The following is a 56608-nucleotide window of genomic DNA, read 5'->3' as shown; positions in this document are numbered from 1 at the left end:
CACTGCTCGGGCACGTGGCCGTCGACGTAGTCGGTCCGCACGCCCCACTTCGCGAGGATCTCGTCGAGGATGACCACCGAGGAGCCGAACAGCGCCCGCGCCGCCACGACCCGGGAGCCGGACCGGACGAGCGCGGCGAGCGCCGTGAAGACGGCGGACATCCCCGTGGCCGTCGCGTAGCACGCCTCCGCGCCCTCGAGCAGCCGCAGCCGCTCCTCGAACGTCGCGACGGTCGGGTTGCCGTAGCGCGAGTACAGGAACCGGTCGACCTCGCCCGCGAACCCGGCCTCGGCCTGCGCGGCGGTGGCGTAGGTGTAGCCCTGCGTGAGGAACACGGCCTCCGACATCTCGCCGAACCCGCTGCGCACCAGCCCGCCGCGCACGGCGAGGGTGTCGGGGCGCAGGGTCTCGCGGTCGAGGCGGTGGTCGTCCCAGTCGCCCGGGCCGGGCGGCAGGTCGGGCGGCAGGTCGGGCGTGCTCACGGCTGGAGCCACGGCAGGCCGGCGGCACGCCAGCCCGTGTGCCCGCGGTGGCCGTCGGGGCCGGTCGGGCCCTCGAAGCCCTCCAGGACGTTGTACGCCGGGCCGTAGCCCGCGGCCGTCGCCGCCTGCGCGGCGCCGATCGACCGCTGCCCCGACCGGCACAGGAACACGACGGGGCGCTCGTCGCCCGGCGCGACGCCCGCCGTCGAGAGCTGGTCGAGGAACGCGGCGTTCGGCCGCCCCGAGGGGTAGGAGACCCACTCCACCAGCGCCGCCTGGCGGCCGAGGCCGCGCAGGTCCGGCACGCCGACGTAGCGCCACTCGGCGTCCGTGCGGACGTCGACGAGGACGGCGTCGTCGCGCTCGGCGAGCAGGTCCCAGGCCTCGGTGGGGGTGAGGTCCCCGGCGTACCCGGGTGCGGGACGTGGCTGCACGGTCATGGTCCTCCCATCGTCTCTGGCGGTAGCACCCTCGGCCACGGTCGCCCGTGCGGGTTGCTGCGGCGTCGTCGAGCCAGATCTCTCGGCCGCTCTGGATGGTCGCCGCGATGCTACGCCAGGGTGCGTCGCCACCGGCAGGGCGTCTCACGCACGCCCCGCCGCGGTGCGACGGGGCCGCGGGCCGTGCCAGGGTGGTGCGCGATGGACGCCCCCGAGGACCTCGTGCTGCGACCCGTGACCCCTGATGACGTGCCGGCGCTGACGCGCCTGCTGCATGACGCGTACGCGGACCTCGCCGCGCGCGGCCTGAACTTCACGGGTGCCACCCAGGACGAGGCGACGACCGCCCGGCGCAGTCTCGGTGTGGGCGCCTCGTGGGTGCTGGTCGACGCGGCCGGCGGCCTCGCGGGCACCATCACCGCGACCAGCCCTCCTGGCCGCGGCATCAAGGCGCTCACCGACCTGGCGCTCGAGCCGGACCGCGTCTGGCTCAACCAGCTCGCCGTCCGTCCGGACCTGCGGGCGCGAGGGCTGGCGACGTACCTGTGGGGCGTGCTGCGCGAGTGGTCCCTCGCGCGCGGCATGCGGTCGGTGGGCCTGGACACGGCGGAGCCCGCTGCGCCGCTGCGCGCGATGTACCGGCGGTGGGGCTTCGTCGACGCCGACGTCGTGCAGTGGCCCGGCAAGACGTACCGCAGCGTGGTGATGCTGCACAGCCTGGAGCGCGCGCCGCGAGGTACGGACGGTGAGACGGCGCGTCTCGCATCCTGAGAGCGGCGGCGTGCTGCCGTTGACATGCCCGCGCCGGGCGGCCGATCCTCGACACAGGTCATGAGCGCCAGCGACAAGCCCCGGCTCGCTGGCCGGCAACCCTCCTCCGCGGTGGGGTGCCCCGGGTGACGACCTGGCCGCGCGCCGTTCGGCGCCGGCAAGCGCGGGGCCCTCGGCGGTCCCCGGACCGTTCCGGAGGAGCACCATGACCACGATCACCGAGCTGTTCGCGTGTGCCGACGAGGCGTCGGGCACCGCGGCCCCCGGACCGCGCAGCGGGGACGCGCCGCTGCTGCCGGTCGTCGGCGCGTCGACCACCGTCCCGCTCGTCGACGGCACCAGCCGCACCTACGCCAACCTCGACTGCGCCGCCAGCGCCCCCGCGCTGGAGTCCGTGGGCGCGCGCGTCGCCGAGGTGCTGCCGCTGTACGCCTCGGTGCACCGCGGCGCGGGTTACCTGTCGCAGGTCTCGACCGCGCTCTACGAGACGTCCCGGCAGTCGATCGCCCGCTTCGTGGGGGCCCGCGAGGACGACGTCGCGATCATCACGCGCAACACCACCGACTCGCTCAACCTGCTCGCCGGCGTCGTGCCGCACGGCGAGGCCGTGCTCGTCCTCGACGTCGAGCACCACGCCAACCTGCTGCCGTGGGTGCAGCACAGCGGGGGCGGGCAGTCCGGGACGGGGCGCGTCGCGACCGTCCTGCCGGTGCAGCCGACGGTCGCGGCCACGCTCGACGCGCTGCGCACCGAGCTCGCACGCCGCCCGTACGCGCTGGTCACGGTGACGGGCGCGTCGAACGTGACGGGGGAGGCGCTGCCGCTGGACCGCGTGGTCGGGCTCGCGCGCGCGGCGGGTGCGCGGGTGGCCGTCGACGGGGCGCAGCTGGTGCCGCACCGCGGGTTCTCGCTGGCCGCCACGGACGTCGACTACGTCGCGTTCTCCGGCCACAAGACGTACGCCCCGTTCGGCGCCGGCGCCCTGGTGGGGCGCCGGGACTGGCTCGACACGGGCGTGCCGTACCTCGCAGGGGGAGGCGCGGTGCGCGACGTGCGGGCCGACCGGACGGTCTGGCAGCCCGCGCCCGCGCGGCACGAGGCGGGCTCGCCCAACGTGCTCGGGGCGATCGCGCTCGCGCAGGCCTGCGACACGCTCGCCGACCTGCCCGCGGGTGCGCTCGAGGCGCACGAGCAGGCGCTGCGGGACCGCCTGGTGCGAGGCCTCGAGCGGCTCGACGGCGTGCGCGTCGCGCGGATCTGGCCGGACTCGACCGACCCGGTGGGCGTCGTGACGTTCACGGTGGCGGACCTGAACCCGGGCCTGGTCGCGGCGTACCTGGCGGCCGAGCACGGCATCGGCGTGCGCGACGGGCGGTTCTGCGCGCACCCGCTGCTCGCGCACCTCGGGGCGTCCCACGGCGCCGTGCGCGCGTCGGTCGGGGTCGGGACGACGGCCGAGCACGTGGACCGGCTCGTCGCCGCGCTCGGCGTGCTGCTGGTGCGCGGGACGCAGGCGGAGTACGAGGTGGTCGACGGCTGCTGGTCTGTCGTCGACGACACGCGCCCGCTCATCGAGGTGCAAGGGCTGGACCACCTGGCCGCGACCGCGGCGGCCGCCTGCGGGCCGGCGCTGGACGACTGAGGCGCACCGACCCGGCCGTCGCGCCGGCGACGCGCGCCCCGCGGCGGGCGACGTCCCACCGTGCGGGACACCCGCGAATGCGCTGGTCGCCCGGTCGGGGCGGGGGGAGGATCGTCCGCGTGCTCCACGACCTGACGCTCGACGGCCACGGTGTGCGCCTCGTCCCCCTCGCCGAGGACCACGCGACGGCGCTCGCGGCCTTCGTCGACGAGCGGGTGTGGGCGGGCATGACGTCGCCCACGCCCCGGGGCGTCGACGACCTGCGGGACGTCGTGCGGACGGCCCACGGGACGCCGGCGCGGTACGCGTTCGCGGTGCTCGTGGACGGCGAGGTGGTCGGGTCCACGTCGTTCTACGACGTCGACCTGCGGATGGGACGGCTCGAGGTCGGGCACACGTTCTCCGACCCGCGCGTGTGGGGCACGCACGTGAACCCCGCCTGCAAGCTGCTGCTGATGGCGCACGCCTTCGACACGTGGGACGTCGCGCGCGTCGCCTACCGCGTCGAGGCGCGCAACGCCCGGTCGATCGCGGCGGTCACCCGGCTCGGTGCCCGGCCGGAGGGTCGGCTGCGGGGGCACCGTGTCGCCGCCGACGGGACGCGCCAGGACTCGCTGTACTTCTCGGTGCTCGCGGACGAGTGGCCGGACGTGCGCGCGGGGCTCGAGGAGCGGCTCGCCGGGGACGGGGTGCCCGCCGCGCGCACGTCGGTGCTGCTGCTCGGCGGGCGGTCCGGGGTCGGCAAGTCGACGGTCGCCGCGGCGGTCCACGACCTGCTCGTCGCGCGGGACGTGCCGCACGCCTGGGTCGAGGGTGACGCGCTGGACCTCGCGCACCCGGCGCCGTGGGAGCACGGCGTGGCCGAGGCCAACCTGGCGGACGTCTGGCGTCGCTACCGCGCCCTGGGGTACCGGCGGCTGGTGTACACGAACACCGTCAGCGTGCTGCAGGCCGACGTGCTCGCCGCCGCCGTGGGGGACCGCCCCCACGTGACGTCGGTGCTGCTCACCGGCTCGGACGCGACCGCGCGGGAGCGGCTGGGCCGGCGCGAGCACGGCGCGTCGTACGACGCGCACGTCGCGCGCTCGGACGCCGCCGCGGTGCGGCTGGGCGAGCGGGCCGGCACGGGCGTGCACCGGGTCGCCACCGACGGTCGGACGCCGCAGGACGTCGCCGCGGAGGTGGTCGCGCTCGCGGGCTGGTGAGCCGCGGTGCGGTCGAGGGGTCAGTCCTCGACGACGAGCCCGACGTGGTGGGCGAGCAGAGGTGCCAGGTCCAGCAGCTGGTCGTGGGTGACCTGCGCGCCGCCGAGGCTGCCGACCCCCTCGACGACCCGCAGCCGCGCGCCGCGCAGGTCGCACGCCACCAGGCGTGCCTGGGTCGCGTCGAGGCGGCGCAGGTCGCAGTCGACGACGGTGAGCCGGCGCACGCGCGCGTGGCTCAGGTCCAGGTCACCCAGCGTCACGCCCTCCAGCCGCAGCTCGTCCACCGTGGACTCGCGCAGGTCGAGGTAGTCGATCTTGCCGCCGACGACGTGGACCCGCGTCCACGTGGAGCCGAACGCGGTCAGCGCGCCGACGCGCACGCCCGTCAGCGTCACGTCCCGCCACGTCGAGGACGGTGCGGGCAGCGCACCGGCGCGCACCCCCGTCCAGGTGGTGTCGAGGACCCGCACGCCGTCCATCGTGACCTGGTCGAGGTCGCAGTCCTCGACCTCGCAGTCGAGGAACTTCGCGCGTGACGCGTCGCGGCCGGTCAGGTCCAGCCCGCGGAACGCCAGGCCGTCGAGGTCGGCGTCGGGCTCGAGGTCGTACGCGTCACCGTTCAGCATGGCCCGACCCTCCCACGGACCGCGGACACCCTCGCCCGACGGCCTCCCGGGCGAACGCCGTTGCGCACCGCGGCCCCCAGCCGGCGAGAGGGCGATCCAGCACGGGTGGGGTGTGCTGGATCGACCTCTCGCGGACTGGGGGCCGAGCGCTCGCGGGCGGTCAGGACAGCGGGGTGACCTGCCCCGCGAGGTGCAGCCGGCCCGAGCGCGGGTGCCAGACGGTGAACGCGTGCCCGTCGCCGTCCGGGGCGACCCGCACGTCGGGCGTCGCGGGCAGCAGGACCGGCGCGGCGAACTCGACCGACCAGACGAACGCGTCGCCGCGTGCGGCGCCCACGTCCGCGAGGGCCCGCGACGCCGTGTACATGCCGTGCGCGATCGCCCGCTTGAACCCCAGCGCCCGCGCGGTGACGGGCGACAGGTGGATGGGGTTGCGGTCGCCGGAGACGGCGGCGTACCGGCGACCGACGTCGGCCGGCAGCTCCCAGCGACCCGTGCGCACCGGCGGCGTGAACTCGGGGCGCGGGGTCTCGTCGCGGGGCGCGTCGGGCAGGCGGACGGCCTTGGCGAGGTACGTCGAGACACCGAGCCAGGCGACCTCGCCGTCGGCGCTCACCTCGGTGACGAGGTTCACCTGGGTGCCCGAGCGGTGCGGCCGCAGGTCCTGGGACCAGGCCCGCACGGCGAGCCGGTCGCCGAGCGCGAGCGGACGGCGCTGCTCGACGCGGTTGGCCAGGTGCACCATCCCGAGCAGTGGCAGCGGGAAGTCCGGGCGGACCATCAGCGCCATCGCCACCGGGAACGCCAGGACGTGCACGTACCCCGCCGGCAGCGCGTCCGTGCCGGGCTCGTGGAGCAGGTGCTGGTACGCGGTCAGGTGGTCGGCGTCGGCGTGGACGTCGTGCACGACGTAGGTGACGTCGGGCAGCCCGCGGGACGTCGCCCGCGCGCCACCGGGCACCACCGAGCGTGCGGAGGCGACCAGCCCACGGCCGTAGAGCCCGCCGAGCCCGGGAACGGCGGGCAGGACGACCTCGGTCGCCGGCCCGGACGTCGGCCCGGACGTCGGACCGCCTGTCACCGGCCCACCATGTTCTGGCCGCAGACGCGCAGCGTGCGCCCGACGATCCCCCCGGCGGCCGGGGAGGCGAGGAACGCGATGGCCTCCGCGACGTCGACGGGCAGGCCGCCCTGCTGCAGGGAGTTCAGCCGGCGCGCGACCTGCCGCGTGACGGCCGGGATCCGCGCGGTCATCTCGGTCTCGATGAACCCCGGGGCCACGGCGTTGGCGGTCCCGCCGAACGGCACGAGCAGCGGTGCGGTCGCCCGGACCATGCCGATGACGCCGCCCTTGGACGCCGCGTAGTTGGTCTGGCCGCGGTTGCCGGCGATGCCGGACGTGGACGCCAGCGAGACGATGCGCGGCGCGTCCACGAAGTCCCCGGAGGTCAGCAGCGCCTCGTTGATGCGCAGCTGGGAGTCGATGTTGACGGCCAGCACGGACGACCACTTGTCGTCGCTCATGTTGGCGAGCAGCTTGTCCCGCGTGATGCCGGCGTTGTGGACCACGATGTCGAGCCGGCCGTGACGGCTCCTGGCGTGCTCGAGGATCCGCTCGCCGGCGTCGGGCGCGGTGACGTCGAGCTGCAGGGCGGTGCCGCGCACGCGGTTGGCGACCTGCGCGAGCTGCTCGCCCGCCGCGGGCACGTCGACCGCGACGACCGTGGCACCGTCCCGCGCGAGCGCGTCGGCGATGGCCGCGCCGATGCCGCGCGCGGCACCCGTGACCACCGCGACCTTGCCGGTGAGCGGCTTCTCCCAGTCGGTGGGCAGCTCGCCCGCGTCGGAGTCGACCTCCAGCAGCTGCCCGTCGACGAACGCCGACCGCGCGGACAGGAAGAACCGCAGCGCGGCGACCACGCTCGGCGCGGTGACGGGCACCGGCTCGGCGACGACGACGCCGTTGCCCGTGCCGCCGGCGCGCAGCTCCTTGGCCAGCGACCGCAGGAACCCGTCGACCCCCTGCCGGGCGGCCGCGACGGCCGGGGCGTCGGAGTCCAGGGCGGGCCGCGAGATCGTGACGACCCGTGCGCCGCCGCGCAGCGACCTCAGGGTGCTCGCAGCCGCCAGCACCGGTGCGGTGAGGTCGTCCGGGTGCTCGACGTCGGTGAGCACGAGCACGACGGCCGCGTACCGGGTGTCCGGCGACGCGTGGCGGTGCACCTCGACGTCCCAGCCGTCGAGGACGGCCGGGGCGTCACCGGTGGGGGTGGCGCCGCCCGGGGGCGAGGACAGCAGCGTCGCGACCGCGTCGGCGTCGGGCCCGGAGCCCAGCACCAGCGCGGGGCCGTCGAGCAGCGGCCGGCCGGGGCGGTGGCGGCGCAGCACGGCGGGGCGCGGCAGGCCGAGCTGCTTGGCGAGCTTCTGGGTGAGCCCGTTGTTGACGAGCTCGAGGTAGCGGTCGGTCATCACGACTCCTGCGTCGTCGGGTCCGGCGGGTCGCCCGCTCCCACCGGGGAGCCGATCGCTCTGTCGCCGAGGGGAGGGGCGGGACTGCGCTGCGGCGGGAGAGGGCTCCCGCCGCAGAGGGTCAGGCTGCTTCGAGGAGGGCCGTGAGGCCCAGGCCACCGGCCGCGCAGACCGAGACGAGCGCACGGACGGGGGAGTCGTCGCCGGCGGCCACCTGGGCGGCGCGCCGCGCGTGCAGCTCCTTGGCAATGGTGGCGACGATGCGACCGCCCGTCGCGGCGAACGGGTGCCCGGCGGCCAGCGAGGAGCCGTGCACGTTGAGCCGCGCAGGGTCGACGGTGCCGAACGCGCCGTCCAGCCCCAGGCGCTCGCGGCCGAACTCGGCGGACTCCCACGCGGCCAGCGTCGTGAGGACGGTGGACGCGAACGCCTCGTGGATCTCGACGTAGTCCAGGTCCTCGAGCCGCAGCCCGTGCCGGGCGAGCAGCCGCGGGACCGCGAAGACCGGCGCCATGAGCAGCCCGTCGACACCGTGCACGAAGTCGACCGCGCCGGCCTCCGCGTCGACGACCGCGGCGAGCGGCGTGAGGTCGTGGGCGGCAGCCCACTCGGCCGACCCGAGCAGCACGGTGGACGCACCGTCCGTCAGCGGGGTGGAGTTGCCGGCCGTCATGGTGGCGGGCGTGTCCAGACCCAGACCGAAGGTCGGCTTCAGCTTCGCCAGCTTCTCGAGCGAGGTGTCGGCGCGCAGGTTCGCGTCGCGCGTCAGGCCGCGGTACGGCGTGACGAGGTCGTCGAAGAACCCGGCGTCGTAGGCGGCGGCGAGGCGCTGGTGGCTGCGCAGCGCGACCTCGTCCTGCGCCTCGCGGGTGATGCCCCACTGGGCGGTGGTCAGGGCCTGGTGCTCGCCCATCGACAGGTGGGTGCGCGGCTCGGACGTGCGGGGCGTCGCCGGGGCGAGGTCCTTGGGACGCAGGCGGGCGACAGCCTTGAGCCGCTGCTGCGGCGTCTTCGCGTGCGACAGGTCGAGCAGCACGCGGCGCAGGCGGTCGCTGACGGCGATGGGGGCGTCGGACGTCGTGTCGACGCCGCCGGCGATGGCGGACTCGAGCTGGCCGAGGCGGATCTTGTTGGACAGCGAGACCACGGTCTCCAGGCCGGTCGCACAGGCCTGCTGCACGTCGTAGGCCGGGGTGGTGGCGGCGAGGGCCGACCCGAGGACGGCCTCACGCGTGAGGTTGAAGTCGCGGCTGTGCTTGAGCACCGCCCCGGCGGCGACCTCGCCGATGGTCTCGCCCTGCAGCCCGTAGCGGGCGACGAGCCCGTCGAGCGCCGCGGTGAGCATGTCCTGGTTGCTCGCCTGCGCGTACCTGCCCCCGGCGCGGGCGAACGGGATCCGGTTGCCGCCGAGCACGTACGCGGTGCGGGGCAGGGCTGCGGGCGTGGTGGGCGTGGCGGGGGACGTGCTCGGCTTACGGGTGGCCATCTGGCGTTCCCTCTCGCATCGGCGTCTGTGGCGTGCGGTCGTTCCGGTGACCCTGTCCCGCTCTGGCGGGAGGGACGTTCGTCCCGGAAGGGTGTCCGGAACTCACAGTACCTGATACCTTCGGTTGCGTGAGCCCCGTCACTCCGGGAGCGTCGACGACGACCTCCTCGAACCGATCGCGCGACGACGCGCCCGGCCGGCCCGTGCCGCGGGTGCCCCCGTCCGCACGTGCCGTCGTGCCGGACGGTGTGGACGAGGACGCCCCCGCCGACGGCCGCTCGACGCGCTGGGCCGACCACCGCGAGGCCCGGCGCGCCGAGCTGGTCCGCACGGCCCGCAAGACCGTGCACCACCGCGGCCCCGACGTCTCGATGGAGGAGATCGCCGCCGCGGCGGGGACGTCCAAGTCGATCGTCTACCGGTACTTCACCGACAAGACCGGCCTGCAGATCGCGGTCGCCGAGGCCGTCGTCCTGCAGATCCGCGGCGCCCTGGAGGGTGTGCTGCGCGTGGCGCCCACGCCCCGCGAGGGCCTGCGCGCGATGGTCGCCGTGTACCTGGAGATGATCGAGTCGTCGCCGCACGTGTACGCGTTCGTCACGCGCGACGGGTCGGTGGAGTCGGGAGGCCCGCTGGGGCACTTCCTCGACTCGGTCACGGCCCTCGTCGCCGCCCCGTTCGCCCGCGGTCTCACGGAGGACCGGGACGACGTGCGCGTCGCACGCCGTCCGGAGGCCGAGGAGTCCGACACCGGACCGGACCCGGCGACCGTGGCGCTCGCCGAGTCGTGGGCCGCCGGCGCCGTCGGGTTCGTCCGCGGCGCCGGCGAGTGGTGGCTGGCCCACCGGGGCGAGCCGGGCACGCCCGACCGCGAGACCCTCACGGCCCAGGTCGCCGCGTGGCTGTGGGCCGGACCGGTCGGGCTGCTCGCCCGCGAGCACCCCCGCCCACCGGCGCAGCCCGCACCGTCGGGCACCGCCGACCTCGACACCCGTCCCCGCACGCCCGCCCACCCGGCGGACCAGCAGCACACGACCGGCGACGACGCCGGGCACACCACCAGGGAGCAGCGATGACCACCACCACCGACCGCCCCACGGCCCGCCCCGTCGCTGCCGCCGCGCCCCCGCGCGTCGACGTGGCAGCGCTCGAGAACCTGCTGCTGGGCCAGTACGCGCAGCTGCGCCGCGAGGCGCGGGCGGTCACCGCCGACCCGTTCTTCCACAAGATCGACGGCCAGTCGGTGGCCGAGCACCGTGAGCGCGTGCTCACGCAGCTGCGCCGCCTGGAGGCCGAGCACGACGTCCTGCGGTCGTTCCCGACGCACCTCGGCGGCGCCGACGACCACGGCGGCTCGCTCGCGCGCTTCGAGGAGCTCGTCGCCGGCGACCCGTCGCTGCAGATCAAGGCGGGCGTGCAGTGGGGGCTGTTCGCCTCGGCGATCCTGCACCTGGGGACCCAGCACCACCACGACACGTTCCTGTCCGACGCGATGCACCTGCAGGTGCCCGGCGCGTTCGCGATGACGGAGGCCGGCCACGGCTCGGACGTCGCGTCGATCGGGACGACCGCGGAGTACGACGCACAGACGCAGGAGTTCGTCATCCACACGCCGTTCCGTGCGGCGTGGAAGGACTACCTCGGCAACGCGGCGGTGCACGGCACGGCGGCCGTCGTGTTCGCCCAGCTCGTCACGGCCGCGCCCGACGGCCCGCGCGTCAACCACGGCGTGCACGCGTTCTACGTCCCGATCCGCAACCCCCGGACGATGGAGTTCCTGCCCGGCATCGGCGGCGAGGACGACGGCGTCAAGGGCGGCCTCAACGGCATCGACAACGGGCGCCTGCACTTCACGCACGTCCGGGTCCCGCGCACGAACCTGCTCAACCGGTACGGCGACGTCGCCCCCGACGGCACGTACTCCTCGCCCATCAAGAGCCCCGGGCGGCGCTTCTTCACCATGCTCGGCACGCTCGTGCAGGGTCGTGTCTCCCTCGACGGCGCCGCAGCCAACGCGAGCAAGATCGCCCTGGCCATCGCGGTGACGTACGCCAACCAGCGCCGGCAGTTCGCCGGCGGCACGGGCGACGAGGTCGTCCTGCTCGACTACGGCCAGCACCAGCGCCGGCTGCTGCCGCTGGTGGCGGACGCGTACGCCACGGCGTTCGCGCACGAGGAGCTGCTGGCGGCGTTCGACGAGGTGTTCTCCGGCCGCGGGGACACCCCGGAGAACCGCGAGGACCTGGAGACGCTGGCGGCGGCGCTCAAGCCGACGTCGACGTGGAACGCGCTGCGCACGCTGCAGGAGTGCCGCGAGGCGTGCGGCGGTGCGGGGTTCATGGCCGAGAACCGGCTGACGGGGCTGCACGCGGACCTCGATGTGTACGTGACGTTCGAGGGTGACAACACCGTGCTGTACCAGCTCGTCGCCAAGCGGCTGCTCGGGGACTACGCGAAGGCGCTCAAGGTCACGCAGGCCGACCGCGGCGACCTCGCGCGGTTCGTCGTCGACCGCGTCACCGACGCCGCGATGCACCGCACGCCTCTGATCCGGGCCGTCCAGACCCTCGGTGACCGGGGCGACGCCCGGCGGTCCGTCGGCCGGCTGCGGGACACGCAGACGCAGCGCGACCTGCTCACGGACCGCGTCGAGACGATGGTGGCGCACGTCGCGCAGGCACTGGCCCCGGCCCGCAAGATGAGCCCGGAGAAGGCTGCGGACCTGTTCAACGCCCACCAGCACGAGCTCATCGAGGCGGCGCGCGCGCACGCCGAGCGCGTGCAGTGGGAGGCGTTCACGCGGGCGGTCGAGCGCGTGGAGGACCCGGGGACGAAGCAGGTCCTCACGTGGGTGCGCGACCTGTTCGGGCTCACGCTCGTCGAGCGCAACCTCGCGTGGTACCTGGTCAACGGGCGCCTGTCGGCCGGGCGTGCCCGCACCGTCACGTCGTACATCGAGCGGCTGCTGGCGCGGCTGCGGCCGCACGCGCAGGACCTGGTCGACGCGTTCGGGTACGGCCCGGAGCACCTGCGGGCGCCCATCGCGTCGGGGCAGGAGCAGGAGCGGCAGGACGAGGCGCGTGCGTACTACCGCGCGCAGCGGGCCAGCGGTGACGCGCCGATCCCGGAGAAGCACCTGACGCGCTGACCTTCGCCGCCTGCGGGCGCGCCGTCCCGGGAGCCGGTGGCGTGCCCTCCACGCTGACGGTGAGGTCCGGGTCGTGGATCGCACGGATCTGGGGAAGGCTGCCACGGTGGTCGACCGCCTGCTGTGCGACGCCGGACCCGAGGCGGTGCGGTCCGCCTGCCGCGACCGGTTCGTCGTGGTCGTCGAACGGTGACCGGAGTGCCGAGGGCGAGAGGCGGGGCGGTGCCGGTGCCGGTGTCGACGGACCTGCGGCGTCTCGTCGTGCCGGTGTACGCGCCGGCGGCGCTGGCGATGGCGAGCCTCGGCATCGTCACACCCATCCTCGCGCTGCTCGCCATCGAGCGGGGCGCCGCACCGGGTGACGCGGCCCTGGTCGTGGCGATGCTCAGCGTGGGCGGGTTCGTCGGTGCGCTGCCGAGCGCGCTCGTCATCACGCGGCTCGGGGACCGGTGGGCGCTCACCGGCGCGCTCGTCGTGGAGACCGCAGCGATCCTGGCCCTGTGCGTCGTGCGCTCCGTCCCGGCGATGCTCGTCGCGGGCTTCGCCATGGGGCTCGCGGGGGTCGTCCTCGCCGTCGCCCGGCAGAGCTACCTCGCGACGGCCGTGGACGTCGGCGTCCGGGGCCGGGCGATGGCCCTGCTCGGCGGCGTCTTCCGCGCAGGCTCGCTGGTCGGGGCACTGATCGCGTCGCTCCTCCTCACCCTCGGGCCCATGGAGTGGGCGCTCCTCACCGCCGCCGGGCTCTCGGCGTGCGCCGCGGTCGCGACGTACGCGTTCACCGCTCCTGCCGAGCCCGGCCCTGCGGCCGACGGGCGGGCGCCGGCGATGTGGCGGCCCGGGTTCGGGCGGCTGTTCGCCACTCTGGGGGTCGGCGGTGCGCTCGTCATGCTCGTCCGTGCGTCGAGGGACGCCCTGCTTCCCCTGTGGGGCCACGACCTGGGGCTCTCCGAGAGCACCGTCACCCTGCTCTTCGCCGTGTCCTCCGCCGTGGACCTCAGCCTCTTCTACGTGGCGGGGATGGTGATGGACCGGTACGGCCGCAGGGCGGCGGTCGTCCCCGCGATGGTCGTGATGGGCGTCGCGCTGCTCTGCCTCCCGCTGGGCGATGCGGTGCTCTGGGCGTTCGTCATCGGCGTCGCGCTGGGGCTGGGCAACGGCCTGTCCTCGGGGGCTGTGATGACGATGGGCGCCGACGCGGCGCCGGAGGACGCACGGGCGTCCTTCCTCGCGGGATGGCGGCTCGTCACGGGCGTCGGGCAGTCGTCCGGACCGGTGCTGGTCGCGGCCGTGGTCGGCGCGTCCACCGTGGGCGTCGCGGCGACGGTCGTCGGGGCGCTCGGCCTGGTCGGGGCGGGCTGGCTGCGGTGGTGGCTTCCCCCCGGGCCGCCGGGCGGCGACGGGCGGGACGGCGAAGGTGGTCCGCTCGGCGTCGTCGCCGGCCGTCGCGACGACGCGCCTGCGGAGGGCCGACCAGCGGCCGCCTCGGTCCGCAGGGCCGGTCGTCGCCGGCGACGTCCCGCAGGTCGTGCCGAGGTGCGCTCGACGCCGGCGACGACGCGTCGCTAGCGTGCCCACATGGGCACCTCGTGGACAGAGGGCGATGCCGAGGCCGCACGGACGCGCCTCGCCGAGGTCGTCGCGCCCCTGCCCGAGGTCAGCGTGCAGCTGCGGAGCGAGCACGGTCACGCGGCGGTCCTCCTGGGAGGACGCCGGTTCGCCGGGCTCACGGTGGACCACCACGACGACGGCCTGCTCGCGCTGCGGATCGGGACGACGCCCGAGGAGCAGCGCGAGCTGGTCGCGCGGGACCCGGCACGCTTCTTCGTGCCCGACTACGACGGGGCGCACGGCTGGGTCGGCATGCTCGTCGACCCGGCGAGCGACCCCGACTGGGAGCACGCGGCGGAGCTGCTGGAGTCCGCATGGCGTCGCAGGGCGTCGAAGCGTGCGCTGCGGGCGCTGGACGCGCGGCGGGCCGCCGGTGACGACGGGCACTCGGCCCCCTGACCCCGGCGCCGCGCGCTGCCGTGCCGCGCCGTGTGACCGCGTCCGCTCCCGGCGCACCCCGTCCTGGTGCCTAGGCTGGAGCCGACACCCCGCACACCCAGCCTCCCAGGAGCACCCGTGGTCGACCTCGCCTACGTCATCGCCGGATCCGAAGCGACCGGCGGCGCCGGCATCCAGGCGGACCTGCGCACGTTCCAGGAGCTCGGCGCCTTCGGCCTCGGCACGCTCACCTGCATCGTGTCGTTCGACCCGGCGAACGACTGGGGGCACCGCTTCTTCCCCGTCCCGCCCGAGGTCATCGCGGCGCAGATGGAGGCGGCAGCCGCCGCCTACGACCTCGACGTCGTCAAGATCGGCATGCTCGGGACGCCCGCGACCATCGACGTCGTGGCCGAGGGGCTGCGGCGGCAGCCGTGGCGGCACGTGGTGCTGGACCCGGTGCTCATCTGCAAGGGCCAGGAGCCGGGCGCGGCCCTCGACACCGACAACGCGCTGCGCGAGCAGATCGTCCCGCTCGCCACGGTCGTCACGCCCAACCTGTTCGAGACCCGCGCGCTGTCCGGCATGGACACGATCGAGACGGTGGAGCAGCTCACCGAGGCCGCCCGCCGCATCCAGCAGCTCGGCCCGCGGTACGTGGTCGCCAAGGGTGGCGTCGAGCTGCCGGGTGACGACGCGGTCGACGTGCTCGTCGCCGGCGACGACGTCACGGTGCTGCGGACCCCGAAGGTCGGCGAGGAGCGCGTCGCCGGTGCCGGGTGCACGCTGGCCGCCGCGATCACCGCGGAGCTCGCGAAGGGCGCCGAGGTCGGTGCGGCCGTCGAGCGGGCGAAGGACTTCGTCACCGCCGGGATTCGGGGACGCGTGTCCGGGCGAGCGCCGTTCGAGGTGGTCCGCCAGGGCGCCTGACCTCCCCGCGAGGTCGCCCCGACGAACCGCGACGAGCCCCGGCGAACCCTGACGAGTACGGGCGGAGCGTCGCCGACCACCTCGCTGATCAGGCGGTTCGTTCCCGCAGTGCGCGTGGGCGAAACGACCGTTACCGTCGGAATCGAGCCCGCGTGGTGCGGGGTCGTTCTCAGCGGGGGGCTGAACATGGTCACGAACACGCGCCGAGCCAAGCGGCACGAGGGTGAGCCCGAGGTCGTCGAGCTCAATCCGGTCTTCGCCAGGCCGGGGGAGGCCACCGCCATCCCCAAGTTCGACTTCCCGGCCGACGAGGCGCTGCCCGAGACGGCCTACCAGATCGTCCACGACGAGGCGATGCTCGACGGGAACGCGCGGCTGAACCTCGCGACGTTCGTCGGCACGTGGATGGACGAGCACGCGTCGCGGCTGTACATCGAGGCCGCCGACAAGAACATGATCGACAAGGACGAGTACCCCCAGACGGCCGCCGTCGAGACGCGGTGCTGGACGATGCTCGCCGACCTGTGGCACGCCCCGGACCCGCGGAACACGATCGGGACGTCCACCATCGGCTCCTCCGAGGCGGCGATGCTCGGTGGGCTGGCCCTCAAGCGTCGCTGGCAGCACGCGCGCCGTGAGGCCGGCAAGCCGACGGACAAGCCCAACCTCGTGCTGTCCAGCGCGGTGCAGGTCTGCTGGGAGAAGTTCTGCAACTACTTCGAGGTCGAGGCCCGCTACGTGCCGATCTCGCTGGAGCACAAGGTCCTCGACGGGCACGACCTGGAGAAGTACGTCGACGAGAACACGATCGGTGTCGTCGCGATCATGGGCGTGACGTACACGGGCATGTACGAGCCGGTCGCGCAGATCGCGGCGGCACTCGACCGCATCCAGGAGTCGACGGGCCTCGACGTGCCCATCCACGTCGACGGCGCGTCCGGCGCCATGATCGCGCCGTTCGTCCAGCCCGACCTGGAGTGGGACTTCCGCGTGGCGAGGGTCGCGTCGATCAACACCTCGGGCCACAAGTACGGCCTGGTGTACCCCGGGCTCGGCTGGGTGGTGTGGCGGGACCTCGAGTCGCTGCCCGAGGACCTGGTCTTCCGGGTGTCGTACCTCGGTGGCGACATGCCGACGTTCGCGCTGAACTTCTCGCGGCCCGGCGCCCAGGTGCTCCTGCAGTACTACCTGTTCATCCGGCTCGGCCGCGCGGGGTACGAGGCGGTGCAGCGGACGTCCCGGGACGTCGCGCTCTACCTCTCGGGCGAGATCGCGAAGATGCCCGCGTTCGAGCTGTGGAACGACGGCTCGGACATCCCGGTGTTCGCCTGGCGGCTGCGCGAGGGGCACACGACCAACTGGAACCTCTACCACCTGTCCGAGCGGCTGCGGACGAAGGGGTGGCTGGTGCCGGCGTACCCGATGCCCGACGACCTCACGGACCTCACCGTCCAGCGCATCGTGGTCCGCAACGGGTTCAGCCACGACCTCGCGTCGGCGTTCCTCGCCGACCTGCGCGACGAGGTCGCCTACCTCGACGCCCTCACCGGTCCCATGCCGGCCGAGGGCCACCGCTCCGGCTTCCACCACTGAGCCGCGGACAAGGCAGGGGGACACCTATGTCTGCGCAGAGCAGCACGCCCGCATCCGGTGGCACCGGGCCGCACATCCGGGCCGACGGCACGCACGCGCCGTCCGCCGACCACGTCAAGCCGCACCCGTTCGGCACGCCGGGCGCGCGCAAGCCGCCCGACCACACCGGCCCCGCGATCGGCGCGCCGGCCGTCGGCCCGGCCACCTACATGTCCGTCCTGCAGCTCGCGATGCTCACCGTCGTGGTGGTCGCGTCGCTGCGCTCCCTCCCGGCGATCGCGACCTACGGGCTCGGGTCCGTGACGCTGTTCGTCATCCCCGCGATCGTGTTCCTCGTGCCCACGGCCCTCGTCGCCGCCGAGCTCGCCACGGGCTGGAAGGGTGGCGTCTTCACGTGGGCGCGCGAGGCGTTCGGCGAACGCCTCGGCTTCGTCGCCATCTGGCTGCAGTGGATCCAGAACGTCGTCTGGTACCCGACGCAGATCGCGTTCATCGCGGCGAGCCTGTCGTTCGTCATCAACGACCAGGGCCTGGCGAACAACGGCCTGTACACCGCCGTGGTCATCCTCGTCCTGTACTGGGGGTCGACCCTGATCACGCTGGCGGGCGGCAACCTGTTCGCCAAGGTCGGGTCGTGGAGCGGCATCTTCGGCACGCTCCTGCCCGCGCTCCTGCTCATCGTGTTCGGCGCGATCTGGCTGAGCACGGGCGAACGGTCGGAGACGCCCCTGGAGGCGTCCGCCGTCATCCCGCCGTGGACCGGCATCGCGTCGATCGTGCTCATCGTGTCCAACGTCCTCGCGTACGCGGGGATGGAGGTCAACGCCGTTCACGCCAACGACATGAAGAACCCCGGCCGCGGGTTCCCCCGGTCGATCGCGATCGCGACCGGCCTCATCCTGCTGGTGTTCATCCTGCCGACCATCGCGATCTCCGTGGCCGTGCCCAAGAAGGAGCTGGGCGTCACCAACGGGATCAACCTGGCCTTCCAGGAGTTCTTCGACCACTGGGGCATCCCCTGGGGGACGCCGGCGATCTCCCTGCTGATCGCGCTCGGGGCGTTCGCGTCCGTCGTCACGTGGATCGCCGGCCCGTCGCGCGGTCTGCTGGCCGCCGCCCGCACCGGGCTGCTCCCGCCGGCGCTCCAGCGCCGCAACAAGGCCGGTGTGCAGGTCGGCATCCTCGGCGTCCAGGGCGTCATCGTGACGCTGCTGGCACTGCTGTTCGTCCTGGTGCCGAACGGCAACACCGCGTTCATCGCGCTGGTGGACATGGCGGCGGCGCTCTACCTGATCATGTACATGATCATGTTCGCCGCCGCGATCCGGCTGCGGCGCACCCAGCCGAACGTGGTCCGCACCTACCGCACCCCGGCGATGAAGGCGGTCGCCGGCGTCGGGTTCGCCTTCAGCGCCATCGCGTTGATCCTCGCGTTCATCCGGCCGTCGGGCTTCACCGGCCTCTCCGAGGTGGCGTACCCGATCGTCGTGGGCCTGGTCGTCATCTTCCTGGGCGGCCCACCGCTGCTGTTCTACGCGATGCGCAAACCGTCGTGGGACAAGCGCACCGCGGAGGAGCGGGCGACCACCGACAGCGTGCTGGTCAACCCGCCATCCGCGGGGTCGACACCCCCGTCCGCGGGGTCGGCACCGCCGCCCGCGGGGTCGGGACCGGGGCGGCCGGGCACCGGCCGGCCCGCGACGGGCTAGCAGGCGGCCGGACGGCGGGGACCCCTGACACGGGTCCCCGCCGTCCGGCGCGCCGTCGGCCGACGGGGTCACGCGTGCACCCGGCCTCGAGACCGTCGAACAGCTCGCGCCGAGGAGTTCGTCACGGCCGGCATCGAGGGCCGGGTGTCCGGGCGGGCCCCGTTCGAGGTGGTCCGCCAGGGCGCCCGACGAGCGCGTCAGGTCGCCCGCTCCCACTCCTCGACGTCACCCGGGACGACGACGAGCAGGGGGTGCGGTAACGGCCGGCCGGCCTGCACCGACTGCGTCCACCGCTCGGGCGAGCGGACCTCGAGCTTGGCGAGCAGGTGCCGCCACTCGAGCGCGAGCTGCCCGTCGGTCACCGGGATCCGTGGTGTGGTGCCGATCCGCTCGGATGCGGTGGCCTCGATGCGGGTCGTGTCGAAGCGGTAGCCGCGGGTCTTCGGCTCGTCGGCGACGGCGTGCAGGTACGCGGCGATCGCGACCTCCGGCTCGGGGTGCGCACGGAACCGTGCGAGCTGCGGGTGCCGGGTGTACCCACGGGTGCGGCCCGCGAGGACGGCCTGCGCGAGCAGCGCCTCGCGCCAGCACGCGACGAGGCCGGCGCGGTCGAGGAGCGCCGGGTGCAGCGACCACAGCCTCACGGGCACACTCGCCCGCGGACGGCGACGTCGCCCGGTCGGTGCTCGGGCAGCTCCGTGCGTAGACGTCAGGCGACGTCGAGCCGACCGAGCCGTGGTCGGTCGGGGAGGTGCCGGCCGGGGTGACTGCTCGGGACGTGCAGGCCCGCGCGTCGAGCCACTCGGCCGCGGCCGCGAGGAAAGCCCCTCCACCCGCGCGAGAACTAGGACCTTCGGGCAGGAATCCGATCCTGGGACCAGGCATATCGTGAAAACACGGGCTCGCGCCCGCGAGCTCGTAGCTCACAGGGGGAACCACCATGGTTACGAACACTCGCCGAGCGGCTCGTCGCCACGACGAACCCGACGTGGTCGAGCTGAACCCGGTCTTCGCCCGTCCGGGCGAGGCCACGGCTGTCCCGAAGTTCAGACTGCCGGACGAGGAATCACTACCGGCCACGGCCTACCAGATCGTCCACGACGAGGCGATGCTGGACGGCAACGCTCGCCTCAACCTCGCCACGTTCGTGGGCACGTGGATGGACGAGTACGCGTCGCGGCTGTACCTCGAGGCCGCCGACAAGAACATGATCGACAAGGACGAGTACCCGCAGACCGCGGCCGTCGAGACGCGGTGCTGGACGATGCTCGCCGACCTGTGGCACGCGCCTGACCCCGAGCACACGATCGGGACCTCGACGATCGGCTCGTCCGAGGCCGCGATGCTGGGCGGTCTGGCGCTCAAGCGGCGCTGGCAGCACGCGCGGCGTGCCGCCGGGAAGCCCACGGACCGGCCCAACCTCGTGCTGTCCAGCGCGGTGCAGGTGTGCTGGGAGAAGTTCTGCAACTACTTCGAGGTCGAGGCGCGCTACGTGCCGATCTCGTGGGACCACAAGGTCCTCGACGGGCACGACCTGGAGAAGTACGTCGACGAGAACACGATCGGTGTCGTCGCGATCATGGGCGTGACGTACACGGGCATGTACGAGCCGGTGAAGCAGATCGCCGCCGCGCTCGACCGCATCCAGGAGGCGACGGGCCTCGACGTCCCGATCCACGTCGACGGCGCGTCGGGTGCCATGGTCGCTCCGTTCGTCCAGCCCGACCTGGAGTGGGACTTCCGCGTCGAGCGGGTCGCGTCGATCAACACCTCCGGCCACAAGTACGGCCTGGTCTACCCGGGTCTCGGGTGGGTGGTCTGGCGTGACCTGGAGTCGCTGCCCGAGGACCTCGTCTTCCGGGTGTCGTACCTCGGCGGTGACATGCCGACGTTCGCGCTGAACTTCTCGCGGCCCGGTGCTCAGGTCCTGCTGCAGTACTACCTGTTCCTCCGCCTCGGCCGGGCCGGGTACACGGCGGTCCAGCAGACGTCGCACGACGTCGCGCGCTACCTGGCGGACGAGATCGCGAAGATGCCGGCGTTCGAGCTGTGGAACGACGGCTCGGACATCCCGGTGTTCGCCTGGCGGCTGCGCGAGGGGTACACGACGAACTGGAACCTCTACCACCTGTCCGACCGTCTGCGCACCAAGGGCTGGCTCGTCCCGGCGTACCCGATGCCGGACGACCTCCCCGACGTCACGGTGCAGCGGATCGTGGTGCGCAACGGGTTCAGCCACGACCTGGCCTCGGCCTTCCTGGACGACCTGCGTGAGGAGGTCGCCTACCTCGATGCCCTCACCGGACCGATGCCCACCGAGAGGCAGCGCTCCGGCTTCCACCACTGACGCACGGACGGAGGCTGTCATGTCGACCACCCGCAGCGTCCCCGTGCCCGGGGACGCTGGAACCTACGTGCGTGCCGACGGCACGCACGCCCCCAGTGCTGATCACGTCACGCCGCACCCCTACGGAGAGCCCGGGGCGCGGCAGCCCGCCGGTCACTCCGGTCCCGCCATCGGTGCGCCCGCGGCCGGCCCCGCGACGTTCATGTCCGTGCTCCAGCTCTCGATGCTCACGGTCGTGGTGGTGGCGTCCTTGCGGTCGCTGCCGGCGATCGCGACGTACGGGCTGGGGTCGGTGACCCTCTTCGTCCTCCCCGCGATCCTGTTCCTCGTGCCGACCGCGCTCGTCGCGGCCGAGCTCGCCACGGGGTGGAAGGGCGGGATCTTCACCTGGGCGCGCGAGGCGTACGGCGAGAGGGTCGGATTCCTCGCGATCTGGCTGCAGTGGATCCAGAACGTCGTCTGGTACCCCACGCAGATCGCGTTCATCGCGGCCAGCCTGTCGTTCGTCGTGGGCGACCAGCGGCTCGTCTCCAACGGTGTCTACACGGCGGTCGTGATCCTCGTCCTGTACTGGGGCTCGACCCTCATCACGCTCGCCGGAGGCAACCTGTTCGCCAAGGTCGGCTCGTGGAGCGGCATCTTCGGCACGCTGCTGCCGGCGCTGCTCCTGATCGTCTTCGGCGGCATCTGGCTGGCCACCGGCGAACCGTCGCAGACCCCGCTGGAGGCGTCGGCGGTGATCCCGCCCTGGACGGGCATCGCGTCGATCGTGCTCATCGTGTCGAACGTGCTCGCGTACGCCGGCATGGAGGTCAACGCGGTCCACGCCAACGACCTGAAGAACCCCGGCAAGGGTTTCCCCCGGTCGATCGCGGCCGCGACGGTCCTCATCCTCCTGGTGTTCATCCTGCCGACCATCGCGATCTCCGTGGCCGTCCCGAAGGGCGACCTCGGGGTGACCAACGGCATCAACCTCGCCTTCCAGCAGTTCTTCGACCACTGGGGCATGGCCTGGGGCACGCCGGTGGTCTCGCTGCTCATCGCGCTCGGGGCGTTCGCGTCGGTCGTCACGTGGATCGCGGGACCCTCGCGCGGGCTGCTCGCCGCGGCCCACACCGGCCTGCTGCCCCCTGCCCTGCAGCGGCGCAACAAGGCCGGGGTGCAGGTGGGCATCCTGATGGTGCAGGGCGGGATCGTCACGCTGCTGGCGCTGCTGTTCGTCCTCGTGCCGAACGGCAACACCGCCTTCATCGCTCTCGTCGACATGGCGGCGGCGCTCTACCTGATCATGTACATGATCATGTTCGCGTCGGCGATCCGGCTGCGTCGGACCCAGCCGCAGGTGGTGCGGACGTACCGCACGCCCGCGATGAAGCTCGTCGCGGGTGTCGGGTTCGTCGCCTGCGCCGTCGCGTTCGTGCTGGCGTTCATCCGTCCGTCCGGCTTCACCGGGCTGTCGGAGGTCGCCTACCCGCTCGTCGTCGCGGCCGTCGTCATCGTGCTCGGCGGTCCGCCGCTGCTGTTCTACGCGCTGCGGCGCCCCGGGTGGGACCGCCGTACGACGGCTGAGCGGGCGACGAGCGACAACGTGCTGGTCAATCCCGTCGCGGACCCCGTCACACCCGGCGGGACCCCGTCGCCGACGGGCACGACCGCCGGAGGCTGACCTCCGGGCGGTGGTCGTGATGTCATGCCGACCGCCCCGACCGATCGTGGTCGGTCGGGGCGGTCGCGTGCCTGCGGGGACGGCCGCTCGGGACGTGCGTGCTTCAGGCACGCACCTGCCCGAGCACGGCCGCGGCGACGTCGGCCGGCCGGTGCTCGGGCAGCCAGTGGTCGGCGTCGAGATCGACGCCGGTGCGAAGAACCGGTCCCGACGGGCCGAGACGTACGTCGTCGGGACCCGGACGGCACGCGCGGTCCCCGACCCGGCGAGCGGGAGCGCGCGGTACCAGGCGATCACGGCGGTGAGCGCGCCGGGCGCCGTCGTCGGCGAGCAGAGCGCGCTCGGGCAGCCGCGGGACCTGGAACGCGCCGATGTACCCAGGACCGCAGCGCCTGACCGCGCAGCAGCCCGGACCGCATCGCGGCCGGGTGCGGGGTGCCGAGCGCGGTGAGCGAGGCGACGCGGTCCGGCCGGTGCGCGGCGAGCGCCCACGCGATCCCGCCGCCCCAGTCGTGCCCGGCGACGTGCGCGTGCTCGGCGGTGTCGAGCAGCGCCACGACGTCCGCGACGAGCTCGCGCACCGCGTACGGCCGGCGCCCGCGCGGGCGGGCGCCGGGGGAGTAGCCGCGCTGGTCGGGCACGAGCGTGCGCACGCCGGCGTCCGTCAGGAGCGGCACGACGGCGTCGTACGCTGACGCGTCCTGCGGGAACCCATGGAGCAGCACGACGACCGGCGTGTCACCCGGCCCGTGGTCGCGTACGTCGAAGGCGAGACCGTCGCGCCGACCATCCGGTCGCAGAACGTGGTCGGGCCCGGCGTCGTTGCGGGAGGGCGACCACGTGGCGAGCGGGTTAACCGTTATACCTGAGAGAGGTCAACGGCCTCTCGACGCGGTGACACGTGCGTGCGGGGGCGCCGTGACGGGCCACGGCGGCGACAGCCCGGCGCGCGCTCAGCGCCGCGGGCTCGCGCGATCCGGTGCCGGCGCGGGCCGGGGTGCTCAGCCGTGCCGCAGCATCCACTCGTGGTTGGGGTCCCGGCCGCCGTCGGGGTCGGGCACGGGGCGCACGTCCACGCTCGCCACCATGTCCTCGAACGCGATCGGCTCCGGGAGCCGGCGGAACTCCTGCCGCTCGGGGTCCGGCACGTGGCCGGGCTCGGTGCTCGACATGACGGTCCCTTCGTCGGGTGCACGCAATCTGCCACCCGGGGGGCGCGGTGTCCACGCCTCACCGTGCAGTACGACGGTACGGTCGCCGCGTGGGTGCGCGCGCGGTGGGTCGGGACGGTGCGGCCCGCCGCGTCCTCGCGGCGCGCGCCGCGCGGGCGGGTGTCGCCGCGGCCGTCGTGGCCGGGCTCACGGCCGGGTGCGGTCCGTCCGACGACGTGACGGCGGCGCCCGCGACCCCTGCGGCGAGCACGGCCGCGCCGTCGGCCGACGCCCCGTCCGCCGGTGCCGCCCCGGTGGTCCCCGACGCCGAGAGCGTCCTGCGGGACGGGGCGCCCCTCGCCGACGCCGCGCGGCCCGGTCACGACGCCGGGTCGCTGCTGCCCGTCGACGGCGGCGACCTGCAGGTCGTCGACCAGGGCGACGGGTCGGTCGCGGTGACCGTGCAGGGCGCGCCCGGCACCCTCGCGTGGGTCGCGCCGCCGTCCGGCGGTCGCGGCGAGGTGCAGAGCGACGGGTCACTGACCCTGCACGACGAGGCCGGGACGGTCGTCGCGGCGCTCGCGGCCCCCGTCGCGGCCGACGGCACCCGCGCCGCCTGGCGTCCCTCCGGCGACGTGGTGGCGCTGGACGGGCCGACGGGATCGGCGTCGTTCGTCGTGGGGACCGTGCCGCTGGAGGGCGCGACGTGGGGCGAGAACGAGGGCGGCCGCTCCCTGGCCGTGGTGCCGCGCCCGTGGGTGCGCGACGGCGGCCTGGCCGCGCAGCAGGCGCTCGCCTCCCAGCTCTCGGCCACCGAGCCCGAGGCCGCGTCGCCCTCGATGCAGGCCCAGCTGTGGTGCCACGTGCTCGGCGCGCGCGACAAGGCGTCGTGGAACCTCGAGCCGTGGCGGCCCGAGGTCCCGACGACCACGCTGCTCGCCACCCGCTGCAACCCCACCGACGACGACGCCTGAGCGGACGCCGCGCAGGGTCAGTCGTCGTCGAGCGTCAGGCTCTCGCCCGGCGCCAGGCGCCGGTAGCCCGTCGGCGGGACGAGCTGCCCCACGACGCGGTCCACCAGTGCGAGCCCGTCGTCGTTGAGGATGCCGTGGTGGATCGCCACGGCGAGGGCCGGGCGGACGAGGCGCACGTAGTCGACGGCGTCCGCGAGCCTGAGCCACGGCGCGCTGACCGGCACGCACAGCACCTCGACGTGGGTGCCCGGCGGCGGCGGCGTGAACGAGTCCCCGGGGTGCAGCACGACACCGTCGACCAGGTAGGCGAGGTTGGGGATCCGGGGGATGTCGGGGTGGATGACGGCGTGCCACTCGCCCAGCGCCTCGACCGGGAAGCCCGCGGCCTCGAACCGGTCCCCCTCCACGACCACGTGCAGCCGTGCGAGGTCCGCGCCGGCGGCCACCAGCTGGTCGACGACGCCGGCCGGGGCCCACACCTCCAGGCGGGGCGAGTCGTCGAGCGCCGCGAGGAGGCGCGGCGGGTCCACGTGGTCGGGGTGCTCGTGCGTCACGAGGACGCCCGTCGCGCCCGCGAGGGCGTCGGCGTCGCTCCAGGTGCCGGGGTCGATGACCAGCACCTGGTCGTCGCGGTCGAGGCGGACGCAGGCGTGGCCCAGCGAGCGGATGGTGGTCACGGTTCCTCCTCCGGCGCCCGCGGGATGCGGGTGGTCGCTGCGACGAGAGTGCCGTGACGGGCGGGTTCGCGCCAGGCGGCCCGACGGTGGACACCGGGCCCGTCGGCTGCCCGCACGCCGGTACGCTGACCGGGTCTGCCGACCTGCGGCGCGGGACCTGCGCGGGCGAGCCGCCCCTGCGGACCCGGCCTCCACCGAGGGAACCGATGACCACCGCACCTGCGCGCCCCGACGTCCCGTCCGCCCCGCATGCGTCCGACACCGTCGAGCACGCCGCGGCCACCCCGGAGGTCGAGCAGCCGTTCGCCGAGCTCGGCCTCAAGCCGGACGAGTACCAGCGGATCCGCGACATCCTCGGCCGCCGCCCCACCGCGGCCGAGCTCGCGATGTACTCCGTCATGTGGTCCGAGCACTGCTCGTACAAGTCGTCGAAGGTGCACCTGCGGCAGTTCGGCGAGAAGACCACGCCGGCGATGAAGGAGCACCTGCTCGTCGGCATCGGCGAGAACGCGGGCGTCGTCGACATCGGTGACGGCTGGGCCGTGACGTTCAAGGTCGAGTCGCACAACCACCCGTCGTACGTCGAGCCCTACCAGGGTGCGGCCACGGGTGTCGGCGGCATCGTGCGCGACATCATCTCGATGGGTGCGCGTCCCGTGGCGGTCATGGACCAGCTGCGGTTCGGCGCCCCGGAGCACCCGGACACCGCGCGCGTCGTGCACGGGGTCGTCGCCGGCGTCGGCGGGTACGGCAACTCCCTGGGCCTGCCGAACATCGGCGGCGAGCTGGTCTTCGACTCCTGCTACCAGGGCAACCCGCTGGTCAACGCGCTGTGCCTGGGCGTGCTGCGCCACGAGGACATCCACCTGGCCAACGCCTCGGGCGTCGGCAACAAGGTCGTCCTGTTCGGTGCGCGCACCGGCGGCGACGGCATCGGCGGCGCGTCGATCCTGGCGTCGGAGACGTTCGACGACACCAAGCCGTCCAAGCGCCCGTCGGTGCAGGTCGGCGACCCGTTCATGGAGAAGGTGCTCATCGAGTGCTGCCTCGAGCTGTACGCGGCACGCGTCGTCGAGGGCATCCAGGACCTGGGCGCGGCCGGCATCTCCTGCGCGACGAGCGAGCTCGCGTCGAACGGTGACGGCGGCATGCACGTCGACCTGGAGAACGTGCTGCTGCGCGACCCCACCCTGACGGCTGGCGAGATCCTCATGTCCGAGTCGCAGGAGCGGATGATGGCCGTGGTCCGGCCCGAGAAGCTCGACGAGTTCCTCGCCATCACGTCGAGGTGGGACGTCGAGACCGCCGTCATCGGCGAGGTCACCGGCACCGGCAGGCTGACGATCGACCACTTCGGGCAGCGGATCGTCGACGTCGACCCGAAGACGGTCGCGCACGACGGCCCGGTGTACGACCGGCCGTACGCGCGTCCCGCCTGGCAGGACGGGCTGGTCGCGGACTCCGTGAGCACCCCCGAGGGTGCGGCGCGCTACGCCCGACCGTCGGGCGGCGACGAGCTGCGCGCCACGCTGCTGCGGCTGCTCGCCTCGCCCAACCTCGCCTCCCCGGCGTGGGTGACCGACCAGTACGACCGGTTCGTGCAGGGCAACACCGCGCTCGCGCAGCCCGACGACTCCGGGGTCGTGCGCGTCGACGAGACCACGGGCCTGGGCGTCGCGCTGGCCACCGACGCCAACGGCCGCTACACCAAGCTCGACCCGTACACCGGCGCGCAGCTCGCGCTCGCCGAGGCGTACCGCAACGTCGCCACCGTCGGCGCGCGGCCCCTGGCCGTCACCGACTGCCTCAACTTCGGCAGCCCCGAGCACCCCGACACCATGTGGCAGCTCGTCGAGGCGATCCGCGGGCTCGCGGACGCGTGCCAGGTGCTCGAGGTGCCGGTGACCGGTGGCAACGTCTCGCTGTACAACGGCACGGGGGAGCCCGGCCAGATCGACTCCGCGATCCACCCGACGCCCGTCGTCGGCGTGCTGGGCGTGCTCGACGACGTGGCCGACGCCGTGCCGTCGGGGTGGACCGCTCCCGGGCAGGCCGTGTACCTGCTGGGGACGACGCGTGCCGAGCTCGACGGCTCCGCCTGGGCCGACGTCGTGCACGACCACCTCGGTGGCGTGCCGCCGCGCGTCGACCTGGACGCCGAGCGCCGTCTGGCGCAGGTGCTCGTCGCCGCCGCGCGGGACGAGCTGGTCGACGCCGCGCACGACCTGTCCGAGGGCGGCCTGGGCCTCGCGCTCGTCGAGTCGAGCCTGCGGTACGGCGTCGGGGTGCAGGTCAGCCTCGACGCGCTGTGCGAGCGCGACGGGCTGACGCCGTTCGAGGCGCTGTTCTCGGAGTCGCAGGCCCGCGCGGTCGTGGCGGTCCCGCGCTCGGAGGAGGTGCGCCTGCTCGACCTGTGCACCGCCCGCGGCGTCCCGGCCCTGCGGCTGGGCGAGACGGCCGAGACCTGCACCCTGGGTGCCGGCACGCCGGTCGACGACGACGACCACGTGCACGCGGCCGCGGTCGAGGTGAGCGGCCTGTTCACCCTGCCGCTGACCGAGGCCCGCGCGGAGTGGGAGGCCACCCTCCCGCGCCTCTTCGGCTGACGGACCGCCCCGCCCTCGGGTGGGGGAGCGACCCGGTCACACCCAGGCTGCCTGGGCGCGACCGGGTCGCTCCGTCACGTCCGGGCGGGGTCAGGTGGTGAGGCGGTGGTAGACCCGGTCGCGGTAGACGAGCGGGCGCGCGCAGCTCACACCGTGGCTGAGGGCCCGCAGCGAGACCAGGTGGCTGTCGCCGACGGGGGTGCGCTGGACGACCCGTCCGCGCACCCACGCCTGCGCCCCGTCGACGACCGGCTCCCCGGTCGGCAGCGGCGTCCAGCCGCCGGCGGCGAACCGGTCGATCCCCGAGGTCGCGAACCGCGTCGACACGTCCTGCTGGCCCTCGGCCAGGAAGGACACCGCGACGGTGGTCGCCCGGGACAGCGCGGGCCACGACGACGACCCCGACGCGAGCGAGAACGCCAGCAGCGGCGGCGCGGCGGACACCGAGATGACGGACGTCGCCGTGAAGCCCACGAGCCGGTCACCGTCCCGCAGGGTGACGACCGCGACGCCGGCGGCGTGCCGGCGGAACACCTGCTTGTACTCGTCGGGTGTGAGCGTCGGCTCGTCGTGCTCGGCCAGGAGGCGTTCCAGGTGGTGCAGGTCGTGGGTGCTCGTGCTCATCGCGCCACCTCCAGGGCGCGGGTGCGGTCCGCGCCGACGGCCCGCCGCAGCGGGTCCTCGGCGCGCTGCCACCAGCGCTCGACGACCGGTGCGACGTCGGCCAGCTCCGCGTCCAGCAGCGTGAGGGACCGGGTGGGGACCGTGGCGCCGAGCTCGACCAGCACGGGCCGCAGGTGCACCTCGCCGACCAGCGCGTGGGCGGCGGAGGCCGAGACGACCAGCGGTACGGCGACGGCCCCGGCGAGGCCGTCGGGGCCGTACAGGTCGAGGAACGACTTGAGCAGGCCCGTGAACGACGCCTTGTGGACGGGGGTGGCGACGACGAGGACGTCGGCGTCCGCCACGGCCCGCAGCGCGGCGTCGAGGTCGGGGGTGCGGGGCTGCGCGTGCAGCGCGGGCGCCAGCGTCGCGAGGTCCACGACGGACGCGGGACCGGCAGCCGCGGCGGTGGGGTCGAGCCGCACGGCGAGCGTGCGGGCCAGGGCCGCGGCGGCGGCCAGCGTGCGGGATCCGGAGCGGGGGTTGCCGACGAGCGCGGCGACGCGCACGGGGTCGGGTCGGGGCATGGGTCTCTCCTGGGGCGTGGGCGTGGGCGGGTGCGCGGGGGTGCGCGCGACCGACCGGCGGGTCGGTGGCGCGGCGGGCGGGACGCGGGCGCCGGGACGGCGGGCGCGTGACCGCGGCGCCGACATCGGCGGTCGGCGGCGTGCCCCGTGGTGCTCATGCGGTCCCCCGTCCCGCCGGCCGGTGCGCGGCGTGGGTGCGTCCTGGCGTCGAGGCTAGGCACGCGGTCCCGAAAAGAGGATAAGAACGGTCGGCTTTCTTGACTGGTGAGACGTCCCCCCGGTGCGCCCGTGGCGCCCGCAGCACCTACAGTGCCTGCGTGCCCGTTCGTCCCGTCCGCCTCCTCGCCCCTTCCGACGCCACGACGTCCGCCGTGACCGCGGGGCTCGCGGCCCTGCGGGAGGAGGTCGAGCTGCCGGGCGCCCACCCGCCCGAGGTGCTCGCCGAGGCGCAGGAGGCTGCCCGACGCGGACCGGACGACGCGCGCGTCCCCGGACCGCGCGCGGACCGCACCGACGTGCCCTTCGTGACCGTCGACCCGGTGGGCTCGACCGACCTCGACCAGGCGGTCCACGTCGAACGGCGCGGTGCCGGGTGGCGGGTGCGGTACGCCATCGCCGACGTCGCCGCCTTCGTCGCACCCGGCGGACCGCTGGACGCCGAGACGCACCGCCGCGGCCTGACCTGCTACAGCCCCGACGGGCGCGTCCCCCTGCACCCGACGGTGCTCTCGGAGGGCGCCGCCAGCCTCCTGCCCGGGCAGGTGCGCCCGGCCGTGCTGTGGAGCATCGACCTCGACGCCGACGGTGAGCCCGTCGACGTCCACGTGGAGCGGGCGACCGTGCGCAGCCGGGCCCAGCTCGCCTACGGCGAGGTGCAGGACCGGCTCGACGCGGGCACGGCCGACGACCTCCTGCAGTCGCTGGCCGCCGTCGGCCGGTTGCGCGAGGCGCGCGAGCGCGACCGCGGCGGGGCGTCCCTCGACGTCCCCGAGCAGGAGGTGGTGCGCGCCGACGACGGCACCTTCGGCCTGCGGTTCCGCGCGACGCTGCCCGTCGAGGGCTGGAACGCGCAGATCTCCCTGCTCACCGGCATCGTCGCCGCCCGGCTCATGCTCGACGTCGGTGCCGGCGTCGTCCGGACGCTGCCGCCCGCCGACCCGCGGGACGTCGCGCGGCTGCGGCGCACGGCGCGCGCCCTCGACATCGACTGGCCCGACGACGTGCCCTACCCCGACCTGCTGGCAGGCCTCGACTCGCGCCTCGGCCCCCACGCCGCGTTCCTGCGGGAGGCCACCACGCTGTTCCGCGGGGCCGGCTACCGCACCTTCGGCCCGCACGAGGCGCCGCCCACCGGGCACGACGCGGAGCACGGCGCGATCCGCGCGCCGTACGCGCACGTCACCGCCCCGCTGCGCCGGCTCGTCGACCGCTACGGCACCGAGGTCTGCCTCGCCGCCGTCGGTGGTCACGACGTGCCGGGATGGGTGCAGGAGCAGCTGCCCGAGCTGCCCGCCACGATGTCGCGCACCGGGCGGCGCGTCGCGGCGTTCGACCGCGGGGTGCTGGACCTGGTCGAGGCCGCCGTGCTGGCGCCCCGGGTCGGCCAGGTGTTCACCGGTGTGGTGGTCGACGCGGACGAGCCGCGCGACGGCCGGGTGCGCGGCGCCCTGCAGCTGCGCGACCCCGCCGTCGTGGCCCCGGTGACGTCCGCGTCGGGCGTCCTGCCGCTCGGGGAGACGCTCGACGCTCGGCTGGACGAGGTGTCGGTGCCCCACCGACGGGTGACATTCGTGGCGCGGTGACGGATTCGTCCGGATTGCCCCTACGATCGGCGTCCATGACCCCTCGTCCCTGGCGCGGCATCCTGGTCGCCGGGTTCGTGGTGGTGGCCGTCGTGGGCATCGGCGGAGCCGCCACCGGGCTGTGGTCCGAGCTGGCGGGCGACCCGGCGATGCGCATCCAGGGCCTCACCGAGGAGGTGCCCTGGCACGAGGCCCTGCCCGTGCCGTCCTACGCGCCCGCGGCCGAGCCCGAGCCGGCACCGGAGCCCACGTTCGACCTGGCCACGCACTCCACGACGGACCCCGCGAGCCCGTGGGTGATCGTCAACAAGCAGCACCCCATCGCGGCGGACCACGTGCCGGGCGACCTCGTGGACGTGGGCGGGGCGCGGCTGCGGGCCGCCGTGCAGCCGGACCTCGCGGCGATGGTCGCGGCGGCGGACCAGGCGGGTGCCCGGCTCGTCGTGCGCAGCGGGTTCCGGTCGTACGCCGAGCAGGCCGCGGCGCGTGCCGACGTCGAGGGGCGTCGCGGGTTCGCGCACGCCGAGCGCTACTCGGCGCGCCCCGGGTTCTCGGAGCACGAGACCGGCCTCGCGGTGGACATCGACTCCGGGACGCAGCCGGAGTGCAACCTGCAGACCTGCTTCGCGCAGACGGCCGAGGGCCGGTGGCTCGCCGAGCACGCCTGGGAGCACGGGTTCGTCGTGCGCTACACCGAGCAGAACACCGCGGTCACCGGGTACGCGCCGGAGGGCTGGCACCTGCGCTGGGTGGGCCGCGACCTGACCGCGTGGCTGCACGCCCAGGGCGTCGGCTCGCTCGAGGAGGCGTTCGGGGTCCCCGGAGGACCGGACTACCCCACCGGCTGAGGGCGTCGGGCCCGACGGTGCCGGGGGACGGAAAAGCCGTCGCCCGCGCGCGACGCCCGACCTACCGTCGAGGGGTGAGCACGTCCGCACCGCAGCCACCCGCCGGCGCGCCGCTGCGCGCCCGCGTCGTGCGGGCCGAGCGCGGTGCGGTCCTCGTCGTCCCCGACGCGGACCTGGGTGCGGTCGCACGGCGCGCGGAGCTGCCCCGCGACGGCCTGCTGCCGCTGCCCGACGGCACGCGCACGCCCCCGACCGTCGGCGACGTGGTCGACGTGGTCGGCGACGACGCAGGTGAGACGTGGCCCGCCGACGAGCACGCGACAGCACTGCACGCGACCGCCCTGCGCGCGACCGGCCTGCACCCGCGGCGCACGGCGGTGGTGCGCGACTCGGCCGGCCGCACGTCGCTCGAGCAGGTCGTCGCGGCGAACGTCGACGTCGTGCTCGTGGTCGAGCACCTGGATCCCGACCCGGACCTGGGGCGGGTCGAGCGGCTGCTGACCTTGGCGTGGCGTTCCGGCGCCCGGCCCGTCGTCGTGCTCACCAAGGCGGACCTCGTCCCGGACCCCGACGGCATGGCCGCCGAGGTGGCGCAGGTCGCGATCGGCGTGGACGTCCACGCGGTGAGCGTGCTGGACGGCGCGGGCCTCGAGCCGCTGCGGGCGCTGCTGGCGCCGGGCGTGGCGATCGTGGTGGTGGGGGCGTCGGGCGCGGGCAAGTCGAGCCTGGTCAACCGCCTCGCCGGCCGGGAGGTCATGGCGACGGGGGAGGTCCGCGTGGACGGCCGGGGCCGGCACACGACGACCCACCGGGAGCTGGTGCCCCTGGCCGACGGCGCGGTCCTCGTCGACACGCCGGGGCTGCGGGGGATCGGCCTCGTCGCCGCGCCCGAGGCGCTCGACGCGACGTTCGCCGACGTGACGGCGCTCGCGGCCGCGTGCCGCTTCACGGACTGCTCCCACGAGCGGGAGCCCGGCTGCGCGGTGCAGGCGGCCGTCGCGAGCGGTGAGCTGCCGGCCCGCCGGCTGGCGAGCTGGCGCAAGCTGGCCCGCGAGGCCGCCTACCAGGCCCGTCGTGCGGACGCGCGGCTCGCGGCCGAGGAGCGGGCCCGGTGGCGACGGATCACGCGCGACCACCACCGGGCGCTGCGGGGGCGCGGTGCGCCGCGGCCCTGACGGGGTGACGGGCGCGGCTGCCCCGGCGGGCACGTAAGCGGTTCGACGTCCGCCTGCCCGGGCAAAAACGATTAGGGCACGACCGTCCGCTCGCCAGGCCGCACCCCGCTCGGGTGTGATCGGGGAGTCGTTCGGGGACGGCGTCGAGGACGACGCCCCCCCGGGCGCGCCGACCGGCTCGCCGGCGTCGGCGTGCCCGACGCCGACCCGACCCGAGGAGAGCCCATGTCCCCCCGCACGAAGGTGGTCTCCACCACCCGGCGCAAGGTCGTCGCGGCCCTCGCCGCCAGCGCGGTCGTGGCCGCCGGAGTCACGGCGCTGACCTCGACCGCGGCGCAGGCCGCCGCCGGCTGTCGCGTCGACTACTCCGTGACGAGCCAGTGGCCCGGCGGCTTCGGCGCCACGGTGACCGTCACGAACCTGGGCGACCCGCTGTCGTCCTGGGACCTGCGCTGGTCGTTCGCCGACGGCCAGAGCATCCAGCAGCTGTGGAACGGGGTCGTCTCGACGACCGGTTCGCAGGTCAGCGTGAAGAACGTGCCGTGGAACGGCTCGCTCGGCACCAACGCCAACGTCCAGGTGGGCTTCAACGGCTCGTGGGCCGGCAGCAACAACGCCCCGACCTCGTTCACCCTCAACGGCACCACCTGCACCGGTGGCGTCGCGGGTCCGACGTCGAGCCCGACGCCCTCGGTCACCCCCTCCGTGACGCCCAGCCCGGTCGTCACCCCCACGCCGGTGATCACACCCACGCAGAACCCGACGACGCCCCCGCCGGTGTCGAACAGCCAGTTCCACGTCGACACGACGAACCAGTCGTACCGCGCGTGGCAGGCCGCGTCCGGCAGCGACAAGGCCCTGCTCGAGAAGATCGCGCTCACGCCGCAGGCGTACTGGGTCGGCAACTGGAACGACGCGGCGCACGCCCAGCAGGAGGTGCGGGACATCACCGGTGCCGCGCGCGCCGCGGGCAAGACCGCCGTCCTCGTCGTCTACGCCATCCCGGGCCGCGACTGCGGCTCGCACTCCGGCGGCGGCGTGTCGGAGTCCGAGTACGCGCGCTGGATCGACACCGTCGCCCAGGGCATCCAGGGCAACCCCTGGGTCGTCCTCGAGCCCGACGCCCTCGCGCAGCTCGGTGACTGCTCCGGTCAGGGCGACCGGGTCGGGTTCCTGCAGTACGCGGCCAAGGCGCTGACGGCCAAGGGCGCCCGTGTCTACATCGACGCCGGGCACTCCGCGTGGCTCTCGACGACCGAGGCCGCGAACCGCCTCAACCGCATCGGGTTCAGCGACGCCGTCGGCTTCTCGCTCAACGTGTCGAACTACCGCACGACCGCCGAGGCCAAGGCCTACGGGCAGGAGATCTCGCGCCTGACCGGTGGCAAGACGTTCGTCATCGACACGTCGCGCAACGGCAACGGCCCGGCGGGCTCCGAGTGGTGCAACCCCCGGGGCCGCGCCCTGGGTGAGCGCCCCACGCGGGTCAACGACGGCAGCGGGCTCGACGCCCTGCTGTGGATCAAGCTGCCCGGTGAGTCGGACGGTGCCTGCAACGGCGGGCCCGGTGCCGGCCAGTGGTGGCAGGAGATGGCACTGGAGCTGGCCCGCAACGCGAAGTGGTGACGCACCGCCACCGGCCGGTGGCGTGTCGATGACACGACCACCCACCGGTGCGCGGCGGCGCTGAGGCGCACGCGCACCGAGGACGAGGCCGCGGACACCCCGGACGGGGGTGTGTCCGCGGCCTCGTCGCGTCCGGGCCCCTGGCCACCGCGTCCGCGCCCGCCCGACCGGCACGTCGCTGACCACGGGTCGGACGTCCTGTCCCGTCCACAGGGACGCGACCTACGCTCGAGAGGATTCCCCGTCCTCGCTGAGCAGAGCGGAGCGACCCATGCAGGTACAGCTCGAGCGTGTCCTCGAACAGGTGCTCGCGCGCAACCCCGGTGAGCGCGAGTTCCACCAGGCCGTCACCGAGGTCTTCGAGAGTCTCGGCCCGGTGCTCGAACGGCATCCCCACTACGTGGACGCGGCCGTGCTCGAGCGCCTCTGCGAGCCCGAGCGGCAGATCATCTTCCGCGTGCCGTGGGTGGACGACCAGGGACGGGTCCGCATCAACCGCGGCTTCCGCGTCGAGTTCAACTCCGCGCTCGGCCCGTACAAGGGCGGCCTGCGGTTCCACCCCTCGGTGTACCTGGGGATCGTGAAGTTCCTCGGCTTCGAGCAGGTCTTCAAGAACTCCCTGACCGGCATGCCCATCGGCGGCGGCAAGGGCGGCTCCGACTTCGACCCGCGTGGGCGCTCCGACGGCGAGGTCATGCGGTTCTGCCAGTCGTTCATGACCGAGCTGTACCGGCACATCGGGGAGTACACCGACGTGCCGGCGGGTGACATCGGCGTCGGCGGCCGCGAGATCGGCTGGCTGTTCGGCCAGTACAAGCGCATCACCAACCGCTACGAGTCGGGTGTCATCACCGGCAAGGGCGTGACGTGGGGCGGTTCGCTGGTGCGCACCGAGGCCACGGGCTACGGCACCGTCCTGTTCGCCGAGCGCATGCTGGCCACCCGTGGCCTGTCGTTCGACGGCATGCGCGTCGTGGTGTCCGGGGCGGGCAACGTCGCGATCCACGCGATCGAGAAGGCGCAGTCCCTCGGCGCGCACGTCGTGGCCTGCTCGGACTCGCACGGGTACGTCGTCGACGAGGCGGGCATCGACCTCGAGGTGCTGAAGCAGGTCCGCGAGGTCGAGCGCCGACCCGTCGAGGAGTACGCGGCGCGCCGCAGCGGGGCGCACTACGTGCCGGCGGCCCGCGTGTGGCAGGTCGACGCGCAGGTCGCGCTGCCGTGCGCCACGCAGAACGAGCTCGACGAGAGCGACGCCAAGCGCCTGGTCGACGCGGGCCTGCTCGCCGTGGCCGAGGGCGCCAACATGCCGCTGACGCCCGAGGCGGTCGCGCTCGTGCAGGGTGCCGGCGTCCTCTACGCGCCCGGCAAGGCCGCGAACGCCGGTGGCGTGGCGACGTCGGCTCTCGAGATGCAGCAGAACGCCAGCCGTGACGCGTGGTCGTTCGAGCACACCGAGGAGCGGCTCGCCACGATCATGGCGCGCATCCACGACAACTGCGAGGAGACCGCCGAGCTGTACGGCGACCCGGGCAACTACGTGCTCGGCGCCAACATCGCCGGCTTCACCAAGGTCGCGGACGCGATGCTCGCTCTCGGCGTCGTCTGACCCGACCCGACCCGTCCACGAGGGCGGCCCGGCACCTGCCGGGCCGCCCTCGTGCGTCCCGGGGTCGCGTCCCCGGTGGCCGCGCCCGGGCACGGTCGCGGACGTGCCGGGCCGCCGACGTGTCCGAGCCGGCCGTCAGGACGTCTGCCGCATCGCCCGCCGGACGTCGGCCAGCGTCGCGTCGGCCTCCTGGGCGGCCCGCGCGGCCCCGCGCGCCAGGACGTCGCGCACGAGGAACGGATCGCGCGCCAGCTCGGCCCGGCGGGCCCGCACGGGCGCGAGGTGCGCGACGAGGGCGTCGGTGACGTACGCCTTGAGTGCGGCCGCGCCCCCGTCCGCGATCTCGTCGGCGAGGTCCTGCGGCGTCCGCGCGGACGCCAGCGCGCCCAGCAGCAGCAGGTTGGAGACCTCGGGGCGGTGTGCCGGGTCGTAGGTGATGGTGCGTCGGGCGTCCGTCCGGGCCCCGCGCACCGCCGCGGCCGTGGCGTCGGCGTCCGCGCGCAGCTCGATCGCGTTGCCGCGGCTCTTGCTCATCTTGGCCCCGTCCGTGCCCAGGACGAGCGGAGCCTGCGACAGGAGCGCGGTCGGCTCCGTCAGGACGGGCCCGTACCGGCGGGTGAACCGCCGCGCGACGGTGCGCGTCAGCTCCAGGTGCGGCAGCTGGTCGCGCCCCACGGGGACCAGCGTGCCGCGGACCGAGAGGATGTCCGCGGCCTGGTGCACGGGGTACGTCAGCAGCAGGGCGGACAGGGCGCGTCCGGACGCGGCGAGCTCGGCCTTGACCGTGGGGTTGCGGTCCAGCTCGGCGACGGTCACCAGCGAGAGGAACGGCAGCATGAGCTGGTGCACGGCGGGGACGTCCGAGTGCACGAAGACCGTCGTGGCCTCGGGGTCGAGCCCCGCGGCGAGGTAGTCGAGCACCACCTCCCGCACGGTCGCGGGCAGGTCCCCGGCGTCGTCCCGGTCGGTGATCACCTGGTAGTCCGCGACCACGACGAAGGTCTCGACGCCGTGCCGCTGCAGCGCGACGCGCGTGGCCAGGGTGCCGAACAGGTGCCCGACGTGCAGCGCGCCCGTGGGACGGTCGCCGGTCAGCACCCGGAAGGTCCCCGGGTCCCGCGCCAGCACCTCCTCGAGCGTCAGGACGTCGGGGCGGGCGTGGTCGGCGTGGTCCGGCCCGGAACGGGTGCCGGCGGCAGGAGCGGGGGACGGTGCGGCGGACGGTGCGGAGCGGGCGGTGGTCGGCATGTCGGTGCTCTCCTCGGGGAGGAGCCGTCGCGCGGCCGCGCAGGGACCTGACGTGGACCCGCCGAGCCGCGTGAGCAGCTCGGCGGGTGACCCACGGCTGCGTCAGGGCAGCGGCCACCACATGACGTGGGTGCGGGTCGAGGTCATACCCGGGACGCTAGTGCGTGGGCACCGCCGCCTCAAGGGTCCCGGTGCGTGCCGATCCCGCCAGGGCCGGCCCGGTCGGGCGGCCACGCCACACGCGGTCGCCGAGGAGCGTCAGCAGCCCCGGCAGCAGCACCAGCCGCACGACGGTCGCGTCGACGAGGATGGCCACGGCCAGCGCCACGCCCAGCATCTTCAGCTCGAGCATGCTCGACGTCGCGAAGATCGCGAACACCGAGACCATGACCGCGGCGGCACTCGTGACGACACCCGCGGAGTCGGCGACGCCGTCGCGGACCGCCGCACCCGGGGCCACGCCACGCACCACCCGCTCCCGGACCCGGCTGAGGACGAAGACGTGGTAGTCCATCGACAGGCCGACCAGCACCACCATGACGAACAGCGGCACCCAGTCGATGACGAAGCCCGGCGCCGTGAACGCCAGCGGGCCGGCCAGCCAGCCCTCCTGGAAGACCAGGCGCAGCACCCCGAAGGCGACGCCCACCGACAGCAGGTTCAGCGCGGTCGAGACCAGGGCGAGCGGCACGCTGCGGAACGAGACGGCCATGGTCACGCAGGTCAGCAGCAGCACGACCCCGATCACCCAGGGCATCCGCTCGGACTGCCGCTGCGTGCGGTCGAGGTCGGCCGCGGGCCAGCCACCGACCACGGCCTCGACGTCCAGTCCGTCGAGCGCGGCCGGGACCAGGTCGTCGCGGACCTCGCGCACCACGTCGTCCAGGGCGGGGTCGGCGCTCTTCAGCGGCACGGCCAGGGTGAGGACGTGCGTGCGGCCGTCGTCCGCGGCCACGGGCGGGACGTCGCCGACGTCGGTGAACCGGCCCGTGGCCAGGGCGGCGGACTCCAGCGAGCCGAGCGCCGCCACGACCTCGTCCTGCTGCGCCGCGTCGCCGCGCACCACGACGTCGATCGTCTCCCCGCGCGACGGGAACGTCTCGGCGACCCGGGTGAGCGTGCCGACCTCCGCCACGTCGGGCGGCAGGGTGGCGAGGTCACCGCCGTGCAGCCGCATGCCCAGCGCGGGCGCCGCGGCGGCGAGCGTGACCACGCCGGCCACCACCACGGCGGCGAGCGGGTGACGCACCGCCGGACCGAGGACGCGACGGCTGACGGCTCCGGGGCCGATGCGGCGCTGCAGCCGCCACAGCAGGGGGACGCGTGGACGGTCGACGCGGTGCCCGAGGACGACCAGCAGCGCGGGCAGCACCGTCAGGGAGCCGACCACGGAGACGGCGACCACGGCGACGGCGCCCGTCGCCAGCGACGAGAACGTCGCGAGCTGCAGCAGGTACAGCGCGGACAGCGACACCGCGACCGCCGCACCGGACACCACGATCGCGTGGCCCGACGTCTCGGCGGCGATCTCCACGGCGGCCGACGTGCTGCGTCCCCGGGCGCGCTCCTCGCGCTCCCGCTTGAGGTAGAAGAGCGTGTAGTCGACGCCGACGGCCATCCCGATGAGGACGACCATGCTCGCGACCGTCGGGTCGGCCGGCACGACGTGCGACAGCACGGCCGAGACCCCGAGCGTCGCGGCGACGGCGGACACCCCGAGCAGCACCGGGATCCCGGCGGCGACGACCGCGCCGAACGCCAGCAGCATGAGCAGCAGCGTGACCGGCAGCGACACGATCTCGGCCGCCACCAGGTCCTCGGCCACCCGCTCGTCGATCGCGGCCTGCAGCGAGACCTCGCCCGCCTGCTCGACGTCGAGGCCGGGATGGCGGTCGGCGACGTCCGCGACGGCCTGCGCGAGCGCGGTGACGTCGTCGGTCCCGTCGGCGAGCTCGACCGCGACGAGCACCGCGGACCCGTCAGGAGCGGGGACCGCGGGCGCGACCGCGGACACCTCCGCACGCCCGCTGAGGCTCCGGGTGAGGTCCTCGGCCCCGGCGAGGGCCGCGTCGAGGCCCGCCGGGCCGGCGGTGAGGAGGACCAGCTCGGTGTCCGCCTCGGCGAGCCCCGACTCCGCGACCCACGCCGCGGCGGTGCCCGAGCCGCCGATGCCGGTGTCCTCCTCCTGGATGGTCTGCGTGGGCACGAGCGCGCTGAGCGCCGCGCACACGACCACGAGGGCGAACCACCCACCGATGGCCCACGCGGGGTGGGTCGCGCTCCAGCGGGCGGCGCGGACGGCGACCCGGGAGACCGGGCCGTGGGCTGCGGCGCGGTGCGCGCTCCCGGCGGCCGGGTCCGGGGCGGGGCCGCGGGGCGGGGGACGGTGTCCGAGGGTGTGCATGGTGGCCTCCGGGGCTCGACGAGCGGTCGGGTCCCACGCTGGCCCGGCGGTGGGGTGCCGGTCAGGAGTGGCCGCACCCGGACGGATGGTGGACCTGGCACCCCCGACAACCGGTGCGCCCGCGGCCAGGATGGCGGCATGGAACGCCGTACCCCCTGGGCCGCGACCGGCAGGTCGCTCGCGCTCGTCCTGCTCGCCGTGCCGAGCCTGCTGCTGACGGGCCTCACCGTCGTCGCCCTGGTGCTGGCGCCGCTGGGCGTCGGGCTCGCGCTCCTGCGCGCGCTGCTGCCGGCGGTGCACGGCCTCGCCCGCGCCGGCCGGGAGCTCGCGACGTCCGCCCTCGGGCACCCGGTGCCGCTGGTCGAGCTGCGGACGCAGGAGCCGTCGCCGCTGCTGGAGCCGGGCGCGTGGGGGCTGGGCGCCGACGGCACCCTGCGGGGGACGGACCTGGCGGCGCTGAGCCGCGGCGCCACCGAGCCCTTCCGCCAGGGGTGGCGCTGGCTCGTGGACGCCGACGCCTGGCGCCTGCTCGGGTGGGTCGCCTTCGCGGGCACGGGTGGGTTGCTGCTCAGCGCCCTCGTCGTCCTGCTGGTCCCGGTGACGGTCGCCGCCGTGGTCCTCGCGCTGGTGCTCCCGGCGGGCGGCGTGCCCTGGCCGTGGGCGGTCGCCCTCGTCGTGCTCGCCGTCCTGGCCGCGTGGACGTGGTGGCGCCACGGTGACGCCCTGGGGCGGGCGCGTGCCGCGGCGGACGCCGCACTCCTCTCACCCGGCCGGCAGGCGCTGCTCGAGCAGCGGGTCCAGGACCTGGCGGCCTCGCGCTCGCAGAGCGTGGACGACGCGGCGGCCGGGCTGCGGCGCATCGAACGGGACCTGCACGACGGGGCGCAGGCGCGGCTCGTGTCGCTGGGCCTGACCCTCGGCATGGTCGCCGAGCTGATGGCAGACGACCCCGACGAGGCCCGCGCCCTGCTGCAGGAGGCCCGCGGCACCACGGCCGCCGTGCTGCGCGACCTGCGCGACCTGGTCCAGGGGATCCACCCGCCGGTGCTCGCCGACCGCGGCCTGTCGGGTGCGGTCGAGGCGCTCGCGCTGGACCTCACCGTGCCCGTGACGCTGACCGACCGGCTGCCCGGGCGGCCGCCGCCGGCCGTCGAGTCGGCGGCGTACTTCGCGGTCGCCGAGTCGCTGGCCAACGTCGTCAAGCACGCGGACGCGACGCGGGCGTGGGTCCGGCTGCAGGCGGACGGGCCGGTGCTCCGCGTCGAGGTCGGGGACGACGGGGTCGGCGGGGCCGACCCCGCCCAGGGCTCGGGCCTGCAGGGCGTCCGCTCCCGCCTGGCGGCGTTCGACGGCACCATGGGCGTCGACAGCCCGCCGGGCGGTCCGACAGTCATCCACCTGGAGGTGCCGTGCGCGTGGTCCTCGCCGAAGACCTCGCACTCCTCCGCGACGGCCTGATCCGGCTGCTGACGGCGCACGGCTGCGAGGTCGTCGCGGCCGTCGAGGACGCCCCGGCGCTCGAGGTCGCGCTCGCGGACCCGACCCTCGACGTCGCCGTCGTCGACGTGCGGCTGCCGCCGGGGTTCAGCGACGAGGGCCTGCGCGCCGCGATCGAGGCACGCCGGCGCCGGCCGGGGCTGCCGGTGATGGTGCTGAGCCAGTACGTCGAGCACCTGTACGCGCGCGAGCTCCTGGCCGACGGCGCCGGCGCCGTCGGCTACCTGCTCAAGGAGCGGGTGTCCGACCCGGCAGGCTTCGTCGACGCCGTCCGGACCGTGGCCGCCGGGGGCACGGTGCTCGACCCGGAGGTGGTCGCCGCGATCATGGCGCGACGGCGGGCCTCCCCGCTGGCACGGCTCACGGCGCGCGAGCGCGAGGTGCTCGAGCTCATGGCGCAGGGGCGCTCCAACGCCGGCGTCGCGGCCGCGCTCGTGGTCACGGAGAAAGCGGTGGCCAAGCACATCGGCAGCATCTTCACCAAGCTCGACCTGCCCGTCGGCCCCGACGACCACCGCCGGGTGCGGGCCGTGCTGGCCTGGCTGGACGGGCAGGACTGAGCAGCCGCCACGGTCGGACGTCCCGGCACGCGTGGGGGAGGATGGAACACGTGTCACCGCGTCGCCGTACCGACCCCGCCGACGGGCGCGCCGCGCTGCAGGCGTGGCGCGCGGACCCGGGCTCCGCCCCGACGGCCGTGCGGCGCACCGCGGTGCGCTTCACGCTCGAGGAGCTCGCGGACGTGGCGCCGGGCAACGCCGTCGAGGTCCGCGTGCCGCCCGACGGCGCGGTGCAGGCCGTCGAGGGGCCGCGCCACACCCGTGGCACGCCGCCCAACGTCGTGGAGACGGACCCGGCCACGTGGCTCGCCCTGGCCGCCGGTGACGTCACGTGGGACGAGGCGGTCGCGGCGGGACGGGTGCACGCGTCGGGCGAGCGGGCCGACCTGGGGCACCTGCTGCCGCTGCAGGCGACGCGGAGCCGCTGACCTACGATCGTCCCGTGCCCGACACGCCCCGCCCCGCCGACGACGCCCACGACGACACCCGCCAGGACGTCCCGGCGCCGACGGCCCCGGCGGGACCCCCGCCCGCTGCTCCCGGTACCCCGGACGAGGCGCCCGGCACGCCGGACGAGGCCGAGCTCGCACGGGTCGCGGTGCCCGCGACGGTGCGCCGCGCGCCGCGGTACGGCGCGTTCCTGGTGGCCGGGGCCCTGGTCGGCATGGTCGTCGGGCTCGTCGTCGCGGCCCTGACGTCCGACGGGAGCAGCAGCACCGCGGACGGCGGGGTGCTGCCGTTCCTGGGCGGCGAGAACGGCGTGCGCTGGCTGCTCGCGCTCTCGCTGGGCATCGTCGGTGCCCTGGTGGGCGGGGTGCTGGCCCTGCTCGCGGACCGGCGGAGCACTCGGGGCCGTCGCCCCGCACCGCCCGCCTGACGGGGCCGTGCCCGCCGCCGTCCGGTGGACGGGCGAGCCGGGGTGACCCGGGGTGTGCCACCATGGTGCCGTGGCCCCCCGCGCAGACGGACGTCTCACCCACGACCTTCTACCCGGCGAGAAAGGCCCGCAGGACGCCTGCGGTGTCTTCGGCGTCTGGGCACCCGGCGAAGAGGTGGCGAAGCTCACCTACTTCGGCCTCTACGCGTTGCAGCACCGCGGCCAGGAGTCGGCGGGCATCGCGACGTCCAACGGCCAGCAGCTGCTCGTCTACAAGGACATGGGCCTGGTCTCCCAGGTCTTCGACGAGACCGCGCTGAACGCCCTGCAGGGGCACATCGCGATCGGCCACACCCGGTACTCGACCACGGGCGGCTCGACGTGGGAGAACGCGCAGCCGACGCTGGGGGCGACCGCCGCGGGTACCGTCGCCCTGGGCCACAACGGCAACCTCACCAACTCCGCCGAGCTCGTCGACCTCGTCGCCGAGCGGTACGGCAGCCAGCGGCGCGGCGAGCTCGCGCGCGGCAACACCACCGACACGGCGCTGATCACGGCGCTGCTCGCGGGGGACCCCGACCACACGCTGGAGGCCACGGCGCTCGAGGTGCTGCCGCGGCTGCGCGGCGCCTTCTGCCTGGTCTTCATGGACGAGCGCACGCTGTACGCCGCGCGTGACCCGCAGGGCGTGCGCCCGCTGGTCCTCGGGCGCCTCGAGCGCGGCTGGGTCGTCGCGTCCGAGACCTCGGCGCTGGACATCGTCGGTGCGTCGTACGTCCGTGAGGTCGAGCCGGGGGAGTTCATCGCGATCGACGCCGACGGGCTGCGCTCGACGCGGTTCGCCCCGATCGACCGCGCCGGCTGCGTCTTCGAGTACGTCTACCTGGCGCGGCCCGACACCACGATCAACGGGCGGTCCGTGCACGCCGCGCGTGTCGCGATGGGGCGCCGGCTCGCGGTCGAGCACCCCGTCGAGGCGGACCTCGTGATCCCCGTGCCCGAGTCCGGGACGCCCGCCGCGGTGGGCTACGCGGCCAAGTCCGGCATCCCCTTCGGTCAGGGCCTGACGAAGAACGCGTACGTCGGGCGCACGTTCATCCAGCCGTCGCAGACGCTGCGCCAGCTCGGCATCCGGCTCAAGCTCAACCCGCTCAAGGACGTCATCCGCGGCAAGCGGCTGGTGGTCGTCGACGACACGATCGTGCGGGGCAACACCCAGCGTGCGCTCGTGCGGATGCTGCGCGAGTCCGGGGCCGCTGAGGTCCACATCCGCATCACCGCGCCACCCGTGAAGTGGCCCTGCTTCTACGGCATCGACTTCGCGTCGCGTGCCGAGCTCATCGCCAACGGCCTGGGGGTGGAGGAGATCGCCCGGTCGCTGGGCGCCGACTCGCTGGGCTACCTGTCCGAGGAGGGCATGATCACCGCCACCGAGCAGCCTGCGTCGCAGCTGTGCACCGCGTGCTTCAGCGGCCGGTACCCCATCGAGCTGCCCCCGTCGGAGCGGCTCGGCAAGCACCTGCTGGAGCAGAACCAGCTGCCGTTGGGGCAGCCCGAGGACGGTCTGCTCAGCATCGTCCCGGCAGCCGGTGGCGCGTCCGCGCTGGAGCACCCGTGAGCGCCCCGCAGCCCGTCACGTACGCGTCCGCGGGCGTGGACACGGAGGCGGGGGACAGGGCCGTCGAGCTGATGAAGGACGCCGTGCGGGCGACGCACGGGCCTCAGGTCCTCGGCGGGGTCGGCGGGTTCGCCGGCCTGTACGACGCGGCCGCGCTCACCGCCTACCGCCGGCCCCTGCTGGCGACGTCCACGGACGGCGTGGGCACCAAGGTCGCCATCGCGCAGGCGATGGACGTGCACGACACCATCGGCTTCGACCTGGTCGGCATGGTCGTGGACGACATCGTGGTGGTCGGCGCCCGGCCGCTGTTCATGACGGACTACATCGCGTGCGGGCGGGTCGTGCCGGAGCGCATCGCCGACGTGGTGCGCGGCATCGCGGCCGCGTGCTCGGTGGCCGGCACCGCGCTCGTCGGCGGCGAGACCGCCGAGCACCCCGGGCTGCTCGCTCCGGACGAGTACGACGTCGCCGGCGCCGCGACCGGCGTGGTCGAGGCGGACGAGCTGCTGGGTCCCGAGCGCGTCCGCGCCGGCGACGTGCTCGTGGCCCTCGGGTCCTCGGGTCTGCACTCGAACGGCTACTCGCTGGTGCGACGGGTCGTCCAGGTCGCCGGCTGGGGCCTGGACCGGCACGTCGACGACCTCGGGCGCACGCTGGGCGAGGAGCTGCTGGAGCCGACCCGCGTCTACGCGGCGGACTGCCTCGCGCTGGTCGAGCGGTTCGGGCCCGAGCAGGTGCACGTGTTCAGCCACGTCACGGGCGGGGGCCTGGCGGCCAACGTGGCCCGTGTGCTTCCCCCCGGCCTCGTCGCGGACGTCGACCGGGCCTCGTGGGTGCTGCCGCCGGTGTTCGCGCTCGTGCAGGGCCTCGGGGCCGTGCCCTGGGGCGACCTGGAGAGCACCCTCAACCTCGGCGTCGGCATGGTCGCCGTGGTCGCGCCCGACGTGGCGGACGAGGTCCAGCGCGCCGCGCGCGAGCTCGGGATGCCGGCCTGGGTGCTGGGGACGGTGCGGGACGCCCGGGCCGACGACGCCACCGCGGCGGACGTCGTCGCGGGGACCAAGGGCGTCCAGGGCGGTGCCGTCCGGCTGCACGGGACCTACCGCACGGCGTGAGACCGGTGTGCGCATCGCCTGCACGCGGCCTCGCGCGCGCGACAGCGCGTCGCCGACCCGAAGGTCGGCGACGCGTCGTCGCGGTCGTCTGCGCCGATCAGCCCCCGGGCAGGCTCAGAAGTCGTCGTCCCGGGGCCAGCGGTCACGACCGGCGGGGTCGTCGTCGTCCGTGCTCACCGCGCTGCGGCGGCTGTCCGTGACGACATCGTTGCGGCTGCGCGACGTGAGCTCCTGCTCGAGAGCCCGGTAGTTGGTGTCAGGGCTGAAGTACTTCAGCTCCCGCGCCACCTTCGTCTGCTTTGCCTTCTGACGGCCGCGCCCCATGGCATCGACCCCCTCTAACGTGGAAGCGGGGCGGCTCCGTGCTGACACGTGCGGCCCCGGGTGCTGTTGAGTCTCTTCGTGTGGCAACGGTACAGGGTCGCGATCCATTCCGACCACCTGCGCCAGGTGGGTTGGGACACGTGACGGTGGGTGCCAGGCGGCGCTGACTTCACGGATGTCTGCTCTGACTGCGGCGTTCTGCGGGTCGGCGCACGGGTGGCCGGCCGCGCCGTGGGCGTCGCGCCCTCTGGCGCGGCTCACTGTGACGCAGATCACATTCCCGTTGCGAACCGCTGCGGGAACGTGTCCACGCTACACCGTTCGTGCACGTCAGAGCGTTGATGCGCTTCGATGCCCTGCGTTTGCGCTGGTCACGACATGCGTCGTGCAGAGCACCCCGAACCGGGCAATCATCCCAGGAGACGAACGTCACACGTTCGTGCGACGCCGTTCGGGTGGCGATCGGAGATGTGTCCGGATTGAGGCGGGTTTAGGCTGCTGCTTGTCGACGGCACCCCAGCGCCGTGGTGACGGTTTCGGCGTCCGGATCACGGTGGCGGCGACCGGATCCGCGTCGCCGACGACCTGCCGGGGTGCCCGATGTGTCAGATTCAGTACCAAGACGTACGCCCCGCCGCGGACCAAGTGACATGACTCGGAGGCTCGGGGCGGTCACACATGGGAGGTATCCAGTGTCCACCGCACACTCGTCAGAGGCCGAAGCACTCCTCACGCCGTCCGAGGTCGCGACCCTGTTCCGGGTCGACCCGAAGACCGTGACCCGCTGGGCCAAGTCCGGCAAGCTCTCCTCGATCCGCACGCTCGGCGGCCACCGCCGGTACCGCGAGTCCGAGGTCCGTGACCTGCTGAACGGCGTCCCGCAGCCCAGGACGACCCCGCAGTCCTGAGGTCCGGCGCAGGGGGCACCAGCGTCGACGTGTTGCGCGCACCGCGGGGGAGTGTGCGAGACGTCCCGACGCCGGCCTCCGGCACCAGGCCTCCGGCACGCACGACGGCCGCGGTCGGACCACCCGGATCACCCGGGTGGCTCGACCGCGGCCGTCGGCGTCGTGCCTGCGGTGCGCGCGTCCTGAGTCCAGCGTGGCCCTGAGTCCGGCGTGGTCCTCAGTCCCGCGTGTCCCTCAGTCCCGCGTGGCGCGGCGCACGATGCCCACGACCACCAGTGCCACGACGACACCGGCAACCACGAGCACCTTGCGCGCGCGGGCGCGGTCCTCGGGCAGGGCTGCCGGGTCCGTCGCGTCGAAGACGAGGCGGCGGCCCCGGTCCTTGGCCCGCTCGGCCTGCCGGCGCGGGTCGACCCGGTCGACGAGCGCGTCGACGGTCTCGGCCAGCTGCGCGCGGGCGAGGGCCGCCTCGGCCGTGAGCGTGCCGATGTCGGTCGCGGGTGTCGGCGTGATCTCCTCGGCGCTCACCGGTGCATCCCCTTCTTGACGGTCTCGACGTCCTCCTGCAGGTTCTCCATGGCCTGGTCGGGCACGGGCGGCATGCCCTTCTGCAGGCGCTTGACGCCCAGCAGGCCCAGCACCGCGGTGATCGCCAGCAGCACGAGCGAGACGATCAGCGCCGCCAGCCAGGGCGACACCGCGTTGGACAGGCCCAGGATGGCCGTCGTGATGAGGGTGCCGAGCGCGTACAGCGCCAGCACTGCCGCACCGGCGACGAGGCCGATGCCGATGCCCGCCTGCGTGGCCTTGGCGGTCACCTCGGCCTTCGCCAGGCTGATCTCGGCGCGGACGAGACGCGTGGCCTGCTCGCTCAGATCGGAGACGAGGCGACCGAGCGACCGGGGGTCCTCGGGTGCATCGGGGCGGGCATCGCTCGCCCAGCCGGAGTGCGTTGCCATTTTCGACGACCTTCCTCACCTGCGGAGACGGGTGCTGCGACGGTCTTCAGTCTGCCCGTAGGAGCAGGTGCGCGCGAGGGCGGCGCCCCGCGACGCGCCGCGAGGGAGGTCGTCGGTGCCGTGCGGGGTCAGTCGACCCAGGGGTGCACGAGCTCCTCGGCGGGGTGGGTGCTCGACGGCGCGGGGATCACGGGGCCGGCGGCCGGGAGCTTCGCGCGGCCCCAGGCGGCCGCGCCGGCGGCGAGCAGCACCAGCGCTGCGCCCACCAGCAGGGCGGAGAGCCACAGCGGCAGCGCCGTGGCCAGGCCGAACACCGCACCGAGGGCGAAGAGCGCGATGCCGATCACGGTCAGGAGGGCCGCGACGGCGAAGGCGATCGCGGACGGCCGGATACGCACCGCCCGCGTCCGCACGCTGCGACCGACGGCGTCGAGCTCGTGCTGGACCGCGGCCCGCACCTTGTCCTCCGCGCGCTCGATGCGGTCCCGCGCGCGCTCGGCGAGGGGGTCGGTGAGGCGGTCGAGGATGCGGGGGCGGGGGCGGTCGGTCGTCGTGGTCACGGTCGTGTCCTCGGTCGATGGGAGCTGTGTCTCCACGGTAGGCGCGCAGGCCCGCGCGGCGAACGGGACGATGGGCCCGACTCGGACGGGTGACCGGCTCGCCGCGGGCCCCGGAGTGTCGCGGGCCCGGGCGCGGCGGGTCCGTGGCCGTGGGTCTCTGGCGCCGCGGGGCGGGGCGCCGGTGCGGACCCGCCACCGTCCAGCGCGACGCGTGCGCGTGCCGGGCGTGCGGCGTGGCGGGCGCGCTGCGGCGACGGCGGGGCCGGGGCTCGGGGGGCGCGGTGCCGGCACGATCAGGGCGGGGTGCGTCGTCGCACGGTCCCGGACATGCCGACGGCCCCGGCGGGCGTCCCGCGGGGCCGTCTGAGGTGGCTCCGACCGGCGTCGATCCGGTGACCTTTCGATTTTCAGTCGAACGCTCTACCAACTGAGCTACAGAGCCTCGCAACGAGGAAGCCGACCTCTCGGTCGGCCCTCGCAGCGACCCCGACGGGACTTGAACCCGCGACCTCCGCCGTGACAGGGCGGCGCGCTAACCAACTGCGCTACGGGGCCTCGTGGTGACCGGAGCCACCCTAAGCCTTACTGCTGAACTGCTCGTACCCCCAACGGGATTCGAACCCGTGCTACCGCCGTGAAAGGGCGGGGTCCTAGGCCGCTAGACGATGGGGGCGGGTTGTCCGCCCCTGACGTCGAGGCGTCGGAAGACCGGTGATGAGCATACGGGCTGCCGGCCGGAACTCCAAAGTCGATGCGTCTGCGCAGGTCAGGTGGGGTGCGGATGGTTCGTGCCGCGCACGCGGGGACAGAGTGCGGGGCGGTTGCGGGCCGCGCCCGGCAGGATGGTCCCGTGGTCGAGATGACGCGTGACGAGTTCGAGGACGCGGTCCGTGACGCCCTGGACGAGATCCCCGAGGAGCTCGCGGCGATGATGGACAACGTCGTCGTGCTCGTCGAGGACGAGGCGCCGGCCGACGAGCCGGAGCTGCTGGGCCTCTACGAGGGCACCCCGCTGACCGAGCGGGGCGAGTTCTGGGCTGCCGGGTCCCTGCCGGACCGGATCTTCGTCTACCGGCTGCCGACCCTCGCGATCTGCGAGGACCGGGACGAGGTCGTCGAGGAGGTCGCGATCACCGTGGTGCACGAGATCGCCCACCACTTCGGCATCGACGACGACCGGCTGCACGCCCTGGGGTGGGCGTAGCCCGGGTCGCCGGGGCACCGGCCCCCGGCAGGTATCATCGCCATGTGACGATGACAGCCGTAAGTGCGTCGGCCGCCGCCACGCAGGACGCACCACTCGATGACCACCCGCACGCCGACGTCGCGCAGATCCTGCACGCGCTCGCCGAACCCACCCGGCTGTCGCTGGTCCACACGCTCGCGGGCGGGACGTACCGGGTCGTCGAGCTGACGTCGACCCTGGGCCTCGCGCAGTCGACCGTGTCCGCGCACCTGGCCGTCCTGCGTCTGGCGGGCCTGGTCACCGCCACGCCCGAGGGGCGGGCCACGCGCTACGCGCTGGCCGACCCGGAGATCGACGAGGTGCTCGCGGCCGCCGAGCGGTTCGTGGCGCGGCAGCGCGAGGGCCAGGCGCCGGGGGCGGGGTCCTCGACGTGGCAACACCTCGAGGCGGCCCGTCGCGGGCTCGCAGCGGGAGGGGGCGACGGCAGGCTCGCGGAGCGGGCCGGCGGGTGAGCGCGCACCGGCACGACCACGCGACGGCGGCCGGCGGGCATCGCGGACGTCTGGCGTCCGTGCTGGCGCTCACGCTCGGCGTCATGGTCGTCGAGGTGGTCGGCGGTGTGGTGTCGGGGTCGTTCGCGCTGATCGCGGACGCGGGGCACATGCTCACCGACGCGTCGGGGCTGGCGGTGGCGCTCGGGGCGAGCGTGCTGGCCGCGCGGCCGGCGACGTCCCGGCGCACCTTCGGGTGGCAGCGTGCCGAGATCCTGGCGGCGCTGGCGAACGGGCTGGTCGTCGCGACGGTCGGGGTCCTGGTGCTGATCGGCGGCATCCGCCGCATCCTGCAGCCCACCGAGGTGGAGCCCGGGCTGATGCTGGGGGTCGCCCTGCTCGGGCTGGCCGCCAACGCCGTGGGCATGCTGCTGCTGCGGCGCGGGCGCCACGAGTCGCTCAACGTGCGCGGTGCCTACCTCGAGGTGCTGGGCGACGCGCTCGGCTCCGTCGCGGTCGTCGTCGCCGCGCTCGTCACGCTGACCACGGGCTTCACGCGAGCCGACGGCATCGCGTCGGTCGCGATCGCGGCGCTCGTCGTGCCGCGGGCGGTCCTGCTGCTGCGCGAGGTCGTCGCGGTCCTGCTGGAGTCGGCACCCGAGGGCGTCGACCTCGACGTGGTCCGTGCGCACATCGCGGGCGTCCCGGGCGTCGTCGGGGTCCACGACCTGCACGCGTGGACCATCACGTCGGGGGTGCCGGTGCTCTCCGCGCACGTGGTCGTCGCCGACGAGGAGCTCGACCGGGCCGGGACCGGGCGCGTGCTGAGCCAGCTGCGCACGTGCCTGTCGGGGCACTTCGACGTCGAGCACTGCACCTTCCAGCTGGAGCCCGCCTCGCACGTCGACGAGGCGGGCCTGCACCCCTGACGCCCGAGCGTGGCGGGTACCGTGGGTGCCATGGTGCGCATCGGGGTGGTGCTGCTGCCGCAGGAACGGTGGGCGAGCGCACGGACGCGCTGGCAGCGGGCGGAGGAGCTCGGCTTCGACCACGCGTGGACCTACGACCACCTGGCCTGGCGCGACCTCGCCGACGAGCCGTGGTTCGCCACCGTCCCGCTCCTGGCGGCGGCCGCGGCGGTGACCGAGCGCATCGGCCTGGGCACCTGGGTCGCCTCACCCAACTTCCGCCACCCCGTGCCGTTCGCCAAGGACGTCATGGGCCTGGACGACGTCTCCGCGGGCCGGTTCGTCCTCGGGCTCGGCGCCGGCGGCGAGGGCTGGGACGCGAGCGTCCTCGGACCCCCGCCCACGCGCGGCGAGCGCACGCGGCGGTTCGCCGAGTTCGTCGAGCTGCTCGACGCGCTGCTCACGCAGCCCGTGACGGAGCACTCCGGCGAGTTCTACACGGCGCAGGCCGCGCGGATGGTGCCCGGCACCCTCGCCCGGCCCCGCACGCCGTTCGTCGTCGCCGCCAACGGCCCGCGGGCCATGGCGCTCGCCGCCCGGTACGGGCAGGGGTGGGCGACGTACGGCCCCGGGACGGGCGTCGGCGACGGGGTCGACGCCGCGACCGCGCAGGAGACCTGGTGGGACGGGCTCGCGGGGATGGCGGACGCGTTCGACCAGGTCGCCGGCGACCGTCCGGTCGGCCGCTGGCTCAGCCTCGACGGCGCGCCCCGGTTCTCGCTCACGTCCGCGGCGCTCGCCGTCGAGGGCGTCGAGCGCGCGGCGGCGCTGGGCTTCGGGGACGTCGTCGTGCACTGGCCCCGGGCGTCGGGGGTCTACGCGGGGGACGAGCGTGAGCTCGAGCGGTTCGCCGCGGAGCTGCCCCGGCTGCAGGCGCTGCAGCCCGCCACGCGCTGAGGTCCGGCGGCGGGGTCGGTCCGTCGCTCCCGGGTGGGCCGGCGGGTCGGCTCGCCGGCGGGGTGTCAGCGGCGGTGGGCCGCCCAGGCCGTGGCGACCATCTGCTCGGGGGTGTGGCGCATCGCCCAGTCGAGGTCCCGCGCGGCGGCCTCGCCGGACGCGACGATCCGGGCGGGGTCGCCGGCGCGGCGCGGGCCGACCTCCGGGGTGAAGTCGATCCCCGTGACGTGGGCGACGGTCGTCATGATCTGCGCGACCGACAGCCCGTCCCCCGACCCCAGGTTGTAGACGGGGTCCAGCGTGCGGCCGTCGGCCAGGGCGCGCGCCGCGGCGACGTGGGACACCGCGAGGTCCGCCACGTGCACGTAGTCGCGCACGCACGTGCCGTCCGGCGTCGGGTAGTCGGTGCCGTTGATGCGGGGCGTCCGGCCCGCTGCCAGGGCGTCGAGCACCAGCGGGAAGAGGTTGTGCGGGCTGGAGTCGTACAGGTCGGGTGCGCCGGAGCCGACGACGTTGAAGTACCGCAGCGACGTGTGGCGCAGGCCCGTGGCCACGCCCTGGTCGCGCAGCAGCCACTCGCCCACGAGCTTGGACTCGCCGTACGGCGACTCCGGTGCGGTCGGGGTGGCCTCGGTGACCACGTCGACGTCGGGTGTGCCGTACACGGCCGCGGACGACGAGAAGACGATCTGCCCGACTCCCGCGTCGGCCATCGCGGCGAGCAGGTGGGCCGTGCCGGTGACGTTCTGCTCGTACGTGTGCAGCGGCCGCTGCACCGAGACGCCCGCGTACTTGAAGCCCGCCAGGTGCACGACGCCGGTGACACCGTGCTCGACGAGCGCGGTGCGCACGGCGTCGGTGTCGACGACCGACGCCTCGACGAACGGCACGTCCGCGGGGACGAACTCCGCGTGCCCGCTCGACAGGTCGTCGAGCACGACCGGCCGCAGCCGATCGTCGCCCGTGGTCCGCACCGCGACCTGGAATGCCCGCACCACGTGCGCCCCGATGTACCCCGCCCCGCCCGTCACCAGCCACGTCATGGCCGCGAGCATAGCCGCCCGAACCCGCTGATCCCACAGAAGCACACAGGATCGAACACATCTGCACACCCCCGGAGTGCCCCGGGGATCACGGGGTGGGACGGCGTGATCCCGCGTACGCTTCCAGAACCCCCACGTCCGCCCTGGTGACGGTCGCGGCGGGCGGGGCACCCGGGGCGGGTGCCGGGGCGGGACGACGACGGGGCGGGCGCGCGTGGGCCGGAGCACGGGGATGACGGCGCGACGCCGGTACGACACCACGGCGGCGCGGGCCAGCCGGGCCGTGCTGCGGACCTACTCCACGTCGTTCGGGATCGGCACGCGACTGCTCCCGCCGCGCTCGCGGGCGGACATCGAGGCCGTCTACGCCCTGGTCAGGCTCGCGGACGAGGTCGTCGACACGTACCGCGGCCCCGATGCGGACGACGAGCTCGACGAGCTCGAGGCCCAGACGGCCCGTGCCCTGGTGACCGGCTACTCGACCAACGTCGTCGTGCACGCCTTCGCGCGCGCCACGCGCCGCACCGGCATCGGGCACGACGAGATCGACCCTTTCTTCGCGTCCATGCGCGCCGACCTGTCCGTGCGCGAGCACGACCGTGCGTCGTACGACACGTACGTGTACGGCTCGGCCGAGGTCGTCGGCGTCATGTGCCTCAAGGTCTTCCTGTCCGCCGACCGCCGCCCCGGCGACCCGGTCGTGCAGCCGTCGCCGCAGGCGGTCGCGGGCGCCCGGGCCCTGGGCGCCGCGTTCCAGAAGGTCAACTTCCTGCGGGACCTGGGCGCCGACCACGGCGACCTCGGGCGGTCGTACCTGCCGGGCGTCGACGCCGGTCGGCTGACCGACGGTGACGTGCACGCCGTGCTCGACGAGGTCCGCGACGACCTGGCGACCGCGCGCGCCGCCCTGCCGCTGCTGCCGCCGCGGGCACGCTGCGCCGTCGAGGCGACCACCGCGCTGTACGACCGTCTGCTGCGGGACCTCGCGGCCACCCCTCCCGAGGACCTCACCCAGCGCCGTGTCCGCGTGCCGGGCCCGGTCAAGGCGGTCGTGGTGGGGCGCGTCGTGGCCGGTGCGCTCGTCCGCGAGGGCACGCAGCGCGTCCGGCGGGTGGTGGGCGCATGACCACGCAGCACCCGGTGCCGGGTGCGGTGCGGGACCCGCAGGGCGCTCACGCCGGCCGTGCCGTCCGCGTCGTCGTGATCGGCGGGGGTGTCGGCGGCCTGACGACGGCCGCGCTGCTCGCGCGCGGCGGTGCGCACGTGACCCTCCTCGAGCGGCACGAGCAGCTCGGGGGGCGCACGGGCACGTGGTCGGTCGACGGGTTCCGGTTCGACACCGGTCCGTCGTGGTGGTTCATGCCCGAGGTGTTCGAGCACACGTTCGCGCTGCTGGGGCGTCGTGTCGAGGACCACGTCGACCTGCAGCGGCTCGACCCCGCGTACCGGCTGTTCCCCGAGCCCGGCGCGGGCGTCGACCCGTTCGACGTGGTGGCCGACCCGTTCGTCAACGCCGCGACCTTCGACGCCGTCGAGCCGGGTGCCGGCGCCGCGATCCGCCGGTACGTCGCGGACGCGGGCGAGGCGTACCGCACCGCGCTCGACCACTTCCTGTACACGACCTTCGAGCGGCCCGACCGCGCACTGTCGCGCGACGTCCTGCGTCGCTCCGGGACGCTGGCCGGGCTGCTGACGCAGACCCTCGCGGACCGGATCGCCCGGACGGTCGAGCACCCGGTGCTGCGCCAGGTGCTGGGGTACCACGCCGTGTTCCTCGGGTCCTCGCCGTACCGGGTCCCGGCGCTGTACTCCCTCATGAGCCACCTCGACCTCGGCGAGGGCGTGTACTACCCCCGCGGGGGCATGTACACCCTGGTCGAGGCCCTGGCGGCGGCGGCCGTCGAGGAGGGCGTCGTCGTGCGCACGGGCGCCGACGTCGTCGCCGTCGAGGTCGACGACGCGCCGCGCAGCGTGCGGCACCCCCGCCGCCGGGGCGTCGCCCGCGGGGTGAGGCTGGCGGACGGCACGGTCGTCCCCGCCGACGTCGTGGTCTCCGGCGCCGACCGGCACCACACCGAGACGGCGCTGCTGACCCCGCAGCACGCGGACCTGCCCGCCGGGGCGTGGGAGAGCCGCGGGCCGGGCATCTCCGCTCTCCTGGTCATGGCCGGCGTGCGCGGCGAGCTGCCCGAGCTGCGGCACCACTCGCTGTTCTTCACGCGCGACTGGCCCGGCAACTTCGACGCGATCCTCGGGCCCGGGCGGGCCACGCCGCCCGACGGGCTGCGTGTGCCCGACGTCGCGTCCCTCTACGTCTCGCGGACCACCGCGTCCGACCCGACCGCGGCGCCGCCGGGGCACGAGAACCTGTTCGTCCTGGTGCCGTTCCCCGCCGACCCGGCGATCGGGACGCGGCCCGGCGAGCTCGACGCGCACGCGGACCGGTACCTCGACCAGCTCGGCGCGTGGGCGGGCGTCCCGGACCTGCGCGAGCGCGTCGTGGTGCGGCGCGTCGTCGGGCCGGCGGACCTCGCCCGCGACCTGTCGGCGTGGCGTGGCACCGCCCTGGGCATGGAGCACACGCTGCGGCAGTCGGCCATGTTCCGGCCCGGCGTCGCGTCGGCCCGGGTGCCCAACCTGCTGCACGTCGGCGGGGGCACCGTGCCGGGCGTGGGGCTGCCGATGGTGCTCATCGGCGCGGAGCTCGTGGCCAAGAGGCTGCTGGGGGAGACCTCCTCACGGCCGCTGCCCGCGCCGCTGCGACCCGGGTACCTGGCGTCCGCGCTGCCGCGCGGGCTGTGGTCCGACGTCACGGCGGGGCGTGCATGATCACGTTCGCCTACCTCGGGGCGCTGCTGGTCTCGATCGGCTGCCTCGCGCTCATCGACCGCCGGTTCGGCCTGGCCTTCTGGTACGACGCCCGCCGGTCCGCGTGGACCGTCGGCCTCGGCGTCGTCGGGTTCCTGCTGTGGGACGTCGCCGGGCTGCTGCTGGGGATCTTCGCGCGCGGGGACTCGCCGCACATGACCGGGCTGCTGCTGGCGCCCGAGCTGCCGGTCGAGGAGGCGTTCTTCCTCACGCTGCTCTGCTACGTCGGGCTGCTGGCGTGGCGGTGGTTCGACCGGACGGCCGAGCACCGTGCCGCGGGGCGGGGGCCGTCGTGACGAACATCGTGCTCAACGTCCTCGTGCTCACGGCGCTGACCGCCGTCTCCTGGTCGGTGCTGCGTCGGATGCGCGGGTGGGCGCTGTTCTGGGCTGTCGTGCACCTGTGCGTGCTCACCGCCGTCTTCGACACGATCATGATCGACGTCGGCCTGTACGTCTTCGACCCCGCCAAGATCCTCGGCTTCTACGTCTGGGGCGCGCCGCTGGAGGACTTCGCGTACGCGATCGCCGCGGCCGTGTTCGTGCCCGTGCTGTGGCGGGTGCTCGGACGCTCGTCGCGCACGGCGTCACGCCCGGACGGCGCGCACGGCGCCGAGAGCACGCACGCCTGATGCGCGAGGTGCTGGCCGCGTCGCGGCCCTTCTCCTGGGTGAACACCGCCTACCCGTTCGCCGCGGGATGGCTCATGGCCACCGACGGGCGCGTCGACGTGCGGCTGGTCGTCGGGACCCTGTTCTTCCTGATCCCGTACAACCTGCTGATGTACGGGATCAACGACGTGTTCGACTACGCGTCCGACCTGGCCAACCCGCGCAAGGGCGGGATCGAGGGCGGGCTGGTCGACCCGTCGCGGGCGCGCGCGGTGCACCGGCGCATCCTCGTGGCCTGCGTCGTCACGACCGTC

The 56608-nt window shown here is 74.7% G+C and carries 54 protein-coding genes, 3 tRNA genes and 2 riboswitches (2 of these 59 running past the window's edge); of the genes, 35 read left to right on the top strand and 22 right to left on the bottom strand.

Annotation, left to right across the window (positions count from 1 at the left end; genetic code table 11):
- Together KG103_RS15030 and KG103_RS15025 are read right to left on the bottom strand one after the other, a co-directional pair.
- Positions 1-455, bottom strand: partial view of an O-succinylhomoserine sulfhydrylase gene (locus tag KG103_RS15030; RefSeq protein ID WP_243656232.1) — the 5' portion only. The gene continues 793 nt to the left of window position 1, outside the view; only the first 455 of its 1248 coding nucleotides appear in the window; its start codon is at positions 453-455; its stop codon lies beyond the left edge, outside the window.
- A gap of 23 nt (positions 456-478) precedes the next feature.
- Positions 479-922, bottom strand: coding sequence for a rhodanese-like domain-containing protein (locus tag KG103_RS15025; RefSeq protein ID WP_207339320.1), 444 nt, complete (start codon positions 920-922; stop codon positions 479-481).
- A 4-nt stretch (positions 923-926) separates the two neighbouring features.
- A riboswitch (SAM riboswitch) is annotated at positions 927-1024 on the bottom strand.
- Between the two features lie 99 nt (positions 1025-1123).
- Between KG103_RS15025 and KG103_RS15020 the strand changes: the two genes are divergently transcribed.
- From KG103_RS15020 to KG103_RS19145, 3 genes are all read left to right on the top strand, one after another.
- The gene (locus KG103_RS15020; RefSeq protein WP_207339319.1) at positions 1124-1693 is read left to right on the top strand and encodes a GNAT family N-acetyltransferase; all 570 of its coding nucleotides are present in this window, start codon (positions 1124-1126) and stop codon (positions 1691-1693) included.
- A gap of 56 nt (positions 1694-1749) precedes the next feature.
- Positions 1750-1863: riboswitch (SAM riboswitch) on the top strand.
- A gap of 35 nt (positions 1864-1898) precedes the next feature.
- Positions 1899-3335 (top strand): aminotransferase class V-fold PLP-dependent enzyme, encoded by a 1437-nt coding sequence (locus KG103_RS15015; RefSeq protein WP_207339318.1) that lies wholly within the window; start codon positions 1899-1901, stop codon positions 3333-3335.
- 119 nt (positions 3336-3454) lie between these two features.
- A complete protein-coding gene (locus KG103_RS19145) occupies positions 3455-4540 on the top strand; it encodes a GNAT family N-acetyltransferase (RefSeq protein ID WP_307860896.1) in 1086 nt (361 codons plus the stop codon).
- 20 nt (positions 4541-4560) lie between these two features.
- Here the strand turns inward: KG103_RS19145 and KG103_RS15000 are convergent, their stop codons facing one another.
- The 4 genes from KG103_RS15000 to KG103_RS14985 all read right to left on the bottom strand — a co-directional run bounded on the left by KG103_RS15000 (position 4561) and on the right by KG103_RS14985 (position 9121).
- Positions 4561-5166 carry a pentapeptide repeat-containing protein gene (locus KG103_RS15000; protein WP_207339317.1) on the bottom strand — a complete coding sequence of 202 codons (606 nt, stop codon included), beginning with the start codon at positions 5164-5166 and terminating at the stop codon, positions 4561-4563.
- A gap of 160 nt (positions 5167-5326) precedes the next feature.
- Positions 5327-6247 (bottom strand): MaoC/PaaZ C-terminal domain-containing protein, encoded by a 921-nt coding sequence (locus KG103_RS14995; protein ID WP_249670620.1) that lies wholly within the window; start codon positions 6245-6247, stop codon positions 5327-5329.
- Positions 6244-7635: a 3-oxoacyl-ACP reductase gene (locus tag KG103_RS14990; protein WP_207339316.1), complete on the bottom strand. Its 1392-nt coding sequence runs from the start codon at positions 7633-7635 to the stop codon at positions 6244-6246. Before KG103_RS14990 ends, KG103_RS14995 begins: the two co-directional genes overlap by 4 nt.
- A gap of 121 nt (positions 7636-7756) precedes the next feature.
- Positions 7757-9121: an acetyl-CoA C-acetyltransferase gene (locus KG103_RS14985; protein ID WP_207339315.1), complete on the bottom strand. Its 1365-nt coding sequence runs from the start codon at positions 9119-9121 to the stop codon at positions 7757-7759.
- A 128-nt stretch (positions 9122-9249) separates the two neighbouring features.
- Here KG103_RS14985 and KG103_RS14980 point away from each other — a divergent pair, with 128 nt between their 5' ends.
- The 7 genes from KG103_RS14980 to KG103_RS14950 all read left to right on the top strand — a co-directional run bounded on the left by KG103_RS14980 (position 9250) and on the right by KG103_RS14950 (position 18487).
- Positions 9250-10197: a TetR family transcriptional regulator gene (locus tag KG103_RS14980; RefSeq protein ID WP_372434845.1), complete on the top strand. Its 948-nt coding sequence runs from the start codon at positions 9250-9252 to the stop codon at positions 10195-10197.
- Complete coding sequence (locus KG103_RS14975; RefSeq protein WP_207339314.1) at positions 10194-12269, top strand: acyl-CoA dehydrogenase family protein; 2076 nt, start codon at positions 10194-10196, stop codon at positions 12267-12269. Before KG103_RS14980 ends, KG103_RS14975 begins: the two co-directional genes overlap by 4 nt.
- A 234-nt stretch (positions 12270-12503) precedes the next feature.
- Positions 12504-13835: an MFS transporter gene (locus tag KG103_RS14970; protein ID WP_207339313.1), complete on the top strand. Its 1332-nt coding sequence runs from the start codon at positions 12504-12506 to the stop codon at positions 13833-13835.
- A 9-nt stretch (positions 13836-13844) separates the two neighbouring features.
- Complete coding sequence (locus KG103_RS14965; protein WP_207339312.1) at positions 13845-14276, top strand: MmcQ/YjbR family DNA-binding protein; 432 nt, start codon at positions 13845-13847, stop codon at positions 14274-14276.
- A gap of 117 nt (positions 14277-14393) precedes the next feature.
- On the top strand, positions 14394-15185 hold the full coding sequence (thiD, locus tag KG103_RS14960; RefSeq protein WP_207339311.1) for a bifunctional hydroxymethylpyrimidine kinase/phosphomethylpyrimidine kinase: 792 nt from the start codon (positions 14394-14396) through the stop codon (positions 15183-15185).
- A gap of 186 nt (positions 15186-15371) precedes the next feature.
- A complete protein-coding gene (locus KG103_RS14955) occupies positions 15372-16778 on the top strand; it encodes a glutamate decarboxylase (protein WP_207339310.1) in 1407 nt (468 codons plus the stop codon).
- Between the two features lie 26 nt (positions 16779-16804).
- On the top strand, positions 16805-18487 hold the full coding sequence (locus KG103_RS14950; RefSeq protein WP_207339309.1) for an APC family permease: 1683 nt from the start codon (positions 16805-16807) through the stop codon (positions 18485-18487).
- Between the two features lie 197 nt (positions 18488-18684).
- Here the strand turns inward: KG103_RS14950 and KG103_RS14945 are convergent, their stop codons facing one another.
- The gene (locus tag KG103_RS14945; protein WP_207339308.1) at positions 18685-19131 is read right to left on the bottom strand and encodes a pyrimidine dimer DNA glycosylase/endonuclease V; all 447 of its coding nucleotides are present in this window, start codon (positions 19129-19131) and stop codon (positions 18685-18687) included.
- A 296-nt stretch (positions 19132-19427) separates the two neighbouring features.
- Here KG103_RS14945 and KG103_RS14940 point away from each other — a divergent pair, with 296 nt between their 5' ends.
- Both KG103_RS14940 and KG103_RS14935 read left to right on the top strand, forming a co-directional pair.
- Positions 19428-20834, top strand: coding sequence for a glutamate decarboxylase (locus tag KG103_RS14940; RefSeq protein WP_089798188.1), 1407 nt, complete (start codon positions 19428-19430; stop codon positions 20832-20834).
- Between the two features lie 202 nt (positions 20835-21036).
- On the top strand, positions 21037-22500 hold the full coding sequence (locus tag KG103_RS14935; protein WP_249670618.1) for an APC family permease: 1464 nt from the start codon (positions 21037-21039) through the stop codon (positions 22498-22500).
- A gap of 293 nt (positions 22501-22793) precedes the next feature.
- Here KG103_RS14935 and KG103_RS18920 read toward each other — a convergent pair whose 3' ends face one another.
- A complete protein-coding gene (locus KG103_RS18920; protein ID WP_249670617.1) occupies positions 22794-23177 on the bottom strand; it encodes an alpha/beta fold hydrolase in 384 nt (127 codons plus the stop codon).
- 324 nt (positions 23178-23501) lie between these two features.
- Positions 23502-23672: a heme biosynthesis protein HemY gene (locus KG103_RS14925; RefSeq protein ID WP_207339306.1), complete on the bottom strand. Its 171-nt coding sequence runs from the start codon at positions 23670-23672 to the stop codon at positions 23502-23504.
- Positions 23673-23761: 89 nt separating this feature from the next.
- On the opposite strand from KG103_RS14925, the gene KG103_RS18915 reads away from it, so the two are divergent.
- Complete coding sequence (locus KG103_RS18915) at positions 23762-24625, top strand: DUF2599 domain-containing protein (protein ID WP_249670616.1); 864 nt, start codon at positions 23762-23764, stop codon at positions 24623-24625.
- Positions 24626-24642: 17 nt separating this feature from the next.
- Here the strand turns inward: KG103_RS18915 and KG103_RS14915 are convergent, their stop codons facing one another.
- Entirely contained in the window at positions 24643-25302 is a 660-nt protein-coding gene (locus KG103_RS14915; RefSeq protein WP_207339305.1) for an MBL fold metallo-hydrolase, read from the bottom strand.
- A gap of 206 nt (positions 25303-25508) precedes the next feature.
- On the opposite strand from KG103_RS14915, the gene purL reads away from it, so the two are divergent.
- Positions 25509-27908, top strand: coding sequence for a phosphoribosylformylglycinamidine synthase subunit PurL (purL, locus tag KG103_RS14910; protein WP_207339304.1), 2400 nt, complete (start codon positions 25509-25511; stop codon positions 27906-27908).
- Between the two features lie 90 nt (positions 27909-27998).
- Here purL and KG103_RS14905 read toward each other — a convergent pair whose 3' ends face one another.
- Both KG103_RS14905 and KG103_RS14900 read right to left on the bottom strand, forming a co-directional pair.
- Complete coding sequence (locus KG103_RS14905; RefSeq protein ID WP_207339303.1) at positions 27999-28532, bottom strand: flavin reductase family protein; 534 nt, start codon at positions 28530-28532, stop codon at positions 27999-28001.
- Positions 28529-29098 carry an NADPH-dependent FMN reductase gene (locus tag KG103_RS14900; protein ID WP_207339302.1) on the bottom strand — a complete coding sequence of 190 codons (570 nt, stop codon included), beginning with the start codon at positions 29096-29098 and terminating at the stop codon, positions 28529-28531. Before KG103_RS14900 ends, KG103_RS14905 begins: the two co-directional genes overlap by 4 nt.
- A gap of 317 nt (positions 29099-29415) precedes the next feature.
- Between KG103_RS14900 and KG103_RS14895 the strand changes: the two genes are divergently transcribed.
- The 5 genes from KG103_RS14895 (at position 29416) to gdhA (ending at position 36158) form a co-directional block, all read left to right on the top strand.
- On the top strand, positions 29416-30900 hold the full coding sequence (locus KG103_RS14895; protein ID WP_207339301.1) for an RNB domain-containing ribonuclease: 1485 nt from the start codon (positions 29416-29418) through the stop codon (positions 30898-30900).
- Positions 30901-30935: 35 nt separating this feature from the next.
- Positions 30936-31748, top strand: a complete 813-nt coding sequence (locus KG103_RS14890; RefSeq protein WP_207339300.1) for a M15 family metallopeptidase — start codon at positions 30936-30938, stop codon at positions 31746-31748.
- 74 nt (positions 31749-31822) lie between these two features.
- On the top strand, positions 31823-32923 hold the full coding sequence (gene rsgA, locus KG103_RS14885) for a ribosome small subunit-dependent GTPase A (protein WP_207339299.1): 1101 nt from the start codon (positions 31823-31825) through the stop codon (positions 32921-32923).
- 225 nt (positions 32924-33148) lie between these two features.
- Complete coding sequence (locus tag KG103_RS14880) at positions 33149-34549, top strand: glycoside hydrolase family 6 protein (protein WP_207339298.1); 1401 nt, start codon at positions 33149-33151, stop codon at positions 34547-34549.
- Between the two features lie 271 nt (positions 34550-34820).
- Entirely contained in the window at positions 34821-36158 is a 1338-nt protein-coding gene (gene gdhA / locus KG103_RS14875) for an NADP-specific glutamate dehydrogenase (protein WP_207339297.1), read from the top strand.
- 135 nt (positions 36159-36293) lie between these two features.
- Here gdhA and trpS read toward each other — a convergent pair whose 3' ends face one another.
- Positions 36294-37406: a tryptophan--tRNA ligase gene (gene trpS / locus KG103_RS14870; RefSeq protein WP_207339296.1), complete on the bottom strand. Its 1113-nt coding sequence runs from the start codon at positions 37404-37406 to the stop codon at positions 36294-36296.
- Positions 37407-37563: 157 nt separating this feature from the next.
- Positions 37564-39810: an MMPL family transporter gene (locus KG103_RS14865; RefSeq protein WP_207339295.1), complete on the bottom strand. Its 2247-nt coding sequence runs from the start codon at positions 39808-39810 to the stop codon at positions 37564-37566.
- A gap of 138 nt (positions 39811-39948) precedes the next feature.
- On the opposite strand from KG103_RS14865, the gene KG103_RS18910 reads away from it, so the two are divergent.
- From KG103_RS18910 to purM, 6 genes are all read left to right on the top strand, one after another.
- The gene (locus tag KG103_RS18910; RefSeq protein ID WP_207339294.1) at positions 39949-41268 is read left to right on the top strand and encodes a sensor histidine kinase; all 1320 of its coding nucleotides are present in this window, start codon (positions 39949-39951) and stop codon (positions 41266-41268) included.
- Positions 41226-41867 (top strand): LuxR C-terminal-related transcriptional regulator, encoded by a 642-nt coding sequence (locus KG103_RS14855; RefSeq protein ID WP_443623134.1) that lies wholly within the window; start codon positions 41226-41228, stop codon positions 41865-41867. The genes KG103_RS18910 and KG103_RS14855 overlap by 43 nt, the downstream gene beginning before the upstream one ends.
- Positions 41868-41917: 50 nt before the next feature.
- Positions 41918-42295 (top strand): sterol carrier family protein, encoded by a 378-nt coding sequence (locus KG103_RS14850; RefSeq protein WP_207339292.1) that lies wholly within the window; start codon positions 41918-41920, stop codon positions 42293-42295.
- 14 nt (positions 42296-42309) lie between these two features.
- A complete protein-coding gene (locus tag KG103_RS14845) occupies positions 42310-42744 on the top strand; it encodes a phage holin family protein (protein ID WP_207339291.1) in 435 nt (144 codons plus the stop codon).
- A gap of 70 nt (positions 42745-42814) precedes the next feature.
- A complete protein-coding gene (gene purF, locus KG103_RS14840; protein WP_207339290.1) occupies positions 42815-44362 on the top strand; it encodes an amidophosphoribosyltransferase in 1548 nt (515 codons plus the stop codon).
- The gene (gene purM / locus KG103_RS14835) at positions 44359-45480 is read left to right on the top strand and encodes a phosphoribosylformylglycinamidine cyclo-ligase (protein ID WP_207339289.1); all 1122 of its coding nucleotides are present in this window, start codon (positions 44359-44361) and stop codon (positions 45478-45480) included. The genes purF and purM overlap by 4 nt, the downstream gene beginning before the upstream one ends.
- A gap of 114 nt (positions 45481-45594) precedes the next feature.
- Here the strand turns inward: purM and KG103_RS14830 are convergent, their stop codons facing one another.
- Positions 45595-45804 carry a DUF3073 domain-containing protein gene (locus tag KG103_RS14830; RefSeq protein ID WP_207339288.1) on the bottom strand — a complete coding sequence of 70 codons (210 nt, stop codon included), beginning with the start codon at positions 45802-45804 and terminating at the stop codon, positions 45595-45597.
- Between the two features lie 692 nt (positions 45805-46496).
- Between KG103_RS14830 and KG103_RS14825 the strand changes: the two genes are divergently transcribed.
- On the top strand, positions 46497-46712 hold the full coding sequence (locus KG103_RS14825; protein ID WP_249670615.1) for a BldC family transcriptional regulator: 216 nt from the start codon (positions 46497-46499) through the stop codon (positions 46710-46712).
- A gap of 234 nt (positions 46713-46946) precedes the next feature.
- Here the strand turns inward: KG103_RS14825 and KG103_RS14820 are convergent, their stop codons facing one another.
- From KG103_RS14820 to KG103_RS14795, 6 genes are all read right to left on the bottom strand, one after another.
- A complete protein-coding gene (locus KG103_RS14820; protein ID WP_207339286.1) occupies positions 46947-47240 on the bottom strand; it encodes a DUF3618 domain-containing protein in 294 nt (97 codons plus the stop codon).
- On the bottom strand, positions 47237-47671 hold the full coding sequence (locus KG103_RS14815; protein WP_207339285.1) for a phage holin family protein: 435 nt from the start codon (positions 47669-47671) through the stop codon (positions 47237-47239). Before KG103_RS14815 ends, KG103_RS14820 begins: the two co-directional genes overlap by 4 nt.
- Positions 47672-47799: 128 nt before the next feature.
- Positions 47800-48231 carry a phage holin family protein gene (locus KG103_RS14810; protein ID WP_207339284.1) on the bottom strand — a complete coding sequence of 144 codons (432 nt, stop codon included), beginning with the start codon at positions 48229-48231 and terminating at the stop codon, positions 47800-47802.
- A gap of 369 nt (positions 48232-48600) precedes the next feature.
- Positions 48601-48673, bottom strand: a tRNA-Phe gene (locus tag KG103_RS14805).
- Positions 48674-48712: 39 nt separating this feature from the next.
- Positions 48713-48786, bottom strand: a tRNA-Asp gene (locus KG103_RS14800).
- A 45-nt stretch (positions 48787-48831) separates the two neighbouring features.
- Positions 48832-48904, bottom strand: a tRNA-Glu gene (locus tag KG103_RS14795).
- A gap of 186 nt (positions 48905-49090) precedes the next feature.
- Here KG103_RS14795 and KG103_RS14790 point away from each other — a divergent pair.
- Genes KG103_RS14790 through KG103_RS14775 form a run of 4 tightly spaced genes read left to right on the top strand, consistent with a single transcriptional unit; the run spans position 49091 to position 51773 of the window.
- Positions 49091-49435, top strand: coding sequence for a metallopeptidase family protein (locus KG103_RS14790; protein WP_089798709.1), 345 nt, complete (start codon positions 49091-49093; stop codon positions 49433-49435).
- Positions 49436-49485: 50 nt separating this feature from the next.
- A complete protein-coding gene (locus KG103_RS14785; RefSeq protein ID WP_207339874.1) occupies positions 49486-49929 on the top strand; it encodes an ArsR/SmtB family transcription factor in 444 nt (147 codons plus the stop codon).
- Positions 49926-50837, top strand: a complete 912-nt coding sequence (locus KG103_RS14780) for a cation diffusion facilitator family transporter (protein WP_207339283.1) — start codon at positions 49926-49928, stop codon at positions 50835-50837. The genes KG103_RS14785 and KG103_RS14780 overlap by 4 nt, the downstream gene beginning before the upstream one ends.
- A gap of 30 nt (positions 50838-50867) precedes the next feature.
- Positions 50868-51773 (top strand): LLM class flavin-dependent oxidoreductase, encoded by a 906-nt coding sequence (locus tag KG103_RS14775; protein ID WP_207339282.1) that lies wholly within the window; start codon positions 50868-50870, stop codon positions 51771-51773.
- Between the two features lie 65 nt (positions 51774-51838).
- Here KG103_RS14775 and galE read toward each other — a convergent pair whose 3' ends face one another.
- Positions 51839-52816: a UDP-glucose 4-epimerase GalE gene (gene galE, locus KG103_RS14770; protein ID WP_207339281.1), complete on the bottom strand. Its 978-nt coding sequence runs from the start codon at positions 52814-52816 to the stop codon at positions 51839-51841.
- Between the two features lie 232 nt (positions 52817-53048).
- Between galE and KG103_RS14765 the strand changes: the two genes are divergently transcribed.
- The 5 genes in view from KG103_RS14765 to KG103_RS14745 are tightly spaced (each overlapping or abutting the next) and all read left to right on the top strand, a layout consistent with a single transcriptional unit that may run on beyond the window.
- Complete coding sequence (locus KG103_RS14765; protein WP_207339280.1) at positions 53049-53942, top strand: phytoene/squalene synthase family protein; 894 nt, start codon at positions 53049-53051, stop codon at positions 53940-53942.
- Complete coding sequence (crtI, locus tag KG103_RS14760) at positions 53939-55645, top strand: phytoene desaturase family protein (RefSeq protein WP_242635210.1); 1707 nt, start codon at positions 53939-53941, stop codon at positions 55643-55645. Before KG103_RS14765 ends, crtI begins: the two co-directional genes overlap by 4 nt.
- Positions 55642-55980, top strand: coding sequence for a lycopene cyclase domain-containing protein (locus KG103_RS14755; RefSeq protein WP_207339279.1), 339 nt, complete (start codon positions 55642-55644; stop codon positions 55978-55980). The genes crtI and KG103_RS14755 overlap by 4 nt, the downstream gene beginning before the upstream one ends.
- Entirely contained in the window at positions 55977-56315 is a 339-nt protein-coding gene (locus KG103_RS14750) for a lycopene cyclase domain-containing protein (protein ID WP_207339278.1), read from the top strand. The genes KG103_RS14755 and KG103_RS14750 overlap by 4 nt, the downstream gene beginning before the upstream one ends.
- A protein-coding gene (locus tag KG103_RS14745) for a prenyltransferase (protein ID WP_207339277.1) crosses the window boundary here: on the top strand, positions 56315-56608 show its start. The gene runs 576 nt beyond the window's last position; only the first 294 of its 870 coding nucleotides appear in the window; its start codon is at positions 56315-56317; its stop codon lies off the right edge, out of view. The genes KG103_RS14750 and KG103_RS14745 overlap by 1 nt, the downstream gene beginning before the upstream one ends.

Origin of the sequence: Cellulomonas wangleii (assembly GCF_018388445.1) — a bacterium.
Taxonomy (GTDB): domain Bacteria; phylum Actinomycetota; class Actinomycetes; order Actinomycetales; family Cellulomonadaceae; genus Cellulomonas; species Cellulomonas wangleii.
The sequence above is the reverse complement of the archived record's forward strand: the minus strand, read 5'-3'. Positions and strand labels throughout refer to the sequence as shown.

Bases quoted from the DNA above. Each gene is read 5' to 3' on its own strand.
- KG103_RS15025 (WP_207339320.1), bottom strand. From the start codon at position 922: ATGACCGTGCAGCCACGTCCCGCACCCGGGTACGCCGGGGACCTCACC.
- KG103_RS15020 (WP_207339319.1), top strand. From the start codon at position 1,124: ATGGACGCCCCCGAGGACCTCGTGCTGCGACCCGTGACCCCTGATGAC.
- KG103_RS15015 (WP_207339318.1), top strand. From the start codon at position 1,899: ATGACCACGATCACCGAGCTGTTCGCGTGTGCCGACGAGGCGTCGGGC.
- KG103_RS15000 (WP_207339317.1), bottom strand. From the start codon at position 5,166: ATGCTGAACGGTGACGCGTACGACCTCGAGCCCGACGCCGACCTCGAC.
- KG103_RS14990 (WP_207339316.1), bottom strand. From the start codon at position 7,635: ATGACCGACCGCTACCTCGAGCTCGTCAACAACGGGCTCACCCAGAAG.
- KG103_RS14985 (WP_207339315.1), bottom strand. From the start codon at position 9,121: ATGGCCACCCGTAAGCCGAGCACGTCCCCCGCCACGCCCACCACGCCC.
- KG103_RS14975 (WP_207339314.1), top strand. From the start codon at position 10,194: ATGACCACCACCACCGACCGCCCCACGGCCCGCCCCGTCGCTGCCGCC.
- KG103_RS14965 (WP_207339312.1), top strand. From the start codon at position 13,845: ATGGGCACCTCGTGGACAGAGGGCGATGCCGAGGCCGCACGGACGCGC.
- KG103_RS14955 (WP_207339310.1), top strand. From the start codon at position 15,372: ATGGTCACGAACACGCGCCGAGCCAAGCGGCACGAGGGTGAGCCCGAG.
- KG103_RS14950 (WP_207339309.1), top strand. From the start codon at position 16,805: ATGTCTGCGCAGAGCAGCACGCCCGCATCCGGTGGCACCGGGCCGCAC.
- KG103_RS14940 (WP_089798188.1), top strand. From the start codon at position 19,428: ATGGTTACGAACACTCGCCGAGCGGCTCGTCGCCACGACGAACCCGAC.
- KG103_RS14935 (WP_249670618.1), top strand. From the start codon at position 21,037: ATGTCCGTGCTCCAGCTCTCGATGCTCACGGTCGTGGTGGTGGCGTCC.
- KG103_RS14925 (WP_207339306.1), bottom strand. From the start codon at position 23,672: ATGTCGAGCACCGAGCCCGGCCACGTGCCGGACCCCGAGCGGCAGGAG.
- purL (WP_207339304.1), top strand. From the start codon at position 25,509: ATGACCACCGCACCTGCGCGCCCCGACGTCCCGTCCGCCCCGCATGCG.
- KG103_RS14905 (WP_207339303.1), bottom strand. From the start codon at position 28,532: ATGAGCACGAGCACCCACGACCTGCACCACCTGGAACGCCTCCTGGCC.
- KG103_RS14900 (WP_207339302.1), bottom strand. From the start codon at position 29,098: ATGCCCCGACCCGACCCCGTGCGCGTCGCCGCGCTCGTCGGCAACCCC.
- KG103_RS14890 (WP_207339300.1), top strand. From the start codon at position 30,936: ATGACCCCTCGTCCCTGGCGCGGCATCCTGGTCGCCGGGTTCGTGGTG.
- KG103_RS14880 (WP_207339298.1), top strand. From the start codon at position 33,149: ATGTCCCCCCGCACGAAGGTGGTCTCCACCACCCGGCGCAAGGTCGTC.
- gdhA (WP_207339297.1), top strand. From the start codon at position 34,821: ATGCAGGTACAGCTCGAGCGTGTCCTCGAACAGGTGCTCGCGCGCAAC.
- trpS (WP_207339296.1), bottom strand. From the start codon at position 37,406: ATGCCGACCACCGCCCGCTCCGCACCGTCCGCCGCACCGTCCCCCGCT.
- KG103_RS14865 (WP_207339295.1), bottom strand. From the start codon at position 39,810: ATGCACACCCTCGGACACCGTCCCCCGCCCCGCGGCCCCGCCCCGGAC.
- KG103_RS18910 (WP_207339294.1), top strand. From the start codon at position 39,949: ATGGAACGCCGTACCCCCTGGGCCGCGACCGGCAGGTCGCTCGCGCTC.
- KG103_RS14830 (WP_207339288.1), bottom strand. From the start codon at position 45,804: ATGGGGCGCGGCCGTCAGAAGGCAAAGCAGACGAAGGTGGCGCGGGAG.
- KG103_RS14815 (WP_207339285.1), bottom strand. From the start codon at position 47,671: ATGGCAACGCACTCCGGCTGGGCGAGCGATGCCCGCCCCGATGCACCC.
- KG103_RS14790 (WP_089798709.1), top strand. From the start codon at position 49,091: ATGACGCGTGACGAGTTCGAGGACGCGGTCCGTGACGCCCTGGACGAG.
- KG103_RS14785 (WP_207339874.1), top strand. From the start codon at position 49,486: ATGACAGCCGTAAGTGCGTCGGCCGCCGCCACGCAGGACGCACCACTC.
- KG103_RS14775 (WP_207339282.1), top strand. From the start codon at position 50,868: ATGGTGCGCATCGGGGTGGTGCTGCTGCCGCAGGAACGGTGGGCGAGC.
- galE (WP_207339281.1), bottom strand. From the start codon at position 52,816: ATGACGTGGCTGGTGACGGGCGGGGCGGGGTACATCGGGGCGCACGTG.
- KG103_RS14765 (WP_207339280.1), top strand. From the start codon at position 53,049: ATGACGGCGCGACGCCGGTACGACACCACGGCGGCGCGGGCCAGCCGG.
- crtI (WP_242635210.1), top strand. From the start codon at position 53,939: ATGACCACGCAGCACCCGGTGCCGGGTGCGGTGCGGGACCCGCAGGGC.
- KG103_RS14755 (WP_207339279.1), top strand. From the start codon at position 55,642: ATGATCACGTTCGCCTACCTCGGGGCGCTGCTGGTCTCGATCGGCTGC.